The sequence below is a fragment of the Rhizobium sp. BK538 genome, assembly GCF_014197575.1.
Classification (GTDB): domain Bacteria; phylum Pseudomonadota; class Alphaproteobacteria; order Rhizobiales; family Rhizobiaceae; genus Rhizobium.
The window spans coordinates 53,564-110,179 of record NZ_JACIFT010000012.1 but is presented as its reverse complement, the minus strand read 5'-3'; the positions used below and the strand labels follow the sequence as shown (position 1 = coordinate 110,179).

57 protein-coding genes (2 of these 57 only partly in view) are annotated in these 56,616 nt (G+C 59.2%); 46 read left to right on the top strand and 11 right to left on the bottom strand.

Going from position 1 to position 56,616, the window contains the following annotated elements:
* A protein-coding gene (locus tag FHX09_RS16530) for a cystathionine beta-lyase (RefSeq protein ID WP_132590896.1) crosses the window boundary here: on the top strand, window positions 1-721 show its 3' portion. Its footprint begins 470 nt before the window's first position; 721 of the gene's 1,191 nt are visible here — the last part of the coding sequence; its start codon lies off the left edge, out of view; the stop codon is at window positions 719-721.
* Here the strand turns inward: FHX09_RS16530 and FHX09_RS16525 are convergent, their stop codons facing one another.
* Both FHX09_RS16525 and FHX09_RS16520 read right to left on the bottom strand, forming a co-directional pair.
* Window positions 722-1,873, bottom strand: coding sequence for an FAD-dependent monooxygenase (locus FHX09_RS16525; RefSeq protein WP_132590898.1), 1,152 nt, complete (start codon window positions 1,871-1,873; stop codon window positions 722-724).
* Window positions 1,874-1,900: 27 nt separating this feature from the next.
* Complete coding sequence (locus FHX09_RS16520; protein ID WP_007790335.1) at window positions 1,901-2,146, bottom strand: zinc-finger domain-containing protein; 246 nt, start codon at window positions 2,144-2,146, stop codon at window positions 1,901-1,903.
* A 155-nt stretch (window positions 2,147-2,301) separates the two neighbouring features.
* Between FHX09_RS16520 and FHX09_RS16515 the strand changes: the two genes are divergently transcribed.
* From FHX09_RS16515 to clpA, 7 genes are all read left to right on the top strand, one after another.
* Entirely contained in the window at window positions 2,302-3,087 is a 786-nt protein-coding gene (locus FHX09_RS16515; RefSeq protein ID WP_132590900.1) for an alpha/beta hydrolase, read from the top strand.
* A gap of 116 nt (window positions 3,088-3,203) precedes the next feature.
* On the top strand, window positions 3,204-4,037 hold the full coding sequence (gene cysE / locus FHX09_RS16510) for a serine O-acetyltransferase (protein WP_132590902.1): 834 nt from the start codon (window positions 3,204-3,206) through the stop codon (window positions 4,035-4,037).
* Window positions 4,038-4,165: 128 nt separating this feature from the next.
* Window positions 4,166-4,369, top strand: a complete 204-nt coding sequence (locus tag FHX09_RS16505; protein ID WP_007532353.1) for a DUF3126 family protein — start codon at window positions 4,166-4,168, stop codon at window positions 4,367-4,369.
* A gap of 248 nt (window positions 4,370-4,617) precedes the next feature.
* Window positions 4,618-5,037 (top strand): DUF3597 domain-containing protein, encoded by a 420-nt coding sequence (locus FHX09_RS16500; RefSeq protein WP_132590904.1) that lies wholly within the window; start codon window positions 4,618-4,620, stop codon window positions 5,035-5,037.
* A gap of 230 nt (window positions 5,038-5,267) precedes the next feature.
* On the top strand, window positions 5,268-5,639 hold the full coding sequence (locus FHX09_RS16495) for a phasin family protein (RefSeq protein ID WP_007790345.1): 372 nt from the start codon (window positions 5,268-5,270) through the stop codon (window positions 5,637-5,639).
* A gap of 261 nt (window positions 5,640-5,900) precedes the next feature.
* Window positions 5,901-6,254 carry an ATP-dependent Clp protease adapter ClpS gene (gene clpS, locus FHX09_RS16490; protein ID WP_007790346.1) on the top strand — a complete coding sequence of 118 codons (354 nt, stop codon included), beginning with the start codon at window positions 5,901-5,903 and terminating at the stop codon, window positions 6,252-6,254.
* A 10-nt stretch (window positions 6,255-6,264) separates the two neighbouring features.
* Entirely contained in the window at window positions 6,265-8,760 is a 2,496-nt protein-coding gene (gene clpA / locus FHX09_RS16485; RefSeq protein ID WP_184450388.1) for an ATP-dependent Clp protease ATP-binding subunit ClpA, read from the top strand.
* 98 nt (window positions 8,761-8,858) lie between these two features.
* Here the strand turns inward: clpA and FHX09_RS16480 are convergent, their stop codons facing one another.
* The 4 genes from FHX09_RS16480 to FHX09_RS16465 form a co-directional block, all read right to left on the bottom strand.
* The gene (locus tag FHX09_RS16480; protein ID WP_132590908.1) at window positions 8,859-9,284 is read right to left on the bottom strand and encodes an HIT family protein; all 426 of its coding nucleotides are present in this window, start codon (window positions 9,282-9,284) and stop codon (window positions 8,859-8,861) included.
* 53 nt (window positions 9,285-9,337) lie between these two features.
* Window positions 9,338-10,528: a GNAT family N-acetyltransferase gene (locus FHX09_RS16475; protein ID WP_132590910.1), complete on the bottom strand. Its 1,191-nt coding sequence runs from the start codon at window positions 10,526-10,528 to the stop codon at window positions 9,338-9,340.
* 78 nt (window positions 10,529-10,606) lie between these two features.
* Window positions 10,607-11,326, bottom strand: a complete 720-nt coding sequence (locus FHX09_RS16470) for a glycerophosphodiester phosphodiesterase (RefSeq protein ID WP_132590912.1) — start codon at window positions 11,324-11,326, stop codon at window positions 10,607-10,609.
* Complete coding sequence (locus tag FHX09_RS16465) at window positions 11,323-11,793, bottom strand: RidA family protein (RefSeq protein ID WP_007790353.1); 471 nt, start codon at window positions 11,791-11,793, stop codon at window positions 11,323-11,325. Before FHX09_RS16465 ends, FHX09_RS16470 begins: the two co-directional genes overlap by 4 nt.
* 137 nt (window positions 11,794-11,930) lie before the next feature.
* Here FHX09_RS16465 and FHX09_RS16460 point away from each other — a divergent pair, with 137 nt between their 5' ends.
* The 15 genes from FHX09_RS16460 to lpxB all read left to right on the top strand — a co-directional run bounded on the left by FHX09_RS16460 (window position 11,931) and on the right by lpxB (window position 26,958).
* Window positions 11,931-12,767: a cell envelope integrity EipB family protein gene (locus FHX09_RS16460; protein WP_184450386.1), complete on the top strand. Its 837-nt coding sequence runs from the start codon at window positions 11,931-11,933 to the stop codon at window positions 12,765-12,767.
* A 113-nt stretch (window positions 12,768-12,880) separates the two neighbouring features.
* Entirely contained in the window at window positions 12,881-13,597 is a 717-nt protein-coding gene (locus tag FHX09_RS16455; protein ID WP_184450384.1) for a pentapeptide repeat-containing protein, read from the top strand.
* Window positions 13,598-13,824: 227 nt separating this feature from the next.
* Window positions 13,825-14,592: a 30S ribosomal protein S2 gene (gene rpsB / locus FHX09_RS16450; protein WP_007790363.1), complete on the top strand. Its 768-nt coding sequence runs from the start codon at window positions 13,825-13,827 to the stop codon at window positions 14,590-14,592.
* A 244-nt stretch (window positions 14,593-14,836) separates the two neighbouring features.
* Window positions 14,837-15,763: a translation elongation factor Ts gene (gene tsf / locus FHX09_RS16445; protein WP_132590916.1), complete on the top strand. Its 927-nt coding sequence runs from the start codon at window positions 14,837-14,839 to the stop codon at window positions 15,761-15,763.
* Window positions 15,764-15,856: 93 nt separating this feature from the next.
* Entirely contained in the window at window positions 15,857-16,579 is a 723-nt protein-coding gene (gene pyrH, locus FHX09_RS16440) for a UMP kinase (protein WP_007790366.1), read from the top strand.
* A 51-nt stretch (window positions 16,580-16,630) separates the two neighbouring features.
* The gene (gene frr, locus FHX09_RS16435) at window positions 16,631-17,191 is read left to right on the top strand and encodes a ribosome recycling factor (RefSeq protein ID WP_007790369.1); all 561 of its coding nucleotides are present in this window, start codon (window positions 16,631-16,633) and stop codon (window positions 17,189-17,191) included.
* 43 nt (window positions 17,192-17,234) lie between these two features.
* A complete protein-coding gene (locus FHX09_RS16430) occupies window positions 17,235-17,981 on the top strand; it encodes an isoprenyl transferase (RefSeq protein WP_132590918.1) in 747 nt (248 codons plus the stop codon).
* Window positions 17,981-18,814 (top strand): phosphatidate cytidylyltransferase, encoded by an 834-nt coding sequence (locus tag FHX09_RS16425; protein ID WP_184450382.1) that lies wholly within the window; start codon window positions 17,981-17,983, stop codon window positions 18,812-18,814. The genes FHX09_RS16430 and FHX09_RS16425 overlap by 1 nt, the downstream gene beginning before the upstream one ends.
* 28 nt (window positions 18,815-18,842) lie before the next feature.
* Window positions 18,843-19,976: an RIP metalloprotease RseP gene (gene rseP / locus FHX09_RS16420; protein ID WP_132590922.1), complete on the top strand. Its 1,134-nt coding sequence runs from the start codon at window positions 18,843-18,845 to the stop codon at window positions 19,974-19,976.
* Window positions 19,977-20,171: 195 nt separating this feature from the next.
* Window positions 20,172-22,508 (top strand): outer membrane protein assembly factor BamA, encoded by a 2,337-nt coding sequence (gene bamA, locus FHX09_RS16415; protein ID WP_132591010.1) that lies wholly within the window; start codon window positions 20,172-20,174, stop codon window positions 22,506-22,508.
* Window positions 22,509-22,558: 50 nt separating this feature from the next.
* A complete protein-coding gene (lpxD, locus tag FHX09_RS16410) occupies window positions 22,559-23,620 on the top strand; it encodes a UDP-3-O-(3-hydroxymyristoyl)glucosamine N-acyltransferase (protein WP_132590924.1) in 1,062 nt (353 codons plus the stop codon).
* Window positions 23,613-24,080 carry a 3-hydroxyacyl-ACP dehydratase FabZ gene (fabZ, locus tag FHX09_RS16405; protein WP_132590926.1) on the top strand — a complete coding sequence of 156 codons (468 nt, stop codon included), beginning with the start codon at window positions 23,613-23,615 and terminating at the stop codon, window positions 24,078-24,080. The genes lpxD and fabZ overlap by 8 nt, the downstream gene beginning before the upstream one ends.
* Complete coding sequence (lpxA, locus tag FHX09_RS16400; RefSeq protein ID WP_132590928.1) at window positions 24,077-24,895, top strand: acyl-ACP--UDP-N-acetylglucosamine O-acyltransferase; 819 nt, start codon at window positions 24,077-24,079, stop codon at window positions 24,893-24,895. The genes fabZ and lpxA overlap by 4 nt, the downstream gene beginning before the upstream one ends.
* Window positions 24,896-24,898: 3 nt before the next feature.
* Window positions 24,899-25,780 (top strand): LpxI family protein, encoded by an 882-nt coding sequence (locus tag FHX09_RS16395; protein WP_165933118.1) that lies wholly within the window; start codon window positions 24,899-24,901, stop codon window positions 25,778-25,780.
* On the top strand, window positions 25,777-26,958 hold the full coding sequence (gene lpxB / locus FHX09_RS16390) for a lipid-A-disaccharide synthase (RefSeq protein ID WP_007790394.1): 1,182 nt from the start codon (window positions 25,777-25,779) through the stop codon (window positions 26,956-26,958). The genes FHX09_RS16395 and lpxB overlap by 4 nt, the downstream gene beginning before the upstream one ends.
* A gap of 29 nt (window positions 26,959-26,987) precedes the next feature.
* On the opposite strand, the gene gltA is transcribed toward lpxB, so the two are convergent.
* Together gltA and lexA are read right to left on the bottom strand one after the other, a co-directional pair.
* On the bottom strand, window positions 26,988-28,277 hold the full coding sequence (gene gltA / locus FHX09_RS16385; protein WP_132590932.1) for a citrate synthase: 1,290 nt from the start codon (window positions 28,275-28,277) through the stop codon (window positions 26,988-26,990).
* Between the two features lie 1,419 nt (window positions 28,278-29,696).
* Window positions 29,697-30,413, bottom strand: a complete 717-nt coding sequence (gene lexA, locus FHX09_RS16380) for a transcriptional repressor LexA (RefSeq protein ID WP_007790400.1) — start codon at window positions 30,411-30,413, stop codon at window positions 29,697-29,699.
* A gap of 199 nt (window positions 30,414-30,612) precedes the next feature.
* Here lexA and FHX09_RS16375 point away from each other — a divergent pair, with 199 nt between their 5' ends.
* Together FHX09_RS16375 and kdsA are read left to right on the top strand one after the other, a co-directional pair.
* Window positions 30,613-31,494 (top strand): VOC family protein, encoded by an 882-nt coding sequence (locus tag FHX09_RS16375; RefSeq protein WP_132590936.1) that lies wholly within the window; start codon window positions 30,613-30,615, stop codon window positions 31,492-31,494.
* Window positions 31,491-32,336 (top strand): 3-deoxy-8-phosphooctulonate synthase, encoded by an 846-nt coding sequence (kdsA, locus tag FHX09_RS16370; protein WP_132590938.1) that lies wholly within the window; start codon window positions 31,491-31,493, stop codon window positions 32,334-32,336. The genes FHX09_RS16375 and kdsA overlap by 4 nt, the downstream gene beginning before the upstream one ends.
* A gap of 23 nt (window positions 32,337-32,359) precedes the next feature.
* Here kdsA and FHX09_RS16365 read toward each other — a convergent pair whose 3' ends face one another.
* Window positions 32,360-34,204, bottom strand: coding sequence for a HAMP domain-containing methyl-accepting chemotaxis protein (locus tag FHX09_RS16365; RefSeq protein WP_132590940.1), 1,845 nt, complete (start codon window positions 34,202-34,204; stop codon window positions 32,360-32,362).
* A 424-nt stretch (window positions 34,205-34,628) separates the two neighbouring features.
* On the opposite strand from FHX09_RS16365, the gene eno reads away from it, so the two are divergent.
* The 13 genes from eno to FHX09_RS16300 all read left to right on the top strand — a co-directional run bounded on the left by eno (window position 34,629) and on the right by FHX09_RS16300 (window position 45,805).
* On the top strand, window positions 34,629-35,903 hold the full coding sequence (eno, locus tag FHX09_RS16360; RefSeq protein ID WP_184450380.1) for a phosphopyruvate hydratase: 1,275 nt from the start codon (window positions 34,629-34,631) through the stop codon (window positions 35,901-35,903).
* Between the two features lie 140 nt (window positions 35,904-36,043).
* Window positions 36,044-36,364 carry a septum formation initiator family protein gene (locus FHX09_RS16355; RefSeq protein ID WP_007532419.1) on the top strand — a complete coding sequence of 107 codons (321 nt, stop codon included), beginning with the start codon at window positions 36,044-36,046 and terminating at the stop codon, window positions 36,362-36,364.
* 146 nt (window positions 36,365-36,510) lie between these two features.
* Window positions 36,511-37,557 (top strand): pyruvate dehydrogenase (acetyl-transferring) E1 component subunit alpha, encoded by a 1,047-nt coding sequence (pdhA, locus tag FHX09_RS16350; RefSeq protein ID WP_184450378.1) that lies wholly within the window; start codon window positions 36,511-36,513, stop codon window positions 37,555-37,557.
* Between the two features lie 17 nt (window positions 37,558-37,574).
* The gene (locus tag FHX09_RS16345) at window positions 37,575-38,954 is read left to right on the top strand and encodes a pyruvate dehydrogenase complex E1 component subunit beta (RefSeq protein WP_132590946.1); all 1,380 of its coding nucleotides are present in this window, start codon (window positions 37,575-37,577) and stop codon (window positions 38,952-38,954) included.
* A gap of 17 nt (window positions 38,955-38,971) precedes the next feature.
* Window positions 38,972-40,309: a pyruvate dehydrogenase complex dihydrolipoamide acetyltransferase gene (locus FHX09_RS16340; protein ID WP_183719122.1), complete on the top strand. Its 1,338-nt coding sequence runs from the start codon at window positions 38,972-38,974 to the stop codon at window positions 40,307-40,309.
* 19 nt (window positions 40,310-40,328) lie between these two features.
* Window positions 40,329-40,970, top strand: coding sequence for an SGNH/GDSL hydrolase family protein (locus FHX09_RS16335; protein WP_007790418.1), 642 nt, complete (start codon window positions 40,329-40,331; stop codon window positions 40,968-40,970).
* Between the two features lie 2 nt (window positions 40,971-40,972).
* A complete protein-coding gene (locus FHX09_RS16330) occupies window positions 40,973-41,554 on the top strand; it encodes a GNAT family N-acetyltransferase (protein WP_184450376.1) in 582 nt (193 codons plus the stop codon).
* Between the two features lie 15 nt (window positions 41,555-41,569).
* Window positions 41,570-43,033 carry a dihydrolipoyl dehydrogenase gene (gene lpdA / locus FHX09_RS16325; protein ID WP_007790424.1) on the top strand — a complete coding sequence of 488 codons (1,464 nt, stop codon included), beginning with the start codon at window positions 41,570-41,572 and terminating at the stop codon, window positions 43,031-43,033.
* 75 nt (window positions 43,034-43,108) lie between these two features.
* A complete protein-coding gene (locus tag FHX09_RS16320) occupies window positions 43,109-43,363 on the top strand; it encodes a GlsB/YeaQ/YmgE family stress response membrane protein (protein ID WP_007790427.1) in 255 nt (84 codons plus the stop codon).
* 74 nt (window positions 43,364-43,437) lie between these two features.
* Complete coding sequence (locus FHX09_RS16315; RefSeq protein ID WP_132590950.1) at window positions 43,438-43,686, top strand: GlsB/YeaQ/YmgE family stress response membrane protein; 249 nt, start codon at window positions 43,438-43,440, stop codon at window positions 43,684-43,686.
* 42 nt (window positions 43,687-43,728) lie between these two features.
* Complete coding sequence (gene lipA, locus FHX09_RS16310; protein WP_132590952.1) at window positions 43,729-44,700, top strand: lipoyl synthase; 972 nt, start codon at window positions 43,729-43,731, stop codon at window positions 44,698-44,700.
* Window positions 44,701-44,779: 79 nt separating this feature from the next.
* The gene (locus tag FHX09_RS16305; protein WP_132590954.1) at window positions 44,780-45,352 is read left to right on the top strand and encodes an AAA family ATPase; all 573 of its coding nucleotides are present in this window, start codon (window positions 44,780-44,782) and stop codon (window positions 45,350-45,352) included.
* A 9-nt stretch (window positions 45,353-45,361) separates the two neighbouring features.
* Entirely contained in the window at window positions 45,362-45,805 is a 444-nt protein-coding gene (locus FHX09_RS16300; protein ID WP_007790436.1) for a type II toxin-antitoxin system RatA family toxin, read from the top strand.
* On the opposite strand, the gene FHX09_RS16295 is transcribed toward FHX09_RS16300, so the two are convergent.
* Together FHX09_RS16295 and FHX09_RS16290 are read right to left on the bottom strand one after the other, a co-directional pair.
* Window positions 45,796-46,296: a CinA family protein gene (locus FHX09_RS16295; RefSeq protein ID WP_132590956.1), complete on the bottom strand. Its 501-nt coding sequence runs from the start codon at window positions 46,294-46,296 to the stop codon at window positions 45,796-45,798. The genes FHX09_RS16300 and FHX09_RS16295 overlap by 10 nt on opposite strands.
* A 1-nt stretch (window position 46,297) precedes the next feature.
* Window positions 46,298-47,509, bottom strand: coding sequence for a bifunctional 2-C-methyl-D-erythritol 4-phosphate cytidylyltransferase/2-C-methyl-D-erythritol 2,4-cyclodiphosphate synthase (locus FHX09_RS16290; protein ID WP_184450375.1), 1,212 nt, complete (start codon window positions 47,507-47,509; stop codon window positions 46,298-46,300).
* Between the two features lie 160 nt (window positions 47,510-47,669).
* On the opposite strand from FHX09_RS16290, the gene dusB reads away from it, so the two are divergent.
* From dusB to hflX, 8 genes are all read left to right on the top strand, one after another.
* Window positions 47,670-48,671 (top strand): tRNA dihydrouridine synthase DusB, encoded by a 1,002-nt coding sequence (dusB, locus tag FHX09_RS16285; RefSeq protein WP_281040964.1) that lies wholly within the window; start codon window positions 47,670-47,672, stop codon window positions 48,669-48,671.
* A complete protein-coding gene (locus tag FHX09_RS16280; protein ID WP_132590962.1) occupies window positions 48,668-49,822 on the top strand; it encodes a nitrogen regulation protein NR(II) in 1,155 nt (384 codons plus the stop codon). Before dusB ends, FHX09_RS16280 begins: the two co-directional genes overlap by 4 nt.
* Window positions 49,819-51,270 (top strand): nitrogen regulation protein NR(I), encoded by a 1,452-nt coding sequence (gene ntrC, locus FHX09_RS16275; RefSeq protein WP_007793323.1) that lies wholly within the window; start codon window positions 49,819-49,821, stop codon window positions 51,268-51,270. The genes FHX09_RS16280 and ntrC overlap by 4 nt, the downstream gene beginning before the upstream one ends.
* Before the next feature lie 192 nt (window positions 51,271-51,462).
* Window positions 51,463-53,733 carry a PAS domain-containing sensor histidine kinase gene (locus FHX09_RS16270; RefSeq protein WP_132590964.1) on the top strand — a complete coding sequence of 757 codons (2,271 nt, stop codon included), beginning with the start codon at window positions 51,463-51,465 and terminating at the stop codon, window positions 53,731-53,733.
* Complete coding sequence (locus FHX09_RS16265; RefSeq protein ID WP_007793327.1) at window positions 53,723-55,087, top strand: sigma-54 dependent transcriptional regulator; 1,365 nt, start codon at window positions 53,723-53,725, stop codon at window positions 55,085-55,087. The genes FHX09_RS16270 and FHX09_RS16265 overlap by 11 nt, the downstream gene beginning before the upstream one ends.
* A 60-nt stretch (window positions 55,088-55,147) precedes the next feature.
* Window positions 55,148-56,011, top strand: coding sequence for a D-amino-acid transaminase (locus tag FHX09_RS16260; RefSeq protein WP_132590966.1), 864 nt, complete (start codon window positions 55,148-55,150; stop codon window positions 56,009-56,011).
* Window positions 56,012-56,120: 109 nt separating this feature from the next.
* Window positions 56,121-56,363, top strand: a complete 243-nt coding sequence (gene hfq / locus FHX09_RS16255; protein WP_003539403.1) for an RNA chaperone Hfq — start codon at window positions 56,121-56,123, stop codon at window positions 56,361-56,363.
* Window positions 56,364-56,440: 77 nt separating this feature from the next.
* On the top strand, window positions 56,441-56,616 hold the 5' portion of the coding sequence (gene hflX / locus FHX09_RS16250) for a GTPase HflX (RefSeq protein ID WP_007793333.1). The gene runs 1,159 nt beyond the window's last position; only the first 176 of its 1,335 coding nucleotides appear in the window; it begins with the start codon at window positions 56,441-56,443; the stop codon falls past the right edge of the window.

Here is a 56,616-nt window from a genome sequence, read left to right as displayed (position 1 = left end):
GCCAGGCTCGAATACTTTCGAAATGCAGGATATTCCGACGATTGCCGCAATCGCGCACAAGCACGGTGCGGTGGTGACGATGGACAACACCTGGGCGACGCCGGTCTACTTCAAGCCGCTCGACTTCGGCGCCGACATCTCCATTCATGCCGCCACGAAATATCCGTCCGGGCACTCCGATATCTTGATGGGGACGGTCTCGGCAAATGCCAGATATTGGCCGCAGCTCCACGAAGCGAACATAACGCTTGGCATTTGTGGCGCCCCTGACGACGCCTATCAGATCCTGCGCGGGCTGCGCACCATGGGTGTGCGCCTGGAGCGCCATTACGAGAGCGCGCTCACGATCGCCAAGTGGCTTGAGGGCAGGGAGGACGTCGCCACGGTGCTGCATCCGGCGCTGCCGAGCTTCCCGTCGCACGAATTGTGGAAGCGCGATTTCAAGGGGGCGAGCGGCATCTTCTCCTTCGTGCTCGCCGTCGACGCCCCGGAGAAGTTCAGGGCCAAGGCGCACGCTTTCCTCGACGCGCTGCGAATATTCGGCCTCGGCTGGTCGTGGGGCGGTTTCGAGAGTCTCGCCATTCATGTTAATTTGAACGATCGTCGCATTCGAAAAGCGCCAATCGAAGGACCGGTCATCCGCTTGCAGATCGGGCTTGAAGATGTCGTCGATATCAAGGCCGATATCGAACGTGGCTTTGCCGCAGTCAAGGCTGTCTGATCAGGCGCCTGCGCGGTAGCCGTAAATCCAGTCGAGATCCGCCGCGAGACTTTGCGGCGGCCGCAGGGCTAGGACGATGTCACGCCCTACACGTATCGGTCCGCGGGCGTGATAGGCAAACTGGTTGAATGCGCCGCGCTGACGAAGCCGCGCTATCCGCGGGGTGCGATGTGCTTCGTACAACCGCAGCGCTTCGGCAACCGGCCGTGTTGCCACGAACATCGCCAGCTCATAGGCGTCCTCAATCGCCATTGCAGCACCCTGTGCCGCAAAAGGCATCATTGCATGCGCAGCGTCGCCAATAAGGACGCAATCGCGCCCATTTTGCCAACGCCCATTTGTCGTTTCATAGAGGGGCCAGAAGGTGATGTCGCCTGTCTTGGAGAAAAGTCCGGCCACGGCAAGGTGCCATCGGGAAAACCGCGAAAGCAGCTGTTGACGCTGCGCTTCCGTCGGTTGCGTCGTCCAGTCATGCGACGCGGCATTGCCGGCGGTGATCGCCACCATATTGAAACTGCTGGTTTCTCGAAGCGGATAACAGACGAGATGCGCTGACGGGCCAAGGAATGCCGAGACGCTCGTGCGTTCAAGAAAGGCGGGCGCGTTTGCCGCGGCAATCGTGAAGCGGTAGGCGATGTTGCCGGAGAACCGTGGTGAGGGGCTGCCTTCGATGTCTTCCCGAACCTGCGACCAGACGCCGTCGGCGCCAATCAGAAGATCCGCTGGGCGTGTTAGCTCCGACAATGTCCGGCTCTTAATCCGCGCTCCAAGATGCAGTTTGCAAAGTGGCTCTTTGGCGACGGCGTCAAACAGCGTCCGCTGCAAGGTGGAGCGATGGAGGACACCATAGGGCGTACCCCACCGGGCACGTGCAAACCCGCCTGCAGGGACGGTTGCGAGCTGACGCAGCGTCGTTCCGGACATAAGCCGAATGGAGTCTGGCTCGAGCCAGGCGTCAGTCAGGCGCTCGAGGATGCCCAGTTCCGCCAGGATACGTGAAGCATTCGGCGAAATCTGCAGACCGGCCCCGACTTCAGTCAGTTCAGGTGCCTGCTCGAAAATCTCGGAGCTGATGCCGCACCGAGCCATCGCCAGTGCAGCCGTAAGGCCCGCTACGCCCGCGCCGACAATGGCGGCATGTTCAGCCGGCATAGGCTGTCCGATCCTAAATTGGGGGTGTCAGGCAGCCTTGACGTGGAAGACGCAGCCAGCCGGATTGGTCTGGTTTGCCTTCAGCGCACCGTTGAAGCGGTAAAGGGTCGAGCAGTAGGAGCAGACCTTCTCGTTCTCGTCGCCCATGTCGATGAAGATGTGCGGGTGATCGAACGGAACAGAGGCGCCGGTGCACATGAACTCCTTCACACCGACTTCGATAACGCGGTGTCCGCCGTCGTTCTGGAAGTGGGGAATGTTGTGGCCGGCCATGCTCGTCTCCGAATGCTGTGTAACGTGCGCGGACCTTATAGTCCTTCACCGCAAATGTGTAGAGCCAAAGAACGCCGGGACGCACAGTTTTTGCAACTGCGAGGGTTTCAGTTCGATGACCTATAAAATATGGTCCGGCAAAAAAGGACAGTCCGATGAACTTGAATACGCCCGCCTTTTCCAGCTTCACGCATGACGGTCTGAAGCTCGCCTTCTTCGACGAAGGTGATCCGTCGGGCGCGCCGGTGCTGCTGATCCACGGATTTGCCTCCAGCGCCAACGTGAACTGGGTTCATCCGGGTTGGCTGAAGACGCTGGGCGAGGCGGGTTATCGCGTTATCGCCATAGACAATCGCGGACATGGTGCAAGCGACAAGCCACGCGACGCCGAGGCCTATCGTCCGTGGCATATGGCCAGCGACGCGGTTGCGCTCCTCGATCACCTCAAAATTCCGGAAGCCAACATCATGGGCTATTCGATGGGAGCCCGCATTTCCGTGTTCACGGCGCTTGCCAATCCAGATCGCGTCCGCTCGCTGGTACTCGGCGGTCTCGGGATCGGCCTGACGGATGGTGTCGGCGATTGGGATCCGATTGCGGATGCTTTGCTGGCACCGTCGCTCGATGATGTTATCCACGATCGCGGACGCATGTTCCGGGCTTTTGCCGATCAGACGAAAAGCGACCGCGACGCGCTCGCCGCCTGTATCAAGGGGTCGCGTGATCTCGTCGCACGATCCGACATGGCGAAAATCGACGCTCCGACACTAATCGGCGTTGGAACGAAGGATGACATCGCGGGTTCCGCTCAGGAGCTTGCGGCATTGATGCCCCATGCCCAGGCGCTTGATATTCCTGGCCGCGATCACATGCTGGCCGTGGGAGACCGGGTTTTCAAGAAGGCGGTGCTGGAGTTCTACGTCGAAGTCTCCGGACGGTGACACGGGATTTGTCGTGGCGGTTGGAGGACCGCAGGAACGATTCCCGAAGCGCCCATTTATGTTAACAGGTTTTTGCCTTATATAGAGCCGATCCTACGCATACGAGGAGACCTTTCATGGTCGCAAAGACAGACATTCGCTCTCTTGAGACAGGCAATCCTCTCAAGGTGATGGATCCGATCTGGGACAGCCTGCGCGAGGAAGCGCGTGCTGCCGCAGAAAGTGATCCGGTGCTGGCCGCATTTCTCTACTCGACCGTGCTCAACTACCGGTCGCTCGAAGAGTGCGTGATCTATCGCATCTGTGAACGTCTCGACCATCCGGACATGCAAGCGATCCTGTTGCGCCAGACCTTCGATCAGATGCTGGACGATTGGCCGGAGTGGAGTGCCATTTTGCGCGTCGACATCCAGGCGATCTATGATCGCGACCCCGCATGCCTGCGCTTCATGGAAGCTGTGCTCTATTTCAAGGGATTCCACGCGCTGCAGACACACCGCCTGGCGCATTGGCTGCTGAACCGCGGCCGGCGCGATCTGGCGCTATATCTGCAGAGCAGATCGTCGAGCGTTTTCCAGACCGACATCAATCCCGCGGCGCGTATCGGCAGGGGTATCTTCCTCGATCATGCCACCGGGCTAGTCGTTGGTGAAACCGCTGTGATCGGCGACAACGTGTCCATCCTGCACGGCGTCACGCTCGGTGGCACTGGCAAGGAAGGCTCGGACCGGCATCCGAAGATCGGCAGCGGTGTCCTGATCGGCGCCGGCGCGAAGATTCTCGGCAACATCGAGATCGGCTATTGCTCGCGCGTTGCCGCTGGCTCCGTTGTGCTGAAGGCGGTGCCGCCCAAGACGACCGTGGCGGGTGTGCCGGCCAAGGTGGTCGGAGAAGCAGGGTGTTCGGAACCGTCGCGAATAATGGATCAGGTGATCGGCGCGGATATCTGAGCCGCGCGTCGCCTTAACAGTGTGGGCATATCGGCGGGGATAGCGTTCATGCGTCTGTCCCCGTGCCTTTACAGCGCCGTCTTTCCCATGCAAGAAGCGGCCAACCGAGACCGCTCAGGAGATGCAGTGTGAAGCCCGAAGAAATCAAGAAGCTCGACGCCTATTTCAAGCGCACGTTCAACCCGCAGGTGATCGTCAAGGCACGCCCGCGAAAGAACGATTCCGCTGAAGTCTATCTCGGCGAAGAATTTCTGGGTGTCGTCTATATCGATGACGAGGACGGCGACCGCTCCTACAATTTCTCGATGGCGATCCTCGACGTCGATCTTTGATCTGTGATTGACGGGCGGCCTGTCTTTTTGCCGCCCGTCTATCAGTTCGCGCCCAAGCGGCTGGCTTCTCATAGGCCGCTCGATCGATTTGCGACGCGGCTCGAGCCTTGAGCTCGCAAACCTCCGATTGTTTCTTTTCGCGAGGCAATCTCTAGTGCAAAATTGGACTGCCTTCCCTGGACCCGTCCACAGAATGCTCCATCTCCTGCGCTGAGCATGTGCTCTGGCCCTAAGGAGGGATGCCGAGAATGGGTATTTTCGACAAGATCAAGAACGCGATTTTTGGTGAAGCCGTGGCCGCTCCGGTCACTCCGTCCGCCAAACCCGCGCCATCGCCGACCGCAGCAGCGCCAAGCACTGCGCCCGCAGCCACGCCGCAGCCGGCACCGACGCCAGCCGCCGCAGCAGCTCCGATTGACATTGTGCCGCTGTTGGACGCGGCGGTGAAGAAGAGCGGACAGAAGTTAGATTGGCGCCATTCGATCGTCGACCTCATGAAGGCGGTCGGCATGGACGCGAGCCTTGCGGAGCGCAGGGAGCTTGCGGCAGAGCTCGGCTTCAAAGGCGATCCGCACGACACCGCCACCATGAACATGTTCCTGCACAAGGCTTTGATGAAACGGCTTGCCGAGAACGGCGGAAAGGTTCCAGCTGAGCTTCTCGATTGACCGCTCAATGCTATTGGCGCCGCGGCGACATTTTTAGCAAAGCTTCTGGTTGCGGCGCGCCTGATATATTTTAGCAAAATCAGTTATTGAAATATGGCCATCCTGCGCTACCGAAAGGCGAGGGCTCAAGAATGCAATCATGGATTGTTTTGCGATGCACAATGCTGCTTGACTATTTGTGCATTGCAGCTACGCTTCAACTGCCGCAGAGGCCAAGGAGGATGATGGTCATGTTGAACTTCGATGAAGCCAACCGGAAGAGCAAGGAAGCCATGGATACGATGCTGAAGAGCTATTCGGATACCGCAAAGGGCTTTCAGGCAATCGCGGCCGAAGCCGTAGAATACTCAAAAAAATCCTTCCAGGATACGGTTACGCATTTCGAAAGCCTGTCTGGGGCGCGCAGCTTTGAAGCTGCATTCGAACTGCAGACCAACTATGTGAAAACCGCATACGAAAACTTCGTGACCGAAGCCACCAAGCTCGGTGAGATGTATTCCGATCTCGCCAAGAGCGCCTACAAGCCCTACGAAGCGCCCGTTGCCGCAACGACCGCAAAGGCGATGAAAGCGGCTGCAGTCGTCGCGCCCGCCGCGGCATAAAGATACGCGGCGAGAGCCGCATAGCTCTTGAAAAACGAAGACCGGCTACGCATTTGCGGCCGGTCTTTTCTTTTTTCACGATGCCTGTTGGCTGGCCATCGCCAGTTTCTGTGTCTTTGCGTCGAGACCGGCCGAATTGTGATTGCAGTGTGAAACGAGGGGCTTAAAATCGCTCCAGGATGAACTAAGTTAGTATTTCGAATATTCGGCGGGGAATACTCCTCCCAAGGCCCCGTTGGACTGATCGAGGAATGAAAGAAAATGATCGCAGCGCCGATCCGGATGCAAAACGACAGCGAAAGGAACGGGGACAACGGAAATCGCGGAACCTCGGTCATCACACGCACGAAGCCGAAGACCAAGAAGCCCAATCTCTACCGCGTGCTACTCTTGAATGACGACTACACCCCCATGGAATTTGTCATTCATATCCTCGAGCGTTTTTTTCAGAAGGATCGTGAAAGTGCCACCCGCATCATGCTGCACGTCCACAATCATGGTGTCGGTGAATGCGGAATATTTACATACGAGGTGGCGGAGACGAAGGTGAGCCAGGTGATGGACTTCGCCCGACAGCACCAGCATCCGCTGCAATGCGTCATGGAAAAGAAGTGAGGATCTGAACGTGCCAACATTTTCGCCTAGTCTTGAGAAGGCGCTCCATCAGGCACTGACCTTTGCCAACGAGCGGCATCACGAATATGCCACGCTCGAGCATCTGCTGCTCGCCCTGATCGACGATGCCGATGCGGCCGCGGTTATGGGGGCCTGCAATGTCGACCTCGACGCGCTGCGCAAAACGCTTGTTGAATATGTCGATAGTGAACTCTCCAATTTGGTCACCGGCTATGACGAGGACTCCAAGCCGACCTCCGGCTTCCAGCGCGTTATCCAGCGAGCGGTGATCCACGTGCAGTCATCCGGTCGCGAAGAGGTGACAGGGGCAAACGTCCTCGTCGCCATTTTCGCCGAACGTGAGAGCCATGCTGCTTACTTCCTGCAGGAGCAGGAGATGACCCGCTATGATGCCGTCAATTATATCTCCCACGGGATCGGCAAGCGGCCGGGCTCATCGGAGTCGCGTCCGCCGCGTGGCGCCGATGATGGCGAATCCGAGAGCAAGCCGGCTTCGCGCGGCAGCGGTGATCAGGAAGATAGCGGCTCCAAGAAGCAGCAGGACGCTCTGAAGGCTTACTGCGTGAACCTCAATGATAAGGCCAAGAGCGGCAAGATCGATCCGCTGATCGGCCGTCAGGCCGAGGTCAATCGCACCATCCAAGTCCTGTGCCGTCGTTCGAAGAATAACCCGCTCTACGTTGGTGACCCAGGCGTCGGCAAGACGGCTATTGCCGAAGGCCTCGCCAAGCGTATCGTCGAAGGCAAGGTGCCGGAAGCGCTGGCAGACGCTACCATCTTCTCGCTGGATATGGGCACCCTTCTTGCCGGTACACGCTATCGCGGCGATTTCGAAGAACGCCTGAAGCAGGTCGTCAAGGAACTGGAAGAGTATCCGGGCGCCGTGCTGTTCATCGACGAGATCCACACGGTCATCGGCGCAGGTGCGACCTCGGGCGGCGCGATGGATGCCTCAAACCTCTTGAAGCCGGCTCTGTCCTCGGGTGCGATCCGTTGCATCGGTTCGACCACCTACAAGGAATACCGCCAGTTCTTCGAGAAGGACCGTGCTCTGGTTCGCCGCTTCCAGAAGATCGACGTCAACGAACCGTCGATCGACGATGCGATCGAAATTATGAAGGGCCTGAAACCTTATTTCGAAGAGTATCATCACTTGCGTTACTCGAACGAGGCGATCAAGACGGCTGTCGAGCTGTCAGCCCGCTACATTTCGGATCGCAAGCTGCCCGACAAGGCGATCGACGTTATCGATGAGACTGGCGCTGCCCAGATGCTGCTGCCACCTTCCAAGCGCCGCAAGCTAATTACTGAGAAGGAGATCGAGGCAACGGTCGCAACAATGGCGCGTATCCCGCCGAAGACGGTGTCGAAGGATGACGAAGCTGTCCTTGCCAATCTCGAGCAGGAACTGCGTTCCGTCGTCTACGGGCAGGACAACGCGATCGAGGCGCTGTCGACTTCGATCAAGCTCGCTCGCGCGGGCCTGCGCGAACCGAACAAGCCGATCGGCTCCTACGTCTTCTCCGGCCCGACCGGCGTCGGCAAGACCGAGGTTGCCAAACAGCTGGCGTCGTCGCTCGGCGTTGAACTCCTGCGCTTCGACATGTCGGAGTACATGGAGCGGCATACGGTGTCGCGTCTGCTCGGAGCACCTCCCGGCTATGTCGGTTTCGACCAGGGCGGCCTCCTGACCGATGGCGTCGACCAGCACCCGCATTGCGTTGTGCTGCTCGATGAAATCGAGAAGGCGCATCCTGACATCTACAACATTCTGTTGCAGGTGATGGACCACGGCACTCTGACCGACCACAACGGCAAGAAGATCGACTTCCGTAACGTTATCCTGATCATGACGACAAATGCGGGTGCGTCGGAGATGGCCAAGGCCGCGATCGGCTTCGGCTCGTCCAAGCGCACGGGCGAGGACGAGGAGGCGTTGACGCGCCTGTTCACGCCCGAGTTCCGCAACCGTCTCGACGCGATCATCCCGTTCGCGGCGCTTCCGACGGAGGTCATCCACAAGGTCGTGCAGAAGTTCATCATGCAGCTCGAAGCTCAGCTTTCCGAGCGGAATGTGACCTTCGATCTGCAGGAAGATGCCATCGCCTGGCTGGCCGAAAAGGGCTACGACGACAAGATGGGAGCCCGCCCGCTTGCCCGCGTCATCCAGGACGTCATCAAGAAGCCACTGGCCAACGAAATCCTCTTCGGCAAGCTGCGGAAGGGCGGCGTCGTCCACGTCACCGTCGGTCCGAAGGAAGATGGCAAGCCCGGCATCATCCTGGAAGCGGTGCCGGACAGCGCGCCGATCAAGCCGAAACCGGAAGCCGAAGTCGCGCATCCCGAGGCCGATGATGAGGATGATGGCGAGCTGAAGACGAAGGCCCGCGCGAAGAAGGCGACGGCCAAGAAGGCGAAGGCAGTCGCTGAGGCGAAGAGCCCGCCCAGGAAGGGCAGCGCGGTTCCCAGGGTCCCGAAGAAGTAAATGAAGAAGGCGGCCACATGTGCCGCCTTCTTCTTTGCTGAAGTACGCAATCGTTTAGGCGATAATTGCGCGGACGTGAGAACGCGACGAGAGCCTGATCAAAGCTCGGCCCTGATCTTCTCGGCGTTGGCCGCGAGCACCGTATTGTCCTCCATCTGGCCCGAATGCGGACGCAGCGCCATGCCCTCGTAGCGCGGGATCACGTGGAAATGCAGGTGGAAGATGGTCTGGCCGGCGGCCGATTCGTTGAACTGGCAGACGAGGACGCCGTTTGCATCGAATGCTTCCTTGACGGCATTGGCGATCTTCTGCACGACCGGGATCGTCTGCACAAGAACCGCCGGATCGGCATCGAGAATATTGCGTGACGCCGCTTTGGGAACGACGAGCACATGGCCTGGTGCCTGCGGCATCACGTCCATGAAGGCAACAGTGTGCTCATCCTCGTAAATTCGGTGTGACGGAATTTCGCCGCGCAGGATTTTGGCGAAGATATTGTTGCTGTCGTAGGCGGCGCTGGTCATACGAAATCTCCTCTTTGCTGCTGTGATCGCCTAGCGCGACAGGGGTGAAAGCGTCAATCCTCCTGCTGGCGCTCGCCCTTTCGAAACGGGCTGTGCTCCGTCAGGATCTCGTTCATCTGTTCGATGTCGTCACGCTCCCGATCGAGATAGTCGGCGATCGCCCGGCGCAACCCCGCATGTGCAACATAATGCGCGGAGTGGGTTGTCACCGGCAGGTAACCTCGTGCCAGCTTGTGTTCGCCCTGCGCTCCGGCTTCAACACGCTTGAGGCCCTTTGCCAGAGCGAAGTCGATCGCCTGATGATAACAGACCTCGAAATGCAGGTATGGGTGGTCCTCGATGCATCCCCAGTGGCGGCCATAGAGCGAATCGCCACCGATGAAGTTGATCGCGCCGGCAATGTAGCGACCGTCGCGTTTTGCCATGACGAGCAGGATATCGTCTGGCATACGCTCGCCGATCAGCGAGTAGAACTTGCGCGTCAGGTACGGCCGGCCCCACTTTCGGCCGCCCGTATCCATATAAAAGGCGAAGAACTGGTCCCAGATGCGTTCGGTTAGATCGCTGCCGGTCAGCCAATCGATGCTGATGCCGTGTTCGAGGGCGGTGCGGCGTTCCTTGCGAAGTGCCTTGCGCTTGCGCGACGCTAGCGTCTCAAGAAACGCCTCGTGATTGGCATAGCCTTCGTTGATGAAATGGAACTGCTGGTCAGTCCTATGCAAGTAATCCTCGCCCTCGAAGATGCCGATCTCGTCCTCGGGTACGAACGTAATATGGGCGGAAGACACGCCAAGCCGGCGCACGACTTCCTTGAGGCTCTCGGCTATGGCATGCTGGATCGGCAGGCGCTGCAAACCTTCGGCGACAAGCAGACGCGGGCCGGTCGCAGGGGTAAAGGGAATGGAGCATTGCAGCTTCGGATAATACCGTCCGCCCGCTCGTTCGAAGGCATCGGCCCAGCCGTGGTCGAAAACATACTCGCCCTGGCTATGATTCTTGAGGTAGCCGGGGAGGGCGCCGATGAGTTCGCCTTTGTCCGTTTCCAATAGCAGATGGTGGCCCATCCAGCCGGTTTGCGCCGTCGCTGATCCCGATTCTTCGAGTGAGGACAGAAAAGCATGCGACACGAAGGGATTGTAGGCGAGGGTGTTGCCTTTTGAGGAGGCCCCGGAAAGCCGTGACCAGCTCTCCTGGGATATCGCGGTGAAAGACCGCTCGATGCGGATTGAAAGTTCGTCTGTCATGGAGCGAATGCGAGACCGTTTGGGAGGAGAATAGGGCTCACCATCAGTCTGCGCATGATCTTGTCCAAAAAGCGAGCGTCAAACCGAAACGCGCGGATCGAATCCCTCGAATGTCATCTGGTCGGCATTCTCGAACGTGTGCTTGCGACCCTTTTCGTCACGCACGGTCCAGGTGATGACCACGATGCCCTTTTCGCGCTGCGCCGTGATGAACGGGTTCGGCAGATCGGCGAAGAAATAGGAAATGAAGTCGAGGCCGAGTTCCATGGCCTTTTCATGCACTTCGAACTCTTCCGGTTTGCTACCTCCTGCTGTCAGGCCAAGCGGATAGGGCGCATTGAGGGCCTTCAGATCCCGAAGCAGCCAGTGGTCAAAGCTCATCAGGGCGACCTTGCCCTCGTAGCCTTCCAGCACCTCCAGCACCGCTTCCGCAAATCCTTCGTCATCGGCCTCACGGCCTTTCAGTTCGATGACCAGAGGTACCTGGCCCTTTACGAGATCGAGCAGCTGCCGCAGCGTCGGGATCTTGTCGGCTGTCCCGCCGACGGAGATGAGGCCGAGTTCCCTGGACGTACGCTCGCGCACATCTCCCTTGAGCTTGCAAAGGCGCTCCAGATCCTCGTCGTGGAAGACGATCGGGACACCGTCGGAGGCATAGTGCAGATCGCACTCGATCGCGAAGCCTGCTTCGATCGCGCGCGAAAAGGCAGAGAGCGTATTTTCCCACACGGCCTTGTTGAGGTCGTGATAGCCGCGATGGGCGACCGGCTGTTGCTTGAGCCATGCAGCTGAGATCATTGGGCAATTTCCACGATCGCATCGATTTCGACAGCGGCGTTCATCGGCAGGGCGGCCATGCCGACGGCGGCGCGGGCATGCTTGCCGGCCTCACCGAGGATGCCTGCAATCAGGTTGGAGGCGCCATTGATCACGAGGTGCTGTTCGACGAAGTCAGGCGTGGAGGCGACGAAACCGTTGAGCTTGACGACGCGCTTGATGCGACCGAGATCGCCGCCGAGAGCAGCGCGCGCTTGGGAAAGGATGTTGATGGCACAGAGTTCCGCGGCACGTTGGCCAGTCGCAACGTCGACATTCTTGCCGAGATGTCCGGAGACGGCGATCTTGCCGCTTTCGAGCGGCAGCTGGCCGGATATGTAGAGGAGGTTTCCGCTGATAACGTAGGGAACGTAGTTTGCGGCCGGTGCCGCAGCCTCAGGCAGGGATATCCCCATTTCTTTCAGGCGCGCAGCGATTTGATCGGACATTTTCCTCTCCGCTTTTATTGTCAATAGTTCTAAAATTATGCATCAAGGCTTGGAATCTAGATTGTGACATTTTCGAGCCTCGATTTGGCCGAAAGCGTTCTTATAACATTGCAGGCGAGTCCAACAGGAGATTGTCAATGTTCCGATCCAGTCTTGCCGCACTTCTTCTGGCGAGCGCTTCGACGACCGTCTATGCGGCCGCGCCAGCAACGAGTGCCGCGATTGCGACCGGTCTTGTCGCTCATCGGGCGGTCTATGATCTGGAATTGAAGGATGCCTCCGAACGCTCCGGCATTTCAGGCATGTCGGGCCGCATGGTTTACGAGTTCGACGGCAACTACTGCACGGGCTTCACCACCAACTTCCGCTTCGTGACGCAGATCGATACGGGCGATGCCGTCCGCGTCAGCGACCAGCAGACGAAGACCTTCGAGAACGTCAAGGACCGCAGGTTCACCTTCGACACCAAATCCTTCACCGACGACCAGCTTGATAAAGAGGTCAACGGTGCCGCGCAGGACCAGGCTGAAGGCGTAAAGGTTGCCTTGACCCAGCCGACCAGCAAGGAGTTGCAGCTTGCGGCAAGCCGGTTCCCGACGGAACATATGTTAGACGTGATCCGGAACGCCAAGGCTGGCAAGCGCCTGTTCGAGGCGCGTGTCTTCGACGGCTCGGATGATGGGGATAAGGCGCTGGTCACGACGACTGTCGTCGGCAAACAGGTTGCGCCTGCGGCCGATGAGGCCGACGCAGGCAATGCCGGTGCCTTTGCGAAGGCTGCCTTCTGGCCGGTCACGATCTCGTATTTCAATGAGAACACAAAGACGGACGCTTTGCCCGTCTACCGGATGTCATTCAAGCTCTACGAAAACGGTATTACGCGTGATTTAACGATGGACTATGGCGATTTTGTTCTAAGCGGCAGGCTTGCGAAGCTCGAACTGCTCGATAGCAAATCGGCTGCGTGCAAATAATCGTCGTGGACGCTCGCCGCGACGATTGTCGGTATGTCTAAGTAAACCCTCTCTATGCTAGGAATCCGAAAGGGCGCTGATTTGGGCGTAAGAGTCGGATTGGAGTGAGGATCTTGGCGATACGGCATGATGTACTGAGTGGTGGACTCTCCGGCATCTCAACCGGACTGATCGCGCTGACGTTGCTCGCGAGCGCTCCCGCATTGGCGTCGAATTGCAGCAGCACGCCGGTGGCAGGCATCGATTGGAGCGGGTGCAGCAAGAAGAATGTGATGCTGCAGGGGAGCGACTTTCAGGGTGCCAACCTGGCTGACGCCGATTTCAGTCTGACCAATCTCAGCGGCACGAACCTGACCTCCGCGAATCTAGAAAAGGCGACGCTGGTGCGCGCCTGGTTCACGGGGGCGCAGGCAGGCAACGCGAACTTCGCGAAGATCGAGGCCTATCGGTCCGGCTTCGAGAATGTTTTCGCGGAGGGGGCGTCGTTCGCCGGCGCGGAACTGCAGCGCGCCAATTTCAACGGCGCAAAGCTCAGCGGCGCGAATTTCGAGAAAGCCGAGCTCGGTCGTGCGAGTTTCAGCAAGGCGGTGCTGACTGGCGCTAGGTTTTCGCTCGCCAATCTTTCGCGTGCGGACCTCAGCGGCGCCACTTTTGACGGGCCGATCGCCTTCGATCGTGCCTTCATGTTTTTGACGCGAATCGAAGGGCTTGATCTGTCCGCCGCAACCGGCCTTGAACAAGCGCAGGTCGATCTCGCTTGCGGCGATGCGAAGACGAAACTGCCGACCGGCCTTTCCGCGCCGACAAGCTGGCCATGTGCCTCCGATTGACGGAGCGTCGTGACGACACGCCCATACGAACGATCCCCCGCGACGTCCTTTATCGCTTTTTTCGTAGGAAGCCTTGATTTTCCGCGGAAGGGGGGGTAAGGGCACCCGCATTCCACACGTAAGGCATGGGATTGTCCGGGAGAAATCCGGATGGTTCCGCCCGGTGGCATTCTCAAAGAGGATGCTGTTAGCCTTGCGGAGGTTCAACCGGAAAAGGATAACAAGGCATGGCATTGCCCGATTTCTCTATGCGCCAGCTCCTCGAGGCAGGCGTCCACTTCGGCCACCAGACGCACCGCTGGAACCCGAAGATGAAGCCGTACATTTTCGGCGATCGCAACAACATCCACATCATCGACCTCGCTCAGACCGTTCCGATGCTGTCGCGCGCCCTGCAGGTTGTCTCCGACACCGTTGCTCGTGGTGGCCGCGTTCTCTTCGTCGGCACCAAGCGCCAGGCTTCTGAGCTCATCGCTGACTCGGCCAAGCGTTCCGCTCAGTACTACGTCAACTCGCGTTGGCTCGGCGGCATGATGACCAACTGGAAGACGATCTCCAACTCGATCCAGCGCCTGCGCAAGCTCGACGAAATCCTTAGCTCCGAGCAGTCCGGCTACTCCAAGAAGGAACGCCTGACCCTCGAGCGCGAGCGCGAAAAGCTCGACAAGGCTCTCGGTGGGATCAAGGACATGGGCGGCACGCCGGACCTGATGTTCATCATCGACACCAACAAGGAAAAGATCGCGATCGACGAAGCCAAGCGCCTCGGCATCCCGGTTGTCGCAATCATCGACTCGAACTGCGACCCGGACCTGATCGACTATCCGATCCCGGGCAACGACGACGCTTCGCGCGCCATCGCTCTCTACTGCGACCTGATCGCGCGCGCTGCCATCGACGGTATCGCTCGCCAGCAGAGCTCGTCGGGCCGCGACCTCGGTGCATCGATCGAAGCTCCGGTTGAGCCGGCACTCGAAGGCGAAGCCGAAGCCTGATAGAAGAAGCAGGCGGACTGAATGGGTCCGCCGTGCTTTCCAGAGATTGGGAAAGGCCGCTCGCGACTCTCGGAAGTTCGGCGGCCTTGACCGTTTCAGGCGAGGGCGATCTGCCTTTCGCCATTTGAGTTTCGTTATGACGCGTTATTCATCATGCTGTCATACATACAGGTACATTTCGTGCCTCAATCCGGTGCCGCACCGCCTTTCGCGGGCCACCGTTTGAACCGACAAGAGGAAGCTTATGACCGAGATTACGGCTGCACTGGTGAAGGAACTTCGTGAAAAGTCCGGCGCAGGCATGATGGACTGCAAGAAGGCGCTGCTTGAAAACAACGGCGACATCGAAGCGTCGATCGACTGGCTGCGCGCCAAAGGCATCTCCAAGGCTGACAAGAAGGCTGGCCGCGCCGCCGCTGAAGGCCTGATCGCCATTGCCGGCGCCGGCCACAAGGCAGTTGTCGTCGAGCTCAACTCGGAAACCGACTTCGTTGCCCGTAACGACGCCTTCCAGGATCTCGTCCGCGGCATTGCCAACGTTGCTCTGTCCACAGACGGTGCGGTTGAAGCTGTCGCGGCTGCGACCTACCCGGCATCCGGCAAGCCGGTCGCCGACACCATCAAGGACGCGATCGCAACCATCGGCGAAAACATGACGCTCCGTCGCGCTGCCAAGCTCGAAGTCGAGCACGGCGTCGTGGCGACCTACATCCACAATGCTGCCGGCGACGGCATCGGCAAGCTCGGCGTTCTCGTTGCCCTGAAGTCGGAAGGCGACAAGGCCGTCCTGACCTCGATCGGCCGCCAGGTCGCCATGCACATTGCTGCGACCAACCCGCTCGCCATCCGCGCGGAAGAAGTTGACGCTGCCGTTGCCGAGCGCGAACGCAACGTCTTCATCGAGCAGGCTCGCGAGTCCGGCAAGCCGGAAGCCATCATCGAAAAGATGGTCGAAGGCCGCATGCGCAAGTTCTTCGAAGAAGTCGCTCTGCTCTCGCAGGCCTTCGTGATCAACCCCGACCTGACGGTTGGCGCTGCGGTCAAGGAAGCTGAAAAGGAAGCCGGCGCTAAGATCGAAGTCGTTGGCATGGCACGTCTTCTCCTCGGCGAGGGCGTCGAGAAGGAAGAAAGTGACTTCGCCGCTGAAGTTGCTGCGGTCGCCAAGGGCTGATCGACCTATACATGTGAAAACCGAAGGGCATCGCGTGACAACGCGATGCCCTTCGTGTATCCGGCACACAGCGGTAATATACGAGGAGCCACGATGTCGTCAGAGCCTGTCTACAAACGCGTTCTACTCAAGGCTTCCGGCGAAGCCCTCATGGGCAGCCAGGGATTTGGAATTGATGTAGCGGTCGCAGACCGCATTGCGGCTGACATAGCCGAAGCGCGGCAGATGGGTGTGGAAGTCGGCGTCGTCGTCGGCGGCGGCAACATCTTCCGCGGTGTTGCGGTGGCTTCTAAGGGCGGCGATCGGGTCACTGGCGACCACATGGGCATGCTCGCGACTGTGATCAACGCGCTGGCGCTGGCAACGTCGCTGCGCAAGTTGAACATCGATACGGTCGTACTCTCCGCCATCGCCATGCCGGAGATCTGCGAGAGCTTTTCGCAGCGCGCAACGCTCTACCACCTGTCGCTTGGCCGTGTCGTGATCTTCGCAGGCGGTACAGGCAACCCGTTCTTCACGACGGACTCGGCAGCCGCACTGCGCGCCGCGGAAATGGGAGCGGAGGCGATCTTTAAGGGAACGCAGGTCGATGGTATTTATTCGGCTGATCCGAAAAAGGATCCCGAAGCGATCCGCTTCGACCATCTGACGCACAAGGAAGTCCTCGACAAGGGACTGGCCGTCATGGACGTCGCGGCAGTGGCCCTCGCGCGGGAGAATTCCATTCCGATCATCGTCTTCTCGATCCACGAGAAGGGTGGTTTTGCTGAAATCCTCAAGGGCGGTGGCCTCAAGACCGTCGTCTCTGATAACTGATTGAGTGGGCGGCAGGTTTGCCGCAGCTTCTACCAAGACGGGAGCAATGAAATGAGTGAAGGCATCGACATCAAGGAACTCAAGCGCCGCATGGATGGCGCGATTTCCGCGTTCAAGCACGATATCGCGTCGCTGCGGACCGGCCGCGCCTCGGCCAACATTCTCGACCCGGTCATGGTCGAGGCCTATGGTTCGCGTGTGCCGCTGAACCAGGTTGCCAACATTACCGTGCCGGAGCCGCGTATGCTGTCGGTTTCGGTCTGGGACAAATCGATGGTCAACGCGACGGACCGCGCCATCCGCGAATCTAACCTCGGCCTCAATCCGATCATCGACGGCCAGAACTTGCGCATTCCACTGCCGGAGCTCAATGAGGAACGTCGCAAATCGCTGGTGAAGGTCGCTCACGACTATGCCGAGAAGAGCAAGGTTGCGATTCGCCATGTGCGCCGCGACGGCATGGACGGCCTTAAGAAAGCCGAAAAGGATGGTGTGATTGGCCAGGACGAAAGCCGGGCGCAATCAGATCGTGTGCAGAAGATGACCGACGAGACGATTTCTGAGGTCGACCGCTTGCTTGGCGACAAGGAAAAGGAAATCATGCAGGTTTGAGGCGTGCTGCGGCTACGCCTTGGCTGCAAGAACCGGACGGGAAATGTCGGAGCGAACATTTTTGACTGTGCCAGAACACGTTGCCATCATCATGGATGGCAACGGCCGATGGGCAAAGCAGCGCGGACTTCCGCGGACGATGGGGCATCGAAAGGGCGTTGACGCCGTGCGCGAGGCAGTGCGCGCCGCGGGCGATGTGGGGATCAAATACCTCACTCTCTTCGCCTTTTCTTCGGAAAACTGGCGCCGCCCGGAAACGGAGGTCTCCGATCTCCTCGGATTGTTGAAGGCTTTCATTCGACGCGACTTGGCGGAACTCCATCGCCAGAACGTGCGCGTGAAAGTGATTGGCGACCGACACAGCCTCAAGAGCGATATCCTCGATCTTCTTGTGGACGCGGAAGAGACGACGAAGTCGAACACCGCGCTGACCCTCGTTATCGCCTTCAATTATGGTTCGCGTGACGAGATCGCCCGTGCAATGGCAAGTCTGGCACGTGATGTCGAGGCAGGACGACTCAGGGCGCAGGACATTTCTCCCGCACTTATCAACGCGCGGCTTGACACTGCAGGTATCCCAGATCCCGATCTGATCATCCGGACTAGCGGAGAGGAGCGCCTCTCCAACTTCCTACTCTGGCAGGCCGCTTACTCGGAGTTCATTTTCGTTCCTGAGTATTGGCCGGATTTCAGCCGGGAGATTTTCTACTCGGCGTTGGAGACTTTTGCGTCGCGCGACCGCCGCTTCGGTGGATTGGTGGCAAAGTCGGCTGCGGCAGTGGGCACCTGATGCAGCAGGAGCTGAAGCTACGCATTGTCTCCGGAGCAATTCTCGCCGCCATTGTTCTGCTCGCCACATGGTACGGCGGAGTGGCCTTGAGGCTGCTGTCGGCATTGATCGGGCTGTTGATCTACTATGAATGGTCGACCATTACGAAGCTTGCCACGGAACGGCCGGTCGCCAATGTAATCGGTTGGGTAGGCCAGGCGGCGATCGCGGTGGCCGTCGTTGTCGGTACCTTGGGCTATTCCCTGCTACTCTTGGCGCTTTTCTTCCTGATTGCTGTCGGCTTCGTGTTTACGTCAGGCGTGTCGCGCTGGTTTCCCACGGGGATCGTGTACGCCGGTCTTACCGGAATTGCGCTTTCGAGCATTCGCGGTGCCGACAGCGTCGGGCTCGTTGCGATGCTCTTCGTATTTGCCGTCGTGTGGTCGACCGACATTCTTGCCTATTTTGTCGGTCGCGCAATCGGCGGCCCGAAACTGGCGCCGAAGATTTCTCCGGGAAAGACATGGTCCGGCGCCATTGGCGGCGCCGTCTCCGCGGTGATTGCCGGCAGCCTCGTTGCCTATTTTGCATTTCCGCAAAGCGTCGTGCTGGTGGCGCCGATCGCGTTCATCCTGTCGGTCTGCAGCCAGGCCGGCGATCTCTTCGAATCCTTCATCAAGCGCCGCTTCGGCGTCAAGGACTCGAGCCATCTGATCCCCGGCCATGGCGGCGTCATGGACCGTGTCGACGGGCTCATTTTTGCCTGCTTTGCGGCGTTCTTGCTAGCTGGGCTTTTTTCGCTGATAAAGGGCGGCGAAATAACGTCGCTCGGTGCAGCCCTGTTCGGCGTATAATGTCTGCAAAGGCTGGCGGAAAGATCAGATGCTTGGCTTGACCGGTATATTGGCGTTCCTGACGGGCTATATGGTGCCCTTCATCCTCGTCTTGTCGTTGCTCGTTTTCGTGCACGAGATGGGGCACTATCTGGTTGGGCGCTGGAGTAGCATTCGCGTATTGGCGTTCTCGATCGGCTTCGGTCCGGAATTGCTCGGCTTCACCGACAAGCATGGAACACGCTGGAAGCTTTCGCTGATACCGCTTGGCGGCTATGTCCGCTTTTTCGGCGACGAGGATGTATCGAGCAAGCCCGATGATGACAAGCTCGCGGCGATGTCGGAAGAAGATCGTGCGCGTTCATTCGCCGGCGCGAAGCTGTGGAAGCGCGCCGCGACCGTTGCCGCCGGCCCGATCGCCAATTTCATCCTCGCGATTGCGATTTTTGCGGTTCTTTTCTCGATCTACGGTCGATCGGTCGCCGATCCTGTTGTTGCAGAACTCAAGCCCGGCAGCGTTGCAGCCGAAGCAGGCGTGGTCCCAGGCGATCTGCTGATCGCCATCGATGGCACGAAGGTCGAGACTTTCGATGACGTCCGGCGCTACGTCAGTATTCGACCAGAGCAGCGGATCGTCGTGACGATTGAGCGCAACGGCGAGAAACTGGATGTGCCGATGGTGCCGGCCCGGACGGATATGACCGATCAGTTCGGCAACAAGATCGAGATCGGCCTTATCGGCATCGTTACGAACCAGGACGTCGGTCACTTCAGGGTGCAGACCTATTCGCCGCTGGAGGCGGTCAAGGAAGGCACGATCCAGACCTGGCACATCGTAACCGGCACCTTCAAGTATATCGGTAATCTGGTCTCCGGTTATATGAAGCCAGATCAGCTCGGCGGACCGATCCGCGTCGCGCAGGCTTCCGGCCAGATGGCGACGTTGGGCGTTGCAGCTTTGCTGCAACTCGCTGCTGTCTTGTCGGTTTCCATCGGATTACTGAACCTGATGCCGGTTCCGGTACTTGATGGTGGCCATTTGATGTTCTATGCGATTGAAGCGGTGAGGGGAAAGCCGTTGGGTTCGTCTGCTCAGGACATTGCGTTCCGCATTGGCTTGGCGATGGTTTTGAGCTTGATGGTTTTTGCCACCTGGAACGATATAAGTGCTTTGATTGGCTGATTGCTGGACGAGGGAAAATTACCGTTTATTTACGATGTTTCAAAGCTGTAGTGGCGAATGCGTCACGCTTAGAAATGAAGTAAACAGAAATTAACTTGCTCCCTTGCTTGTATGTCAAAAGCGGGTAAAACGACACACGTGGCCGGAATCGGGGGACGCCTGGAGCCGGGGACGAGAAAAAAGGTAATGGGTGAAATGAAGGCTGGTTCAAGATTTTTGAACGCAGTATCGGCGGTTGCGCTGTCTGCAGGTATTGTTGCTTCGGGGGCAGGTGCAACGTTTTTCGTCTCGGCAACGACGGCAGAAGCTGCAGTCATTCAGCGCATTGATGTGCGCGGCGCAAGCCGTGTCGGCGCCGAAGCAGTGCGCTCCAACCTGACAATTCAGCCTGGCCAGAGCTTCTCCAACACCGATATCGATGACTCGGTGAAGCAACTCTACGACACCGGCTATTTCTCGGACGTCAAGATTTCCGTCTCGGGCAGCACGCTGGTTGTTTCCGTCCAGGAGGCGCAGCTCGTCAACCAGGTCGTCTTCAACGGCAACCGCAAGATCAAGGACGACAAGCTTGCTGCTGTCGTGAAGACGCGCGCGGCCGGACCTTTTAACGACGCGCAGATCCAGTCGGACATTCAGGCGATCAAGGATGCGTACGCTGCAACCGGGCGCAGTGAGGTTCAGGTGACCACGCAAGTCGTGCCCCTCGGTGAGGGACGCGTAAATCTGGCTTTCGTCATCGACGAAGGTGATCGCACCAAGATTGCCGCTATTAATTTCGTTGGCAACAATGCCTACAGCTCCGGCCGTCTCTCCTCGGTCATCAACACGAAGCGCTCGAACTTCCTGTCGTTCCTGACCCGCAAGGACGTTTATAGCGAAGACAAGCTCCGTGCAGACGAAGAGGCGCTGCGGCAGTTCTACTACAATCGCGGCTATGCCGACTTCCGCATCATCTCATCGGATGCGGCGTTCGACGAGACAACGAACAAGTACACGCTGACCTTCAACATCGAAGAAGGCCCGCGCTATGATTTTGGTGCCGTGACCGTGCAGTCGACTGTTCCCGGTATTGATTCGACGCAGCTTCAGGGGCTCGTCCGCACGCACGAAGGGCAGGTCTACAGCGCCAAGGAAGTTCAGAAGTCCATGGAAGCGATCTCCGATCAGGTCGCGTCCGCCGGCTATCCTTTTGCGCGCGTCACGCCGCGCGGCAACCGCGATCTGGGCAACAACACGATTGGCGTCGAATACCTGGTTGACCAGGGTGAGCGCGCCTATGTCGAGCGCATCGAAATCCGTGGTAACAGCCGTACGCGTGACTTTGTCATCCGTCGTGAGTTTGACATGAGCGAAGGCGACGCCTTCAATCAGCAGATGATTACGAGGGCCAAGCGCCGCCTCGAAGCTCTCGGTTATTTCTCGTCGGTCAATATCTCCACGCAGCCTGGCAGCTCGCCGGATCGCGTTGTTGTTGTCGTTGACGTGCAGGATCAGGCGACTGGCTCGTTCGGTATCGGCGCAGGCTATGCTGCCGGCGGCGACGGTCTGCTGCTCGAAGCATCTGTCGAGGAAAAGAACTTCCTGGGTCGCGGTCAGTACATCAAGGTTAGCGCCGGTGGCGGTCAAGAAGGCTCCCAGACCTATGGCTTGAACTTCACGGAGCCCTACTTCCTGGGCTATCGTTTGGCTGTCGGTTTCGATCTTAACCATAGTGAGACGTCGAGCAACGACAACTACGACTACGAGGAAAACAGCGGTGTACTGCGTGCAACGGCGCCGATCACGGAAGATCTGGCAACAACGTTCCGCTATAACTACAAGCAGATGAAGTACGATCCTTCGGGCTCGCTGAGCAATCTGTCGGCGCCATACCAGCATCTCGTCGAGGACAGTCCGTGGGTGAAGTCGTCCGTTTCGCAGACGCTGACCTACAACACACTTGACGACATGACGCTGCCTCGCGAAGGCATATATGCAAGCGCCACGCAGGAAATTGCTGGCTTGGGCGGTGACTCGGAGTTCTATAAGATCTACGGTAAGGCACGGTATTACCACCTGCTTGCGGATGATGCCGATATCATCGGTTCGGTTACGGGTTCGGCGGGTTATGTCGTCGGTTTTGGCGACAACTTGAACGTCTTTGACCAGTTCACGCTGACCAACGGCGATATTCGCGGCTTCGAGAACAAGGGCATCGGCCCACGCATTGCCGGCGCAAACGACGACCCGCTCGGTGGGACGACCTATTTTACGGTGTCGGCTGAAGCGACCTTCCCACTCCCTGCGTTCCCGCGTGACTTCGGCTTGCGCGGCGCCGTGTTCGCCGATGCAGGTACGCTGTTTGGCAATGATGTCGATCCGCGTGGTGATAGTGTGAACGGCGTTGATGCATCGCTCCGGGCTTCTGTCGGTGTCGGTCTTATGTGGGCGTCGCCATTCGGTACGCTGCGCGTCGACTACGCTATTCCGGTTCTCAAGGAAGACTTCGACAAGACTCAACACTTCAAGTTTGGCATAAACAACCAATTCTGATATCGGCAGTCCGGAACCGTAAAACCGAATTCCGTTCTGGAGATTTGCCGATGGAGCATAATGATTTTTTTCTGCCCCATGATGGCGTGAAACTCTCGGAGTTGGCGCAATATCTTGGGGCAGAGCTTGCTGATCTCAAAACTGCAGATGTGCTGATCCGTTCCGTTTCGCCTGTTAGCCGGGCGAAGGCGGGGGATCTCTGTTACATCATGTCGAAGAAGAGCAAGGGCGAGCTCGCGACGTGTGCGGCGTCTGCCGTGCTTTGCAGCACCGGTCTGAGATCACTGGTGCCCGATCATCTGCCTGTTCTGATTTCGAAGAATGCTCATGCTGCTTTTGCCATGGCGGGGGGCTATCTCTATCCGAACGCGCTGCGGCCTGGAGCACTGTTGTCGGAAGCCTCCGGTATCTCCGATCGTGCGATCGTTGATCCGACGGCCCGGCTCGAGGGCAAGGTTTCGGTCGAGCCATTCGCGGTCATCGGCGCGCATGCCGAAATCGGCGAGGGCACACACATCGGAGCGGGCGCCGTCATCGGACCGAACGTCAAGATCGGCCGTAATTGTACGATCGCGGCTGGCGCAAGCGTGCTGTGCGCACTCGTCGGTAACGGTGTTATCATTCACAACGGTGCGCGGATTGGCCAGGATGGCTTCGGTTATGCTCCAGGTCCGCGCGGGATGATCAAGATCGTGCAGATCGGTCGGGTCATCATTCAGGATCATGTCGAGATCGGCGCCAACACGTCGATCGATCGCGGGACGATGGATGATACGGTCGTCGGCGAAGGCACGAAGATCGACAACCAGGTACAGATCGGCCACAACGTCCGCATTGGACGCCATTGCGCCATCGTTTCCCAGGTCGGTATTGCCGGCAGCACGGTGCTTGGCGATGGCGTGCAGATCGGCGGTCAGGCCGGACTGAATGGACATATCAAAATCGGTGACGGAGTGCAGATCGCCGCGAAAAGCGGCGTGATCGGAGATATACCTGCCGGGGAACGTTACGGTGGTGTGCCCGCGCGTCCGATCCACGATTTTCTGCGAGAGACGGCAGCGATTTTGGCGCGATCAGCGGGCAGTAAGAAAACGGGAGAAAAGAATGACTGAGGAAGCCAAGACTTCGCTCTCTTCGGCAGATATCATTGAGATCATGAAGCTGCTGCCACATCGTTATCCGTTCCTGCTAGTGGACCGGATCATCAATATTGACGGCGACGAATCCGCGGTAGGCATCAAGAACGTGACCGCAAACGAACCGCATTTCACCGGTCACTTTCCCGAATCGCCAATCATGCCGGGTGTACTGCTCATCGAAGGCATGGCGCAGACGGCTGGAGCGATCTGCGCCAAGAAGCAAGACGAAACCGGGAATCTGGTCTACTTCATGACGATCGACAATGCGCGTTTCCGCAAGCCGGTCGTTCCCGGCGATCGTGTCGAATATCACGTGAAGAAACAGAAGCAGCGCGGTAATATCTGGAAGTTCCATTGCGATGCTAAGGTTGATGGAGCGCTCGTCGCCGAAGCTGACATCGGGGCGATGATCGTTCGCAAGGATCAAGCATGAGCACCATAGCAGCCAGCGCCAGCATTCACGCCATGGCGGTCGTCGAAGACGGCGCCGTCGTCGGCGAGAACGTCAAGATCGGCCCTTTTTGCCACGTCGGGTCGAAGGTCGCGCTGGGCGATAATGTGGAACTGCTGGCGCATGCGGTGGTATCCGGCAAGACGACGATCGGTAAGGGCTGCCGCATTTTCCCGATGGCCGTTATCGGTGGAGATCCTCAGAGCGTTCATCATGGCGGCGAAGAGACGACCTTGACGATCGGCGACAACTGCACGTTCCGCGAAGGAGTGACGGTAAACACGGGAACTGCCGATTTCGGTGGCCAGACGATTGTCGGCAATAACAATCTCTTCCTGGCGAACTCCCATATCGCCCATGATTGCCGGGTCGGAAACAATGTCATCATGTCCAACAATGTGATGCTCGCGGGCCACGTCACGATCGAGGATCGTGTCATTCTGGGTGGCGGCTGTGCCGTGCATCAGTTCACGCGCGTTGGCCGGCAGGCCTTTGTCGGTGGGCTCTCGGCTGTCAGTTATGATGTCATTCCCTATGGCATGCTCAATGGCAATCCCGGTCTTCTGAGCGGCCTGAACGTCGTTGGCATGACCCGCGCTGGTGTTGACCGGGCGACGATTCATGCCGTGCGGCGCGCCTACAAGGCGATCTTTGAAGGCGACGGTTCGATCCGTGACAACGCCGCCGCGATCCGGGATGAGTACGCCGATTGCGAACAGGTCATTCAGATTCTCGACTTTATCGCCGCGGAAAGCGATCGCGCTCTTTCCTCTCCGACCAGGGGACAGAAAGGGTGATGCTTGGCTCTCGCTGGTGACATGGCAAAAGGCCGCTTGGCAATCATCGCAGGCAGCGGCCTTCTACCGTCTCATGTCGCCACTGCGGCGCGGCGAGCAGGCGAGAACCCCTTCATCATCGCTCTGAAGGACGAGGCCGACCGTTCTTGGGAAGGCTTTGACCACGCCGTCATTGGCGTCGGCGATTTCGCCGCTCTCAACCGGATCTTTGAAAGCAACCGCATAGATCGCGTTGTCATGTCTGGTGGTGTACGCCGGCGCCCGGAGTGGCGCGAAGTTCGGCCGACACTGAAGACCCTCGCGAAATTGCCGTCGACAATCCGCACGCTGCTCGCTGGCGGCGACGATACGGTGCTGCGCATGGTCATCGCCCTGATCGAAGAGAATGGGCGCCGGGTTGTCGGCGCGCACGAGATCGCACCGGATCTGCTTGCCTGCGTCGGTCCATTGAGCGCAGTGCAGCCAAGCGCCGACGACACCAAGGACATAGTACGAGCAGCAGAAGCGGCGGATGCTCTCGGTAGGCTGGACGTTGGCCAGGGGTCGGTTTCAGTCGGTGGCCGTATCGTTGCGCTCGAGGGAGTGGAAGGCACAGACAGCATGCTAGAGCGTGTCGCGAACCTGCGGTCGGCCGGACGGATTTCCGCGCGCCGGCGCGGAGTGCTCGTGAAACTCTGCAAGCCTCAGCAGGATATCCGCGCGGACCTGCCGTCGATCGGTATTTCGACGATCGAGAACCTGCGCCAGGCGGGATTGGCCGGCGTGGCGATTGAGGCGGGTCGCTCGCTGATCCTGGAGCGTGACGCTGTCATAAAGGCTGCGGATGAGGCCGGTATCTTCGTGTGCGGACTGGATAGGGGATTGCCATCCTGGGGGCTAGTGTGAGCGAGGCTTCACTGAAAGTTGCCATTATTGTTGGAGAGGTTTCTGGCGACCTCCTGGGCGCGGACCTGATCGCCGCCTTGAAACGACAGTTTCCTGGCAGTGTGGAACTGATCGGCGTCGGTGGCGAGGGGCTGGAGGCGCAGGGCCTGCGCTCGCTTTTCGATTTCTCCGAACTGCAGGTCATGGGCATCACGCAGGTTCTATCGAAACTGCCACGGCTGGTTCGGCGTATTGGTGAGACTGCGACGACGATCATCGCCGCAAAGCCTGATGTGCTTATTATAGTCGATAGTCCCGACTTCACGCACAGGGTCGCAAAGCGCGTGCGAACGGCGCTGCCCGACCTGCCGGTTGTCAATTATGTTTGTCCAAGCGTATGGGCGTGGAAAGAATACCGCGCGCAGCGCATGCTCGCCTATGTCGACCAGGTGCTGGCGGTCTTGCCCTTTGAGCCGGAAGTGATGCGCAAGTTGGGCGGTCCGCCAACGACGTACGTCGGTCACCGTTTGACAGCCGATCCGAACCTGCTGGGCGCGCGACGCCAGCGCGAGCAGACGAAACCTCGAAACGAAACCGACCGCAAGACGGTGATGTTGCTGCCGGGTTCGCGCTCGTCCGAGATCATGAAGCTGCTGCCGCATTTTGGCGATGCCGTGAGCGAGCTGGTGGCCCGCAACGGAGATGTGCGCTTCGTTTTGCCGACCATGCCGCGACGCGAATCCATGATCCGTGATCTCGTCAAGGATTGGACGACCAAGCCCGAGATCGTGACGGGCGCGGAGGCGAAGTGGCAGGCATTCGCTGAAGCGGATGCGGCCATGGCCGCGTCCGGGACTGTCGTGCTCGAGCTGGCACTGACCGGTGTTCCCTGCATTTCGGCCTACAAGACGGACTGGATCATCAAGCTCATGACCAGCAAGATCAAAACGTGGAGCGCGGCTCTTCCGAACCTGATCGCCGACTACGCTATTGTACCCGAATATATCAATGACGTGGTCAGAGGCGGCAGCTTTGCACGCTGGATGGAGAAGCTTGCGGCAGACACCTTGCCGCGACGGGCGATGATGGAGGGGTTCGACGTTCTCTGGCAGAGGATGCAGACCGAAAAGCCGCCCGGAGAACACGCAGCAGAGATCGTTCTCGACGTCCTTCAAAAGAAAAAGCCCGGCCATTTCTGACCGGGCTTTTTGCAGACTGCTATCGCGGTTTAGCGCTTGGAGACCGGCAGGTAATCACGCTGCGGCTCGCCGATGTAGAGCTGGCGCGGGCGACCGATACGCTGTTCTGGATCTTCGATCATCTCGTTCCACTGGGCAATCCAGCCGACCGTGCGAGCGAGAGCAAACAGCACGGTGAACATAGTCGTGGGGAAGCCCAGAGCCTTCAGCGTGATGCCGGAGTAGAAGTCGATGTTCGGATAGAGCTTCTTCTCGATGAAGTATTCATCGGTCAGTGCGATACGCTCGAGTTCCATCGCGACTTCGAGCAACGGATCGTCCTTGACGCCGAGTTCGCCGAGAACCTCATGCGTCGTCTTCTGCATGATCTTGGCGCGCGGATCGTAGTTCTTGTAGACGCGGTGACCGAAGCCCATTAGACGGAACGGATCGTTCTTGTCCTTGGCACGGGCAATGTATTCCGGAATACGGTCAACGGTGCCGATCTCGGTCAGCATGTTCAGCGCTGCTTCATTGGCGCCGCCGTGAGCCGGGCCCCACAGGCATGCTATGCCGGCCGCGATGCAGGCAAACGGGTTTGCGCCCGACGAGCCGGCGAGGCGAACGGTCGAGGTCGACGCGTTCTGCTCATGATCGGCGTGCAGGATGAAGATGCGGTCCATGGCGCGGGCCAGAACCGGATTGACCACATATTCCTCGCAGGGAACTGCGAAGCACATGCGCAGGAAGTTCGAGGCGTAGTCGAGATCGTTCTTCGGGTAAACGAAGGGCTGGCCGATGTGATACTTGTAGGCCATGGCAGCGAGCGTCGGCATCTTGGCGATCATCCGCAGGCTTGCGACCATGCGCTGATGCGGATCGGTGATGTCGGTGGAATCATGGTAGAAGGCCGACAACGCGCCGACGCAGCCGCACATGACGGCCATCGGATGCGCGTCGCGGCGGAAGCCCGTGAAGAACCGGCTCATCTGCTCATGCACCATCGTGTGATGCGTGACGCGATAGTCGAAATCCTTCTTCTGGGCAGCGGTCGGCAGTTCTCCGTAGAGAAGCAGGTAGCAGACCTCGAGGAAGTCACCGTGCTCGGCAAGTTGCTCGATCGGATAACCGCGATGAAGCAATACGCCGGCATCACCATCGATATACGTGATTTTCGATTCACAGGATGCGGTCGAGGTGAAACCAGGATCGTACGTGAAGGAAGCCGTGTTCTTGTACAGGGCGCCGATATCGATGACATCAGGGCCAATCGTGCCGCTCTTGATGGCGAGATCGACTGATTTATCACCGATTTTCAGTGTTGCGCTTTGTTCCGTCATTCTGATCCTCCAAACTGGCGGTTGGCGCCATAAAAGCGCCATAGGGTTAAGCGTCGTCGACGATAGCTATATGATCGCGCGCCTAATGCCAAGTTACCGTGGTGCCATTTTGTGCATCGCAGTATCAACTTTTGGGCACTGCTGCGATGTACCCTGCGCATAGCAGAAGCTAATGATAATCCTTGGCTTTTCTGATTTCCGATTTTCCTTCAGATTTCAATCGATTATTGTTGCTTCAAGCCTCGAGAGCTTGCATTGTGGTTGCAAGGGCGGCTGTTTTTGGGCGCAGATGCATGCCGCGGTTGAAGCCATTTGAGGTGAGAAAGGCCGCTCCGGGCGCGGGTGCGCCTGCCCGTGCGGCAGAGCCTTATTTTCTCCGGCCTCAATCTACTCCCAAGCCTCCGCGCCTTCCGCACGCCGTCACTCGTTTCCTGGCCAACGCGGGGTACGACCGCGACTCTCGGCTGCTCATCGTGGTTTCAACGCGCTGTGGCAACGGAGATGGAACATGGGCGCTTTGTCCTGTTTTCTCCGGTCTTCCTCGGGACTGGCGCCGTCCTCTGGTTTGAGTTCGCAAGTGATCCGCCAGCAATCCGCCTGGGAGCATGGATTGTCGCGTCGGCCCTGATTGCGCTGGCGGCAGGCCAAGGCCGCCCGAAATCTTGCGCAGGCAGGGGTATTGGGTGTTCTGGGAATGCTTTTCGCCCAGTTCGAAACGCAGAGCAGGGCGACCGTCATATTGGATTCACCTGTAGCTACGACGATTACGGGCCGCGTCGAGCGTCGGGAAGGCGATGGCCGTGGCCGCTGGCGCGCTACATCATCTCGCTCTCGCTCTCGCAGACGCAGTCGCCCGGGACATTGTCATTGCCGAGGACGGCAGCCTTGTCGCGATTGTCAAAGGGCAAGTCCTTGCACCAAAAATCGACTCCATCCGACTGACTTCATCTTCGATCAATGGCGAAGGGTGCTCCACCGCGATCATTGGACGGCGTCGGCCCTGTTCGGCTGCGGGATAATAAAGGTGAAGCTCAACGTCTCTTCTCGGCAGCGGAACTGCGTAATGCTCGCAATGCGTTGCGTCAGGCTGCGATGGGCGCTACGAATCGCTTCGTATGCCTGAAAGGCGCCTGGTGCACCGCCACGCATGATAGCGGCTACGTCCTGACAATCGTCGAAAACCCTGTGTACTTCGGCGCTGCGTGCGACACCGCCGATATCGTCTCGTCTGACGGAATGCCGGTCGGGCGCACTGCTATTCACCGGCGAAACCTTGCGCCGCTCGGGCACCGCTGAGATACGGATAGACGACCAGGGCACCCATCGTGACGACCTCGTATACCACGCATGATCGCCCCTGGATGCGGCATCGGGCATACAACTGTCGAAGCGGTACGTTTGACGACGAGCTGCCTGTCGTTAGTGATAACGGCGAATGAGGCCGACCAGCTTGCCCTGAACCTTGACGCGGTCGGGTCCGAAAATGCGCGTTTCATAAGCCGGGTTCGCGGCCTCAAGCGCAATGGAGGCGCCCTTGCGGCGGAAACGCTTGAGGGTCGCTTCCTCGTCATCGACGAGTGCGACGACGATGTCGCCGGCATTTGCCGTGCTGGCGTTGCGGATGATCACTGTGTCGCCGTCGAAGATGCCGGCTTCGATCATCGAGTCGCCCTTCACCTCAAGCGCATAGTGCTCGCCCGGGCCAAGCATGTCGGCCGGAACTGTAATGTCGTGGGTATTGTTCTGGATTGCCGAAATCGGCACGCCGGCAGCAATCCGCCCCATAACCGGTACGGAGGCCGAGCTGTCGTTGTCGGCATGCGCAGCCGGCTTCGGCGGCGCAACCGGCTGCGGCTTGCCGAGGCTGCCTTCGATAACGCTCGGCGAAAAGCCGCGGCGGGGCTGGAGGCTCGGATTATATGCCTCCGGCAGCTTGATGACCTCCAATGCGCGGGCCCGATTAGGCAGTCGGCGAATGAAGCCCCGTTCTTCGAGCGCAGTAATCAGCCGGTGGATGCCTGACTTGGACGCGAGATCCAAGGCGTCCTTCATTTCGTCGAAAGACGGAGGGACACCGGATTCCTTCATCCGCTCGTGAATGAAGAGAAGAAGCTCCTGTTGCTTGCGCGTCAGCATCGAAGTTGAACCCCAGAGTCGTGAAACAAAGCCAGAACAGACACTATATGTTCCATATGTGTTCCGCAAGTGCCTAAATTTTCATAAAACTTGCCTGCAACTTGCTCAGTTTTTGCGTCGCTTTTGAGTGAAAGCGTAGAAGGGGGTTGCATTGTTGCCTTGCCCGGCGCACATCTTCGCAAATTCCGGAGAGTTTGCCATGAGCGAAGCACATCCGCTGGACCACATCGTGCTGCCGGTCTCCAATATCGGACTTGCGCGCGAGCGCTTGGGAAAGCTGGGATTCACCGTCGCACCCGATGCCCGGCATCCTTTTGGAACCGAGAATGCCTGCATATTCTTCGCCGACGAAACATACCTGGAACCCTTAGGCGTCGCCAACGCGGAGCTGCACGAGGCGTCGGCGAAGAAAGGCAATGTCTTCACTGCGCGTGACCGGGCTTTCCGATTTCGATGCGGGGATGATGGTTTCTCGGCGGTGGTCTTTGCGACCACCGATGCTGATCGCGACCATGCCCGGTTCCTTGCCGAAAAGATCAATGGCGGCGAGATGCTGCAGTTCGAGCGGCCGATGAAGATGCCTGACGGCTCTCAGGCCACCGCTGCGTTCAAGCTCGCGTTCGCGGTCGATCTGCGGGCTCCGGATTTTTTCTTTTTCACGTGCCAACGCGTCAATCCGCTGCCGGCCGACCGTAGAGCGCTGCAAAAGCACGCAAATGGCGTGAGTGGGATCGCAGAGATCGTTCTTGGCGCGCCGGACCCAAAAGCATTTGCGCCATTTGTGCGTGCTGCGGCGCACGGCCTCCCGGTGACCAACGAGGCCTTTGGCGCGAGTGTGACAACTCCGAACGCCAGAGTGAGCGTTCTCTCCCCAGATGGATTGGATGCCTACTTCGATATTCCGGCACCAAATGATCGCGGCCTGCGTGGCGTCGCCATTGTCTTCAAGGTCAGTGATCTCGCCGTGACAGAAGCGCATTTGGCTGCTAACGGGATGACTTATACGCGCAAGAACAATCGAATTCTGGTGAAGGCGGCGCCCGGACAGGGCGCGCTCTTCGCCTTCGAGGAGAAACGATGAGCCAGACAAATTCCGAAGTCGTGATCGGCGAAGGCGCCGGCCGCGTCACCTTTTCGAATGCCGGCAAGCTGTCCCTGATTGCCGGGCCTTGCCAGATGGAGAGCCGCGACCATGCCTTCATGGTCGCCGGTGTATTGAAGGAACTCTGCGACAAGCTTGGTCTCGGCCTCGTCTATAAGTCCTCGTTCGACAAGGCGAACCGCACCTCGCTGTCGGCGCAGCGCGGCATAGGTCTTGAACAGGCGCTGGAGGTCTTTTCGGACCTCAAGAAGGAATACGGCTTTCCGGTTCTGACCGACATCCATACCGAGGAGCAGTGCGCCGAGGTGGCGACGGTCGTCGACGTCCTGCAGATCCCGGCCTTCCTGAGCCGTCAAACCGATCTGTTAGTGGCAGCCGCGAAGACCGGCCGAGCCGTTAACGTCAAGAAGGGACAGTTCCTGGCGCCTTGGGACATGAAGAACGTTCTCAACAAGCTGAACTCGACCGGAAACCCGAATATTCTGCTTTGCGAACGCGGCGCCTCGTTCGGCTACAACACACTGGTTTCCGACATGCGTTCGCTGCCAATCATGGCGGCGATGGGTGCTCCAGTCGTTTTCGATGCGACGCATTCGGTGCAGCAGCCGGGCGGGCAGGGCGGTTCGAGCGGCGGCCAGCGCGAATTCGTGGAGACGCTGGCACGGGCAGCCGTTGCGGTTGGCGTCGCCGGTGTCTTCGTAGAAACGCACGAAGATCCTGACAATGCGCCATCCGACGGGCCGAACATGGTCTATTTGAAGGATATGCCGCGGCTGCTCGAAAAGCTGCTGGCCTTCGACGTGATTGCAAAGGCCGCCTGAAACCGGCAGACGGGTGTCGGCCGTCAACCGGCGAGCGCCATCCTTTTGTGGGAGGCATATCCCATGGTCGCGGACTGTCCCGTTTCGTCGAGACAGAAACGGGACAGCAGGTGATTGAGGCGCACCGCCTCGTCGCCCAGCTCTCGGCAGGCGGCGCTGGTTTGCTCGACCATCGCCGCGTTCTGTTGCGTGACACTGTCCATCGTGTTGATGGCGGCATTGACTTCCAGGAGCGCGGTGGTTTGTTCGGAGGAAGAACGCACGATCCCCTCGATCAGCGCCGTGACCTTGAGAATCTGCTGATCGATATTGCTGAGCGCTTCGCCTGTGCGGTTGACAAGGCCGACGCCTGCTGAAACCTGGCTGGAAGAGGTCTCGATCAACTGTTTGATTTCTTTCGCCAGATTGGCGGAGCGACCGGCAAGGTCGCGCACTTCCTGTGCAACGACGGCAAAGCCCTTTCCGGCATCACCTGCGCGGGCGGCCTCCACTCCGGCATTCAGTGCGAGGAGGTTGGTCTGGAAGGCGATTTCGTCGATGACGTTGATGATCTGGCCGATCTGTGCGGATGATGTCTCGATCTTCTCCATCGCGGCCACCGCCTCGTGCACGACGGTCGCCGAGTAGCTTGCGCTTTCCTTGGTCGCCGTCATCATCGCGTTCGCTTCGTTGGCCCGTTCCGATGAATTCTTGACGGTGACCGTGATCTGGTCGAGCGCCGAGGCTGCTTGCTCCAGTGAGGCGGCCTGATGTTCCGTTCGCCGGGCCAGATCATCCGTGCTCGACGCGATTTCGCTCGAGCCGGTCCCTACCGTATTCGTGACGGCTGAGATTTCTTTCATTGCGCCGGAAAGCGTACGGATGCTCGAGTTGAACTCCTCGCGCAGCTTTTCATAGGTCGCTTCGAAGGGCTCGCTGAGTTGGACAGAGAGGTCGCCGCCCGAAAGGCGCTCCAGACCGCGGCTCAGACTGGTGATGACGCGCTCGCGGGCAGCTTCCTCGTCTGCCTTGGTGGCGGCGAGCGCCGCATCGCGCTGTGTCTGGACCTGGCGTTCGGCATCCTGGCGCTCACGGATATTGTTCCGTTCCTCGGCGGCTTCGCGGAACACGGAGACGGCGCGCGCCATCTCGCCGATTTCGTCGGCGCGGCGGCTGAAGGGCACTTCCTTCGAATAATCGCCGGCGGCAAGGATCGCCATATAGTCGCGCATTGCTGAGAGCGGCACGACAGCGCGTCGACGGAAGACGTAAAGGCCGCCGAGCAACAGGAAAAACGAGACAGCTGCTGCCGCGAGCGTGATGGTGGAGAGGATGCGGGTCTGTTCGGCGGCATCCTTTTCGGCAGCAGCCAGGAAGGCGTTCGCCATATCCACGAGCTTGTTGACGGCCTCTTCATGAATATGGAAATTCGTTGAAAGCTTCTCGAAAGCCGCCGGGATGACGGCGGCGTCGTTCTTGAGAATGGCTGGGGCGAGTTCTTCTGCCATCACCTTCCAGAACACGTCGCCTTTGACGAGGACATCGTTCAGGAGTTTTTCCTTGAGGTCGGCGCTGAGCGCTGTTTCCGACCAATATTTGCGGCGATCCTTATAGGCGGGCTTCAGGACAGTCTGGATGCGCTCGATATTCTTCCGCGCGACTTCAGGACGCTGCACCGCCTCAAGTGCGAGCATGTAGGATTCAACAATATAGAGAGGTGGCGGCAGGATATCGGCAACGAGATCCTTTCCGTAGACGATCTGCTGATACATCTCGCCGTTCACCCGCAGCTTGTTGAAGGCGTAATTCTGAATGCCGATCGACGTGATCAATCCTGCGGTGACGACGGCCGCGAAGATGGCAAGGCTGCGAGCAATATTGAGTTTCATCCGGCGCCCCGTAAATTCTAACAGCGAACAGGTGTTGTTTATTGAAATGGCTTGGAGTTTGGAGGGAGTTTAGAATCTCTATAAACAGGCGGAATTGAACCGCATAAGGAAGTGCATCATGCAATACTACTTACCGGAGGACAGGCAGTATTTCCTCATCGAGGATTAATTGTAATATTAATTGGTTACTGATCGATAAATTTGCAACCACATTGAATGTGGTGACTTGTTTTCAAAACCTGAAGTTTCGAAACACTGGAGCAGGGGCAGCGGAAGGATGCCGTGACGCGCCTCTTCAAAAGCCTGACATATTCGCGCGATAGGTCCGTGACGTGCCGTGTGTCGTCGGTGTGGCATTGTAATTTGCGTGCCTTCGATTAAACAGGCTTCGAACGATTTATCCACCCTCGAGCAGGAAGAGCCGATGACCGCAATTACCGACATTATCGCCCGCGAGATTCTCGACAGCCGTGGCAACCCGACCGTCGAAGTCGATGTCTATCTCGAAGATGGCAGCTTGGGCCGCGCGGCGGTGCCGTCGGGCGCTTCGACCGGTGCTCACGAAGCCGTCGAAGTGCGTGATGGCGGCAAGCGCTATCTCGGCAAGGGTGTTGAAAAGGCCGTCGAAGCCGCCAATACGGAAATCTTCGACGCGATCGGTGGCATCGACGCCGAAAACCAGATCCAGATTGACAACATCATGATCGAGCTGGACGGCACACCGAACAAGTCGCGTCTCGGTGCCAACGCCATCCTCGGCGTGTCGCTCGCCGTTGCCAAGGCGGCTGCTCAGGCTTCCGGCCTGCCGCTTTACCGCTATGTCGGCGGTGCGAGCGCCCATCTTCTGCCGGTTCCGATGATGAACATCATCAACGGTGGTGCGCATGCCGACAATCCGATCGACTTCCAGGAATTCATGATCCTTCCGATCGGCGCCGATTCCATCCGCGAGGCCGTCCGCATGGGCTCGGAAGTCTTCCACGTCCTTAAGAAGGAATTGTCGGCTCAGGGTCACAACACCAACGTCGGCGACGAAGGTGGCTTCGCGCCGGGCTTGAAGAGCGCGCCTGAAGCCCTCGACTTCATCATGAGGTCCATCGAGAAAGCCGGCTACAAGCCGGGCGACGACATCAGCCTCGGCCTCGACTGCGCCTCGACGGAATTTTTCAAGGACGGCAAGTACGTCCTCGAAGGCGAAGGTCGCACGCTGGAATCGGGTGCCATGGCCGAATATCTTGCACAGCTCGCGGCCCAGTACCCTATCATCTCGATCGAAGACGGCATGGCCGAAGATGATTGGGACGGCTGGAAGGCTCTGACGGATCTGGCCGGAAAGAAGGTTCAGCTGGTCGGCGACGATCTCTTCGTCACCAACTCGGCTCGTCTTCGCGACGGTATCCGCATGGGTGTTGCCAACTCGATCCTCGTCAAGGTCAACCAGATCGGCTCGCTGACGGAAACCCTCGACGCCGTCAACACTGCCCACAAGGCTGCCTACACTGCGGTCATGTCGCACCGCTCGGGCGAAACCGAAGATTCGACGATTGCCGATCTGGCCGTTGCCACCAACTGCGGTCAGATCAAGACCGGTTCGCTATCGCGTTCGGATCGTCTTGCCAAGTACAACCAGCTGATCCGCATCGAAGAAGGCCTCGGCCCGCAGGCCCGCTACGCCGGCCGTTCGATCATCCGCGGCTAATCGCATCTGATTTCAACGACTTCGAACCCGCGTCCCAAAGGCGCGGGTCTTTTCTTGCTTAATTTTTCATAGTCAACGGACAGTTAATCTCTGCCCGGTAGTCTTGGACGCATCGAGGTAATGCGTTCGAGCGTGCGTTTATGTGGACAAAGCATCACAAAAAGAAAAAGATCGGTCGTTTCGTCGTTCCGGCGATGACGGTCGCGTTTCTCTCCTACTTCGGCTATCATTGCATCCACGGTGATTACGGTCTGCGGGCAACCGAGGGGTTCGAGCGCCAGCGGATAGCGCGTGAAAGGGAGTTGGCGGTTCTGAAGGGCAAGCGCGAGCATCTCGAAAAGCAGGTCGCGCTGCTGAGCGACGGTTCGATGGACAAGGATATGCTGGACGAGAAAGCGCGTCTTCAGCTGAATGTTTCTCGTGCCGACGAGATCGTCATATTCAATCACTATTCCAATTAACCGAAATTCAGTTAACTGAAATAAAGTCTTGTTTATCAGTAGTTTACTCATGAATACGAGCCATGCATTTATGGCATTGCTGCGGCGAAATTTCTTCCCTATGGTACGCGCCACCAAAGAACCGACAAACCCGTAGGGAGGGGTGAATGGCGCCGCGAAAAACCGCGACCGTTTCCAGCCGTAAAACTAGCGTAAAGCCGGCAAACAAGGCATCCAATGGTGGTCCTGTTGCTGATTTTACGCGCGATGAGGAGCTCAAGGCCTATCGCGAGATGCTGTTGATCCGCCGCTTCGAGGAGAAGGCCGGACAGCTTTACGGCATGGGCTTCATTGGTGGTTTCTGTCACCTTTACATTGGCCAGGAAGCTGTGGTCGTCGGCATGCAGATGGCGCAGAAGGAAGGCGATCAGGTTATCACCGCCTATCGCGATCACGGCCATATGCTGGCAACCGGCATGAGCGCGCGTGGCGTCATGGCCGAGCTGACCGGGCGCCGTAGCGGTTATTCGCGCGGCAAGGGCGGCTCGATGCACATGTTCTCCAAGGAGAAGCATTTCTACGGGGGGCATGGCATCGTCGGTGCCCAGGTTTCGCTCGGAACGGGCCTTGCCTTCGCCAACCGCTATCGCGGCAATGACAGTGTCTCCGTCGCCTACTTCGGTGATGGTGCCGCCAATCAGGGCCAGGTCTACGAGAGCTTCAATATGGCCGCTCTGTGGAAGCTGCCGATCATCTACATCGTCGAGAACAACCGCTATGCCATGGGAACCTCGACCGCGCGTGCTACCGCGCAGTCGAACTACTCCCTCCGTGGCTCCGGTTTCGGCATTCCCGGCATCCAGGTCGATGGCATGGATGTCCGCGCGGTCAAGGCTGCAGCTGACGAAGCCCTCGAGCATTGCCGCTCCGGCAAAGGCCCGATCATCCTCGAAATGTTGACCTACCGCTATCGCGGCCACTCTATGTCGGACCCGGCGAAGTACCGCACCAAGGAAGAAGTGCAGAAGATGCGCTCCGAGCAGGATCCGATCGAACAGGTGCGTGCGCGTCTGCTCGAAAAGGGCTGGGCCTCGGAAGACGATCTGAAGGCGATCGACAAGGACGTGCGCGATGTCGTTGCTGATAGCGCCGACTTCGCCCAGTCCGATCCGGAGCCGGATGCATCCGAGCTCTACACTGACATTCTGCTCTAATCGGGGAGGGACGACCCATGCCAATCGATATTCTCATGCCCGCCCTCTCTCCGACGATGGAAGAAGGCACGCTTTCCAAGTGGCTCAAGCAGGAAGGCGACACCGTCAAATCAGGTGACGTCATTGCCGAGATCGAAACCGACAAGGCGACGATGGAAGTCGAAGCCGTTGATGAAGGCGTCATAGGTAAGCTGCTGGTGCCGGCCGGTACCGAAAATGTGAAGGTTAACGCCAAGATCGCGGTCCTGCTGCAGGACGGCGAATTGGCCTCCGACATCTCCGCCGCACCCGCCGCGCAGCCCGCCCCGGCTGCCGCCGCCCTGCAGGCGGAAGAAAAGCCGGCGCCCGCTGCTCCGGTTCCAGCAGAGCCGAAGGCTGCCGTGCCGAATGATCCCGAAATTCCGGCAGGCACCGAAATGGTCTCCATGACCGTCCGCGAAGCGCTTCGCGATGCCATGGCCGAAGAAATGCGCGCTGACGACAGCGTCTTCGTCATGGGCGAAGAGGTTGCCGAATACCAGGGCGCCTACAAGGTCACCCAGGGTCTTCTGCAGGAATTCGGCGCGCGGCGCGTTATCGATACGCCGATCACCGAGCACGGCTTTGCCGGCGTCGGCGTTGGTGCTGCGATGGCCGGCCTGAAGCCGATCGTCGAGTTCATGACCTTCAACTTCGCTATGCAGGCGATCGACCAGATCATCAACTCCGCTGCCAAGACACTCTATATGTCGGGCGGCCAGATGGGCGCTCCGATCGTCTTCCGCGGCCCGAACGGTGCAGCTGCCCGCGTCGGCGCCCAGCACAGTCAGGATTACGCGTCCTGGTACAGCCAGATCCCGGGCCTCAAGGTCGTCATGCCCTATACGGCATCCGACGCCAAGGGCCTGCTGAAGGCTGCGATCCGCGATCCGAACCCGGTCGTCTTCCTCGAAAACGAAATTCTCTACGGTCAGCACTTCGATGTGCCGAAGATGGACAATTTCGTTCTGCCGATCGGCAAGGCCCGCATCCATCGTCCCGGCAAGGACGTGACGATCGTCTCCTTCGGTATCGGCATGACCTATGCGGTCAAGGCTGTCGCGGAACTCGAAAAGATCGGCATCGACGCAGAACTGATCGATCTGCGCACGCTGCGCCCGATGGACCTTCCGACGGTCATCGAATCGGTCAAGAAAACAGGCCGCTTGGTCACCGTTGAGGAAGGCTATCCGCAGAACTGCGTCGGCACGGAAATCGCCACCCGCGTCATGCAGCAGGCCTTCGATTACCTCGATGCGCCAATCCTGACGATTGCCGGTAAGGACGTCCCGATGCCTTACGCTGCCAACCTCGAGAAGCTTGCGCTTCCGAACGTCGGTGAAGTCGTCGATGCCGTGAAGGCTGTTTGCTACAAATAACAAGGGGAGGGTACTCGATGCCTATCAACATCACTATGCCCGCCCTCTCTCCAACCATGGAAGAAGGCAATTTGGCCAAGTGGCTCGTCAAGGAAGGTGACACCGTCAAGTCTGGCGATGTCATTGCCGAGATCGAGACCGACAAGGCGACAATGGAAGTCGAAGCCGTTGACGAAGGCACTGTTGCCAAGATCGTCGTCCCGGCCGGTACCGAAGGCGTCAAGGTCAATGCGTTGATCGCGGTTCTTGCCGGCGAAGGCGAAGACGTTGCTGCTGCTGCCAGCGATGCAGGCTCTGCTGCTCCGGCTCCCAAGGCTGAAACCGCTGCCGAAGCCCCGAAGGCTGAAGCCGCAAATGCTCCCGCCGCACAAGCGCCGGCTGCTGCACCCGCAGCCGCTCCGGCAAGCGGGAACCGGACCTTCTCCTCGCCGCTCGCGCGTCGTCTGGCGAAGGAAGTCGGTATCGATCTGTCCGCCATTTCCGGCTCCGGCCCGCACGGTCGTGTCGTCAAGAGCGACGTCGAAGCTTTTGTCACAGGTGGTGGCGCCAAGGCGGCTCCGGCTGCCGCAGCCGCACCGCAGGCTGCCGCACCGGCGCCGGCCGCCGCACCGAAGGGCGCGTCCGACGAAACCGTTCTCAAGCTCTTCGAGCCGGGCTCCTACGAGCTCGTGCCGCATGACGGCATGCGCAAGGTCATCGCCAAGCGCCTCGTCGAATCCAAGCAGACCGTGCCGCATTTCTACGTCACTGTCGATTGCGAACTCGATGCGCTGCTGGCGCTGCGCGCCCAGCTCAACGACGCGGCTCCCCGCAAGGATGGCGGCGCTGCCTACAAGCTCTCCGTCAACGACATGGTCATCAAGGCCATGGCACTGGCGCTGCGCGATGTTCCGGATGCCAACGTCTCCTGGACCGAAGCCAACATGGTCAAGCACAAGCACGCCGATGTCGGCGTTGCTGTCTCGATCCCGGGCGGCCTGATCACCCCGATCATCCGCAAGGCCGAGGAAAAGACCCTTTCGGTCATCTCCAACGAGATGCGTGACCTCGGCAAGCGCGCCAAGGATCGCAAGCTGAAGCCTGAAGAATATCAGGGCGGTACGACGTCGGTCTCGAACATGGGCATGATGGGCGTGAAGAATTTCGCGGCCGTTATCAACCCGCCGCATGCAACGATCCTAGCGGTCGGCGCAGGCGAGCAGCGTGTGATCGTACGTAAGGGCGAAATGGTCATAGCGACCGTGATGAGCGTCACGCTCTCGACCGACCATCGCTGTGTCGACGGCGCGCTCGGTGCGGAGCTGCTGCAGGCGTTCAAGGGCTACATCGAGAATCCGATGGGCATGCTCGTTTGAGACCGGAGCGGAGGCGGAAATGACGAAGACCGTTCTTTGCTATGGTGACTCGCTGACCTGGGGCTATGACGCCGATACCATCGGACGTCATGCCTACAAGGATCGTTGGCCAAGCACGCTTCAGGCGGCACTCGGCAACGAGGTCCGGGTCATCGCTGAAGGATTGAACGGGCGGACCACCGCCTTCGACGATCATCTCGCTGACTGCGACCGGAATGGCGCACGCATCCTGCCGACGATCCTGCAGAGCCATGCGCCGCTTGATCTCGTCATTTTGCTGCTCGGCACCAACGACATGAAGCCTGTCGTGGCAGGGTCGGCCTTTGCCGCCTGCCAGGGCATCGCCCGGCTGGTGCGGTTGATCCGCAATCATGCGTGGCCCTTCGAATTCGATGGACCTGACATTCTGATCGTCGCGCCGCCGAAGGTCCGTGAGACAGCGAACGTGCCGTTTGCGGCGTCGTTCGTTGGCGGCATCGAGGAGTCGGCGAAGCTTCCCACCCTCTATCGCGATCTCGCGGACGAGCTCGGCTGCGGCTTCTTCGACGGCAATTCTGTAGCGAAGACGACCCCGGTCGATGGCATTCACCTCGATGCGGAGAATACCCGCGCTCTCGGGCGCGGCATGGAATCGACTGTGCGGATGATGCTGGGGCTTTGAGCATGGGATCCTTCGTTTCGCTTCGTTCCGCCACGCGGGAGGATGCGACGGAGTTGGCTTTACTCACGGATATCGCCTCGCATGGTTTCGCCTCCTGGCTCTGGCTGGCGGAGCTTGGAAACGGCGGCGGTGATACGCCGATGGAGCGTGGACGGCAGAAGCTGCGCGGCGACCAGGGGCACGGCAACTGGAGCGATGCCGTTATTGCCGAAGCCTACGGCGAGATCGCGGGAGCTGCGATCGGCTATGGTCTGGGTGAAGGCATACGGAATATCCAGGCGGATCGCCCGGCGCTGAGGCCGGTCATCGATCTGCAGAAAATGGTCGTGGGAAGCTGGTTTATCGGAACGCTCGGTGTCTACAGCCATCTGCGTGGCATCGGGATCGGTCGACGGCTTCTGAAGGATCAGATTGAACGGGCGCAAAACGCGCCTGTCAGCCTGATTACCGCAGGTTACAACGAAGCGGCCCTGTCGCTTTACAAAAGGAATGGATTTTCGGAGGCGGCGCGCGCGGATGCCGTGGCCTTCTTCGAAAACGGCAGGAAACACGAGTGGGTGCTTCTCACCCGCGACGCCCGATAGTAAAGGCAGGAAAACATGGCTGAGAATTACGACGTCATCATTATCGGCTCCGGACCCGGGGGCTATGTCGCCGCTGTGCGGGCCAGCCAGTTGGGCCTCAAGACCGCGATCGTGGAACGCGAGCATCTGGGCGGCATCTGCCTGAACTGGGGCTGCATCCCCACCAAGGCTCTGCTTCGCTCGGCTGAAATTCTCGACCACTCCAACCACCTGAAGGACTATGGTCTCGTGCTGGAAGGCAAGGTCAGCGCCGACGTGAAGGCGGTCGTTGCCCGCTCGCGCGGCGTCTCCGCGCGCCTGAACGGCGGTGTCGGCTTCCTGATGAAGAAGAACAAGGTCGATGTGATCTGGGGCGAAGCCAAGATTACCAAGGCTTCGACTGGAGCTCAGCCGGGCGAAGTCGTCGTCGGCAAGTCGTCCAAGCCGGTGGTCGAGCCGCAGCACCCGGTGCCGAAGGGCGTCAAGGGCGAGGGCACCTACACCGCCAAGCACATCATCGTTGCGACCGGCGCCCGTCCGCGCGCTCTGCCGGGTATCGAGCCTGATGGCAAGCTGATCTGGACCTATTTCGAAGCGCTGAAGCCGGATGTGCTGCCGAAATCGCTGATCGTTATGGGCTCGGGCGCCATCGGCATCGAATTCGCAAGCTTCTACCGCTCCATGGGCGTCGACGTCACTGTTGTCGAAGTCATGCCGACCATCATGCCGGTCGAGGATGCGGAAGTTACTGCGATCGCTCGCAAGCAATTGGAAAAGCGCGGGCTGAAAATCTTCACGAGCGCCAAGGTCGCCAAGGTCGAAAAGTCCGCCAACAGCATCACGGCTCATGTCGAGACATCGGATGGTAAGATCCAGCAGATCACCGCTGATCGGATGATCTCGGCTGTCGGCGTGCAAGGCAACATCGAAAACCTTGGGCTGGAGGCTGTGGGCGTCAAGACGGACCGCGGTTGCATCGTCATCGACGGCTACGGCAAGACCAACGTATCAGGCATTTACGCGATTGGTGACGTCGCCGGCCCGCCGATGCTCGCTCACAAGGCCGAGCACGAAGGCGTCGTCTGCGTCGAGAAGATTGCCGGTCTTCCGAACGTGCATCCGACGGACAAGGGCAAGGTCCCGGGCTGCACCTACTGCAACCCGCAGGTCGCCTCCGTCGGCCTGACCGAGGCGAAGGCCAAGGAGCTGGGCCGCGACATCCGCGTCGGCCGCTTCTCCTTTGCGGCGAACGGCAAGGCGATCGCGCTTGGCGAAGACCAAGGCCTCTGCAAGGTGATTTTTGATAAGAAGACCGGCGAACTGCTTGGCGCACACATGGTTGGCGCTGAAGTCACCGAGCTAATCCAGGGCTTCGTCGTCGCGATGAACCTCGAGACAACCGAGGAAGAACTGATGCATACGATCTTCCCGCATCCAACTGTTTCCGAAACCATGAAGGAAGCGGTTCTTGATGCCTACGGTCGGGTGCTGAACGCTTGATAATTTCCCTCGCTGCACTCCATCCCCGCGTGGGTTAGAGCCATCCCAGGGTGGAAAAAACGAAAGGAAATCATCATGTCTATGGGTACGCAGGCACTACTCATCTTTCTCTTGATCGGCCTAGTGGCGGGGTTCCTCGCAAGCCTAGTCGTCGGTGGAGGCGGATTGATACGGTGCCTGCTGAGCGGCATCATCGGTGCGTTCGTCGGAGGCTTTCTCTTCAACGCGCTTGGAATATCGCTCGGTATCGACAATGCGTTGGTGGTGCAGATCATTCACGCAACGGTTGGAGCCATCATTGTGGTTCTGATTGCAAGGGCAATAGCATAGCGCGTCCCGAAGAACGCGAAGCGGTTTTCGGATAAGATGCGGTTGAACATGGGACTATAACGGGCGAGGGCAGGATGGAAGGCGTAGGCTGGATCGCGGCGATCATCATCGGCGGTTTTGCGGGTTGGCTCGCAGGCAAGCTGATGGAGGCGCGCTACGGGATATTGCTCAACATCGTGCTCGGCATCGTCGGCTCAGTCGTCACTACCGCGATTCTGGCGCAATTTCATATGGAGGTGGCCGGCGGCAGGCTCGGCTATTTCGTCACGGGTTTTCTTGGTGCCTGCTTGCTGATATTCGTGGCGCGGCTCGTCCGCCGATAAATAGGGCTTTTGCCGCATAGAGCGGCGGAGATTTGAACTGCCATGGTAACCATTCTCGACACGATCAATCCTGCCGCCAAGCGCTTGCGGCATCCGGAAAAGGCGCATCGGCCCGATCAGGAAGTCATGCGCAAGCCAGATTGGATCCGCGTCAAGGCGCCGACCTCGAAGGGCTACGCGGAGACACGCTCGATCGTGAAGGAGCACAAGCTCGTCACTGTCTGCGAAGAAGCCGGCTGCCCCAATATCGGCGAGTGCTGGGACAAGAAGCACGCGACGTTCATGATCATGGGCGAGATCTGTACCCGCGCCTGCGCCTTCTGCAACGTCGCGACAGGCAAGCCGAATGCGCTCGACATGGCTGAGCCGGAGAATGTCGCCAAGGCGGTGAAGGAGATGGGGCTTTCCCACGTCGTCATCACCTCCGTCGACCGCGATGATCTGGAGGATGGTGGCGCTGAGCACTTCGAGAAGGTGATCTGGGCGATCCGTGCGGCGTCGCCGACGACGACCATCGAGATCCTGACGCCTGACTTCCTGAAGAAGCCGGGTGCCCTAGAACGCGTCGTCGCTGCCAAGCCCGACGTATTCAACCACAACATGGAAACGGTCGCCGGCAATTACCTGACCGTTCGTCCTGGTGCTCGCTACTTCCACTCCATCCGTCTGCTGCAGCGCGTGAAGGAACTCGACCCCACCATGTTCACGAAATCGGGCATCATGGTCGGCCTCGGCGAAGAACGAAACGAAGTGCTGCAGCTGATGGACGACCTGCGGACCGCAGACGTCGACTTCCTGACGATCGGCCAGTACCTGCAGCCAACCCGCAAGCACCATGCGGTCATGAGCTTCGTCACCCCGGACGAATTCAAGTCCTATGAGACGGTCGCCTACACCAAGGGCTTCCTGATGGTGGCTTCGAGCCCGCTGACGCGCTCGTCACACCATGCCGGCGACGATTTTGCCCGCCTGAAGGCCGCACGCGAGAAGAAGCTGCTGATCGCAGCGGAATAATCAACGAGCGCTTGCATTTTTTTAAAGCCGCGGCGATCTTCCCGCGGCTTTCTGTTTGCAGTCAAGCGAGGCAATGAAAATGCCGGCTTATTTCGACGATATGCGCAATGCGCTCGGACTGCTGCGGCAGTCCGAGCGCATTATGGTCATCGGCTGCTCTGGCGGCGGCAAGAGCACCTTGTCGCGAAAACTCAGCGGCAGGCTCAATCTTCCTTATTTCTCGATGGATAGAGAGTTCTTCTGGTTGCCGGGCTGGGTCAAGCGCTCCAAGGACGAAGAGCGCCGTTTGATCACCAACGTTGTCGGCAGCGAACGTTGGCTCATGGACGGAACTGGCCCATCGACCTTCGATATTCGCGTCCCGCGCACGCAACTGGTCATCTGGGTACGCATGCCGCGCTGGCTTTGCCTGTGGGGCATCTGCAAACGCGCGTTCTTTCATTTCGGCCGGACACGGCCCGACATGGCACCCGGATGCCTGGAGCGAGTGCCGGACCGGGAATTCCTGACTTACATCTGGACGTTCGAGAAGCGGTTCACGCCGCTGGTGATTGCTGCACTCGACAAGCATGGCCCGAATGTCCCGGTTTTCCAGCTGAAAAGCCGGCGGGAGGTGAACCACCTTCTTGATCTTCTTGGCGCTCCTACTTAACTGCCGATCATGCCTCAGTTCGAAACGCACCACTCCGTCCCGCATTCCGCCGATCAGATGTTCGACCTCGTCGCTGATGTCGAGCACTACCCACAATTCCTGCCGCTCTGCGAGGCCCTCAGCATTCGCAGCCGCAAGGAGCGTGATGGCAAGGTTTTGCTGATCGCTGATATGACGGTCGGTTACAAGGCGATCCGCGAAACCTTCACGACACAGGTGCTGTTGAACCGGGCCGAACGCCTCATCGAGGTCAAGTATATCGATGGGCCGTTTCGCTATCTCGACAATCGCTGGCGCTTCGAAGAAACGGCGACGGGCAGCAACATCCACTTCTTCATCGACTATGAGTTCAAGAGCCGCATCCTGGGGGCAGTCATGGGTTCGATGTTCGATCGCGCCTTCCGCATGTTCTCGGAAGCCTTCGAAACGCGGGCGACAAAGATTTACGGCTGAGCCAATTCCAGGATCATGCCGAGCGCGGTCCTGACCGTCTCGATGCGCACCTGGTCGCGGCCGATATCGCCATAGAGCATCTTCCGATGAATAAGCCCGCCTTTGCGTGATTTGGCGGCCAGGTGGACGAGGCCGACCGGTTTCTCCGCTGACCCGCCGCCGGGGCCGGCGATGCCCGTCACGGCAACAGCGACAGCAGCGCGGGAGCGGAAGAGGGCGCCATGCACCATCTGCCGTGCGGTCTCCTCCGAGACTGCGCCGAAGCGGGTCAGCGTTTCCTCCTGCACGCCAAGCATCTCTATCTTGGCGGCATTTGTATAGGTGACGAAGCCTCTGTCCACGACTGAAGAAGACCCTGAGATCTCCGTCAGTGCGCCGGCAATCAACCCGCCGGTGCAAGATTCTGCCGTCGAGACCATCAGCCCCGCGGCAGTGAAGTCTCGAATGATGGATTCGGCTTGCGCAACGATGTCAGTCGGGAAGATGCTCATCTCATCTTTCCCTGTAGACGACCGTTGCTGTAGCTATCGCGGCGATGCCCTCGCGACGACCAACAAAGCCGATCTTTTCGTTCGTCGTCGCCTTCACCGAGCAGCGGTCAATGGTGATGCCGAGAAATTCGGACAGCTTGGCGCGCATCTCCTCGCGATGCGGCCCGACTTTCGGCGCTTCGGCGATCAGCGACACGTCGGCGTTCATGATCGTGCCGCCGCGCTCGCGCACGATCTTTGCCGCATGTTCGATGAAGATGCGTGAAGGCGCACCCTTCCATTGCGGATCCGATGGCGGAAAATGGTCGCCGATGTCGCCGGCGCCACAGGTCGCAAGCAATGCATCCGTCAGGGCGTGCAGCGCGACGTCTGCATCAGAGTGGCCCTTGAGCTTCTGGTCATGGGGAATAAAGACGCCGCAGAGCGTTACGCCGTCGCCGGGCTCGAGCTGGTGAACATCGTAACCGTTACCCGTACGCACATCGGGGAGCGTTTGTCCTGAAAGTCTGCTGTTTGCCATTGCAATGTCCTGTTTGACCGTCAGTTTCACATTGTCCGCCTGCCCCTCAACGATCCGTACCCGTAGACCGGCCCATTCGGCAATGGCCGCGTCATCGGTAAAGTCCGTCAGGTTTGCGGCGGCTGCTTTCTGGTGGGCAGTCAAGATCGGTTCGAAGGCAAACGCTTGCGGCGTTTGCGCTGCATAAAGCTGTGCGCGGGAAACTGTATCGAGAACCGTTCCGTCGAGGTCGGCTCGCTTCAGCGTATCGGCTACAGGCATAGCCGGGACAATTGCTGGCACGCCTTCCGAGAGGACGGCAGCGATTCGATCGAGAAGGGTGTGGTCGAAGAAGGGGCGTACGGCGTCGTGGATCAGAACATGCGAGAGGTTCTTGCCGCGCAAATGGCGCAGCCCCGCTAGAACGGATTGCTGGCGCGTCGAGCCGCCGTGGACCGCATCGATCGGCGTGCCCGACTGGACCTGACTGCTGGCATTGGCAAACAGGGCCTCGTCGTCGGGGTGAATGACCACGACGATGTGGCGAGCAAGCTCCCAACTGGCGAACTTCTGCAATGTATGAGTGATCACCGGCTTGCCGCCAATCGCCCGATATTGCTTGGGACCTTCCTCAGATGCGCCTGCGCGTTCGCCACGCCCGGCCGCCACGACGACAATACCTATTGCTGGTTGCTTTTGATGCATTTGCGGCATAAATCCTCAAAACGCGATATTGCACCGGTGCTTAGCGGCTTGGCGCATCGAATTCCAGCATTTGCCCGAAAAATGTCAATTCGCGCACTGCCCTCTTGGCAAGCCATTTAAACCTGTCTAAAAATAGTGCACGCATTATGCGTGCCTGAAAGATAATCAATTGTTGGACTTTGACCTCGCATCACCTTTGCGGATCGGACCTGTGGAAGTCAGGAACCGTGTCGTCCTGGCGCCCATGTCCGGCGTGACGGATATGCCGTTCCGTCAACTGGCGTGGCGCCATGGCGCCGGGCTTGTGGTGACCGAAATGGTTGCGAGCCGTGAACTCGTCAACAGTACTGCCGAATCATGGGTGCGCCTTGAGAGTGCAGGTTTTGAGCCGCACATGGTGCAACTCGCTGGCCGCGAAGCGCACTGGATGGCTGAGGCTGCGAAGATCGCGGCCGACCATGGCGCTGATATTATCGACATCAACATGGGATGTCCGGCCAAGAAGGTGATCGGCGGTTATTCCGGCTCCGCCTTGATGCGCGATCCCGATCACGCCCTCAGCCTCATTGAGGCGACAGTCAAGGCGGTGTCCATTCCCGTGACCCTGAAGATGCGGCTCGGTTGGGATGAGAACTCGATCAACGCGCCGGAGATTGCGTGTCGCGCGGAGGACGCAGGCGTCCAGCTGATTTCGATCCACGGCCGCACGCGCATGCAGTTTTACGAAGGCCGGGCCGACTGGGATGCAATCCGCGCGGTGCGCGATGCGATCACCGTTCCTCTGGTTGCGAACGGCGACGTCGAAACCGTCGAAGACGCTTATGAGATTCTGCGTCGCTCGGGAGCCGATGCCGTCATGATCGGCAGGGGCTGTCAGGGCAGGCCGTGGCAAGCCGGTGTATTGGCTGGCCGCACGGCGCCGGAAATGTGGGAGATCCCCGACATTGCCACCGAGCACTATAGAATGATGCTCGAATTTTACGGCGAGGCAGTCGCGGTTCGCCATGCAAGGAAGCACCTTGGTTGGTATCTCGATCGCTTTGCGCCTGATATCGCGCCGCAGGAGAAGGCTGCGATCATGACCGCGCGGGAGCCCGACGACGTTGCTGCAAGGTTTTATGGTGCATTGATGGCTGCGGCATCGGACACGCTGACCCGGGAGGCTGCATGACGAATGATGTGCCATCGTCGATCGACAACGGCGGTAGCGCAGTTGCGATCGCTGTGCTCAACGCGATCCAGAATCCCGTTGTTATGGTCAACGAGGCCGGGCTCGTCGCTTTCGCCAATTGGGAGGCGGAGGCCTTCTTTGGTGCCAGCGCCGCCCACCTTGCTCGGTACAAGATCTCGACCTTTATCCCGTTCGGCAGTCCGCTACTGGCCTTGATCGATCAGGTTCGCGAAAGGCGGGCGCCGATCAACGAGTATCGAGTCGACTTGAGCTCGCCTCGCCTCGGACAGGACAAGCTCGTCGACTTATACGTTGCGCCTGTGGTCAGCGATCCGGGTTCGGTCGTGATCGTCTTCCAGGAGCGGTCGATGGCGGACAAGATTGATCGCCAGTTGACGCATCGTGCGGCCGCCCGCTCGGTCACCGGGCTTGCTTCCATGCTGGCGCATGAGATCAAGAATCCGCTTTCCGGGATTCGCGGTGCAGCACAGCTGCTGGAGCAATCGGTCGTCGACGACGACCGCGCTTTGACACGGCTGATTTGCGATGAAACCGACCGCATAGTCTCGCTCGTGGATCGCATGGAGGTCTTCTCGGACGAGCGGCCGGTTGATCGGATGCCCGTCAACATCCACTCCGTTCTCGACCACGTGAAGGCTGTGGCAAAGGCGGGCTTTGCGCGGCACCTCCGCATCACCGAGAACTACGACCCGTCATTGCCGTCGGTCCACGCAAACCGCGATCAGCTTGTTCAGGTGTTCCTCAATCTCGTGAAGAATGCCGCCGAAGCGGTAGGCGATCGCCCGGATGGCGAGATCGTTTTGACGACGGCTTATCGCTCGGGCATTCGTTTGTCGGTCGCCGGTACGCGCGAAAAGATTTCGCTGCCGCTGGAGTTTTGTGTTCAGGACAACGGCCCAGGTGTGCCGGTCGACCTGCTACCGCACCTGTTTGATCCGTTCATTACGACGAAGACGAACGGTAGCGGCCTCGGGCTCGCGCTCGTCGCCAAGATCATCGGTGACCACGGCGGCATTATTGAATGCGACAGCCAGAACAACCGCACGACATTCCGCGTCTTGATGCCGGCCTCCAAGGACGCATCCATGGAAGACGCAACGGCCATAACTCCCACAGGACCCACTCGATGACAGCAACGATCCTCGTCGCGGATGATGATGCGGCAATTCGTACCGTGCTTAATCAGGCTCTGAGCCGCGCCGGCTATGACGTGCGAATTACCTCCAACGCGGCCACGCTCTGGCGTTGGGTGTCGGCAGGCGAGGGCGATCTTGTCGTAACCGATGTCGTGATGCCGGATGAAAACGCGTTTGACCTGCTACCGCGCATTAAGAAAGCGCGCCCGGATCTGCCCGTGCTTGTCATGAGCGCCCAGAACACGTTCATGACGGCGATCAAGGCTTCCGAGAAGGGCGCCTACGATTATCTGCCGAAGCCGTTCGACCTGACGGAACTAATCGGCATCATCGGTCGTGCGCTCGCCGAGCCGAAGCGCAGGCCCGCCAAGCTCGACGAGGACATGCAGGACGGAATGCCGCTTGTGGGCCGTTCAGCAGCGATGCAGGAAATCTATCGCGTCCTTGCGCGCCTGATGCAGACCGATCTGACGCTCATGATCACCGGCGAGTCGGGAACAGGCAAGGAACTCGTGGCGCGAGCGCTGCATGACTACGGCAAGCGCCGCAACGGGCCGTTCGTTGCCATTAACATGGCGGCAATACCGCGTGACCTGATCGAATCCGAGCTTTTTGGCCACGAGAAGGGCGCGTTCACGGGCGCCCAGACTCGCTCCACTGGACGTTTCGAGCAGGCCGAAGGCGGCACGCTGTTTCTTGATGAAATCGGCGACATGCCGATGGACGCTCAGACGCGCCTTCTGCGCGTACTGCAGCAGGGCGAATACACCACAGTCGGCGGTCGCACGCCGATCCGCACCGATGTTCGCATCGTCGCCGCGACCAACAAGGATTTGAAGCAGGCAATCAACCAGGGTCTCTTCCGCGAGGACCTTTACTATCGTCTGAATGTCGTTCCGCTGCGGCTGCCTCCTCTGCGCGATCGCGCCGAGGATATTCCTGATCTGGTGCGCCACTTCGTCCAGCAGGCGGAAAAGGAAGGGCTCGGCTCCAAGCGCTTCGATCAGGAAGCACTCGATCTGATGAAGGCCTACGCCTGGCCGGGGAATGTGCGCGAGCTAGAGAACCTCATTCGCCGGCTGATGGCACTTTATCCACAGGATGTGATCACCCGCGAAATCATCGAAGCCGAGCTTCGGTCGGATGTTCCGGACAGCCCGATCGACAAAGGGCCGATCCGCACGGGCAACATGACGATTGCCCAGGCTGTCGAGGAAAACATGCGCGCATACTTCGCTGGTTTCGGCGAAGGCCTGCCGCCGCCGGGGCTGTACGATCGTGTGCTGACGGAAATGGAGTATCCGCTGATTCTTGCCGCCCTTACGGCCACGCGTGGTAATCAGATAAAAGCAGCTGATCTTTTGGGTCTGAACCGCAATACGCTGCGTAAGAAGATCAGAGAGCTTGGCGTATCGGTGTACAGAAGCTCCCGCACTGCTTGACAATGTGACTGGCGACGTTGCATTTTCGCCACAATGCGTTGCTTAGAAGTCACGCATGGGGGGCCGGGTTTTCGCAGCTGTCTAAGAGCGTAGTGGCACTTGTTGTCGCATCGTGCAGGCGGGCTGGCGGTTTCCGGCCCTGTCGGCGGGGAGCGGCGGAGGCGATGGTCTGCCGCCAGGAGAATTAAGCGAATGGAACAGGATGCGATGCCGCCTGCGGCGGAAGGCGAAGCTGTCACGGCCGTGACCGATCGCCGCGCCCTGTTTGCGCTGCCGGGGCTGATCCTTGCTGGTGGTGCGCTTCTCTGCGCCACATTGACGCTTTTTGTGCTACTTGGGCTGACCCCGATCGCACCGACCTACCACGTCGTTGTCACCTCGGTTGTCGTGAACTCGTTCTTCGTGCTCGGTTTGATGGCCCTCATCGCACGTGAGGTCTCTCGCCTGCTAAAGGCTCGCAAACGCGGGCGCGCGGCGGCGCGGCTTCATATCCGTATCGTTGTGCTTTTCTCGATCGTCGCTATCACGCCGGCGATCCTAGTCGCCATTTTCGCCAGTATCACGCTGAACGCCGGCCTCGACCGATGGTTTGCCCTTCGTACGCAGTCGATCATCAGTTCCTCCCGCAACATCGGGCAGGCCTACATGATGGAGAATGCGAGCTATCTGCAGGGCCAGACCGTATCGATGGCGAATGACCTCGAACGCAACAGAGCGCTGTTCAATCTCGATCGCACGGGTTTTTCCGATTTGATGACACGACAGGCGCGAGGCCGCGGGCTGCTGGGCGCCTTTCTCGTCCAGCCTGACGGCTCGGTGATTACCCAGGCTGATATCAAGACCGAGAAGCCGTTGCCGGCAATTCCTCAGGACGCCTTGGACAAGGCCGCTGCCGGGCAGCCCACCTTGATCCCGCCGGGTGTAACGAATTTGGTCGGTGCCATCATCAAGCTCGATGCGATCGACGGAGCGTTCCTCTACACGGTCCGCGCGGTGGATCCTAAGGTCATGGGCGCGATGCGCCTCATGGAGGAGAATGCGACCGAATACAAATCCATGGAGGCTGGGCGCTTCTCGTTGCAGATTGCCTTCGCGGTTCTTTACATCGGCTTTGCCCTGATCGTTCTGCTGGCTGCCATCTGGACGGCGATCGCCGTTGCCGACCGTATCGTGCGCCCAATCCGCCTGCTGATTACGGCGGCGGATAGTGTGGCTTCGGGCAATATGGATATTGTCGTGCCCGTCCATGCGGTTGACGGCGACGTTGCAAACCTGTCGCGCACCTTCAACAAGATGATCTCGGAAATCCGCACGCAACGTGACGAGATCCTGGAAGCAAAGGACGAGGTGGACGACCGTCGTCGTTTCATCGAAGCCGTTCTTTCCGGCGTGACTGCCGCGGTCATCGGTGTCGAGCACGACCGCAGGATCACCATCGTCAACAGTTCGGCGGAAGTACTGATGGCATTGCAAGCGTCGGACATGGTCGGCAAACAACTCTCCGCGATTGCGCCCGAGGTGGATCAGGTTTTGACCGAAGCTGCCTCCCGCTATCGCGGCGATTTCCGCAAGCAGATTGCGCTTATGCGCGCAGGGACCGTACGGACCCTCAGCGTCCAGGTGACGCGTGAGGAGGTTCGCGACATGAGCGAATCCTATGTCATCACGCTCGACGACATCACCGATCTCGTGATTGCACAGCGCTCGACGGCATGGGGCGACGTCGCTCGTCGTATCGCTCACGAAATCAAAAATCCGCTGACGCCGATCCAGCTGTCGGCGGAGCGCATCCAGCGCCGCTATGGGAAACAGATCGACCAGAACGACCGGGGTGTTTTCGACCAGTGCACGGAGACCATCATCCGACAGGTGGGCGATATCGGCCGCATGGTCGACGAGTTCTCGTCATTCGCTCGGATGCCAAAGCCGATCAAGGAGCCGAGCGATCTCCGGAAGATCCTGCACGACGCGGTGTTCCTGCGCGAGATGGGCAACAGCCACGTTAACTTCCAGCAGGAACTGGGCGATCAGCCGCTGGAAGGACAATTTGATAGTCGCATGCTCGGTCAGGCATTCGGCAATCTGATCAAGAACGCGGTGGAAGCGATCGAAGCCGTGCCGAGCGGTGAGCGCGACCAACGCAAGATCCTGGTTCGTGCTTCGCTCGATCCGGTACGCGACCGCTTTACTGTCGATGTGATCGACAACGGTCGCGGCCTGCCGGTCGAAAACCGCCATAGCATTCTCGAACCGTATACGACGATGCGGGAGAAGGGCACTGGACTTGGTCTGGCGATCGTCAAGAAAATTATTGAGGAACATGGCGGGCAGCTCGAATTGCATGACGCGCCCGCTGATTTCGACCAGGGAAGAGGGGCCATGATCCGCGTGCACCTGCCACGTCTGGAAACCGTACCTTCTGCCCCGGCCGCAAGTGACAAGGAAAGTGTTTATGGCCTCTGATATTCTGGTCGTCGATGACGAGCACGACATCCGCGAGATCGTCTCCGGTATCCTGTCTGATGAGGGACATGAGACCCGCACGGCACACGACAGCGACAGCGCTTTGGCTGCGATCTCCGATCGTGCGCCGCGGTTGATCTTCCTCGACATCTGGATGCAGGGGAGCAAGCTCGACGGCCTATCGCTGCTCGACGAGGTCAAGACGCGCCACCCGGATATCCCCGTTGTCATGATTTCCGGTCACGGCAACATCGAGACGGCTGTGTCCGCCATCAAACGCGGTGCATTCGATTTCATCGAGAAGCCGTTCAAGGCCGACCGGCTGATCCTCATCGCCGAACGCGCGCTCGAGAATTCGAAGCTGAAGCGCGAAGTATCGGAACTCAAGCGCAAGGCTGGCGATCCGGTCGAACTCATCGGCACGTCGGTCGCGGTCTCGCAACTGCGCCAGACGATTGAAAAGGTTTCGCCCACCAACAGCCGTATCATGATCTTCGGCTCGTCGGGTTCCGGCAAGGAGCTCGTCGCCCGGATGATCCACAAAAAGTCGGCGCGGGCGAACGGCCCCTTCGTGGCGCTGAATGCCGCCAATATCACGCCAGACCGTATGGAGATCGCGCTATTCGGTACAGAAGGTTCGCCCGGCCAGGCGCGCAAGATTGGCGCGCTGGAAGAGGCGCACCGAGGCATCCTCTATCTCGACGAAGTCGGGGAAATGCCGCGCGAGACGCAGAACAAGATCCTGCGTGTTCTTGTCGATCAGCAGTTCGAGCGCGTTGGCGGCTCCAAGCGGGTGAAGGTCGACGTCCGCATTATCTCGTCGACGGCCTACAATCTCGAGAATCGCATCGCCGAGGGTTGGTTCCGCGAAGATCTCTACCATCGTCTAGCCGTGGTACCGGTGCGCGTGCCGGCGCTTGCGGAACGCCGCGAAGACATCCCGTTTCTGGTCGATCAACTGATGCGGCAGATCTCCGAGCAGGCCGGCATCCGGCCACGCCGCATCGGCGACGATGCGATGGCAGTGCTCCAGGCGCATGATTGGCCGGGCAACATCCGCCAGTTGCGCAACAATATCGAACGGCTAATGATCCTTGCTCGCTCCGATGGCCCGGACGCGCCGATCACGGCCGAAATGCTGCCGACTGATCTCGGCGACATGCTGCCGAAGGTTTCCGCGAAGAACGATTACCACATCATGACGCTGCCGCTCCGGGAGGCGCGCGAAATGTTCGAGAAGGACTATCTGATTGCGCAGATCAATCGCTTTGGCGGCAATATCTCGCGCACAGCGGAGTTCGTCGGCATGGAGCGTTCAGCGCTGCACCGCAAGCTGAAGTCGCTCGGCGTCTGATACAAGGGGCGGTGCGGTGCGCCGTCCATCATCCCGCAATTCCCCACGCACAGGTTCTCCATGCCCAGAATAGCCTATGTGAACGGCCGCTATATCACGCACTCGAACGCGATGGTCCACATCGAGGATCGAGGCTATCAGTTCGCGGATGGCGTCTACGAGGTTTGTGAAGTCCGCCATGGCTATATCGTCGATCTTACGCGTCACCTGAACAGGCTGGACCGCTCGCTTGGCGAGTTGCGCATCGCCTGGCCGATGAGCCGCAATGCGCTGGCCCGCGTCATTCGCGAAACGTTGCGACGCAATCGAGTCCGCAACGGTCTCTTCTACCTGCAGATCACGCGCGGCGTTGCGCGTCGCGATCATGTATTTCCGGCACAGGGAACGCCGCCCTCCCTAGTCGTCACCGCCAAGAGCACCGATCCTTCGATCATCGCCAAGAAGAACGCGACAGGCATCAAGGCGATCACCGTTCCCGATAATCGCTGGGATCGCGTCGATATCAAGTCCGTTGGTCTCCTGCCCAACGCTATGGCGCGCCAGCAGGCAAAAGAAGCTGGCGCCCAGGAAGCGATCTACGTGGACGCCGAAGGCATGGTGAAGGAGGGGGCCGCCACCAATGTCTGGATCGTTGATCGCAACGGCACGCTTATCACGCGCCCGGCCGAACATGGCATTCTCCGCGGCATTACCCGCACGACGCTGATCGATGTCGGAGCCAAGCTGGGGCTGAAGATCGAAGAGCGAAAGTTCTCGGTCGCAGAGATGCTTGCTGCACGCGAAGTCTTCATCACGGCCGCCACGAGTATCTGCTTTCCGGTTGTGTCGATCGATGGTCAGACGATCGCTAACGGCCATCCGGGCAGCGTCTCCCAGAAAATTCGGGAAGCCTTTTTCGACGTTGCGGAAAAGATTGCGATTTGATACCAAGGCTTTCTGGGCAGAGGGGATGAGGGTTGTCAGCTGCCTGCAGGCGAGGTCATTAGTATTCCACCGGCAAAACAAAGCCGGCAATAAAGAAAGAAGCGGCGCGATGGCGGAACGTTCTCAGAATCTGCAGGACTTATTTCTCAATACTGTTCGCAAGCAAAAGATTTCACTGACAATTTTTCTGATTAACGGCGTTAAGCTGACGGGCGTAGTGACGTCCTTCGACAACTTCTGTGTTTTGCTTCGCCGTGACGGCCATTCGCAACTCGTGTATAAACACGCAATCTCGACCATCATGCCCGGCCAGCCGATGCAGATGTTCGAAAGCGAAGAAGCCGCTTCCTAACAGGACCTGCAATTATTTCGACACGCGATACCAAGAACGATTCGATCATCCCGGAAGCAGCAAAGCACCGGGATGATATGCGTGCGACCGTCGTCGTGCCTGTGCTCAAGCAGGCACGTGCCGCACGCGGAGCGGGTGATGCTGCGCCGCTGGTTACCCGCACGCCCGAGAGTCGTCTGGAAGAGGCAACCGGTCTCGCGCAGGCAATCGACCTCGACGTGGTGAACGGCACCGTCGTTACCGTCAACGCTCC

Bases quoted from the DNA above. Each gene is read 5' to 3' on its own strand.
- FHX09_RS16525 (WP_132590898.1), bottom strand. From the start codon at position 1,873: ATGCCGGCTGAACATGCCGCCATTGTCGGCGCGGGCGTAGCGGGCCTT.
- FHX09_RS16520 (WP_007790335.1), bottom strand. From the start codon at position 2,146: ATGGCCGGCCACAACATTCCCCACTTCCAGAACGACGGCGGACACCGC.
- FHX09_RS16515 (WP_132590900.1), top strand. From the start codon at position 2,302: ATGAACTTGAATACGCCCGCCTTTTCCAGCTTCACGCATGACGGTCTG.
- cysE (WP_132590902.1), top strand. From the start codon at position 3,204: ATGGTCGCAAAGACAGACATTCGCTCTCTTGAGACAGGCAATCCTCTC.
- FHX09_RS16500 (WP_132590904.1), top strand. From the start codon at position 4,618: ATGGGTATTTTCGACAAGATCAAGAACGCGATTTTTGGTGAAGCCGTG.
- FHX09_RS16495 (WP_007790345.1), top strand. From the start codon at position 5,268: ATGTTGAACTTCGATGAAGCCAACCGGAAGAGCAAGGAAGCCATGGAT.
- clpS (WP_007790346.1), top strand. From the start codon at position 5,901: ATGATCGCAGCGCCGATCCGGATGCAAAACGACAGCGAAAGGAACGGG.
- FHX09_RS16480 (WP_132590908.1), bottom strand. From the start codon at position 9,284: ATGACCAGCGCCGCCTACGACAGCAACAATATCTTCGCCAAAATCCTG.
- FHX09_RS16475 (WP_132590910.1), bottom strand. From the start codon at position 10,528: ATGACAGACGAACTTTCAATCCGCATCGAGCGGTCTTTCACCGCGATA.
- FHX09_RS16470 (WP_132590912.1), bottom strand. From the start codon at position 11,326: ATGATCTCAGCTGCATGGCTCAAGCAACAGCCGGTCGCCCATCGCGGC.
- FHX09_RS16465 (WP_007790353.1), bottom strand. From the start codon at position 11,793: ATGTCCGATCAAATCGCTGCGCGCCTGAAAGAAATGGGGATATCCCTG.
- FHX09_RS16460 (WP_184450386.1), top strand. From the start codon at position 11,931: ATGTTCCGATCCAGTCTTGCCGCACTTCTTCTGGCGAGCGCTTCGACG.
- rpsB (WP_007790363.1), top strand. From the start codon at position 13,825: ATGGCATTGCCCGATTTCTCTATGCGCCAGCTCCTCGAGGCAGGCGTC.
- tsf (WP_132590916.1), top strand. From the start codon at position 14,837: ATGACCGAGATTACGGCTGCACTGGTGAAGGAACTTCGTGAAAAGTCC.
- pyrH (WP_007790366.1), top strand. From the start codon at position 15,857: ATGTCGTCAGAGCCTGTCTACAAACGCGTTCTACTCAAGGCTTCCGGC.
- frr (WP_007790369.1), top strand. From the start codon at position 16,631: ATGAGTGAAGGCATCGACATCAAGGAACTCAAGCGCCGCATGGATGGC.
- FHX09_RS16430 (WP_132590918.1), top strand. From the start codon at position 17,235: ATGTCGGAGCGAACATTTTTGACTGTGCCAGAACACGTTGCCATCATC.
- FHX09_RS16425 (WP_184450382.1), top strand. From the start codon at position 17,981: ATGCAGCAGGAGCTGAAGCTACGCATTGTCTCCGGAGCAATTCTCGCC.
- rseP (WP_132590922.1), top strand. From the start codon at position 18,843: ATGCTTGGCTTGACCGGTATATTGGCGTTCCTGACGGGCTATATGGTG.
- bamA (WP_132591010.1), top strand. From the start codon at position 20,172: ATGAAGGCTGGTTCAAGATTTTTGAACGCAGTATCGGCGGTTGCGCTG.
- lpxD (WP_132590924.1), top strand. From the start codon at position 22,559: ATGGAGCATAATGATTTTTTTCTGCCCCATGATGGCGTGAAACTCTCG.
- fabZ (WP_132590926.1), top strand. From the start codon at position 23,613: ATGACTGAGGAAGCCAAGACTTCGCTCTCTTCGGCAGATATCATTGAG.
- lpxA (WP_132590928.1), top strand. From the start codon at position 24,077: ATGAGCACCATAGCAGCCAGCGCCAGCATTCACGCCATGGCGGTCGTC.
- gltA (WP_132590932.1), bottom strand. From the start codon at position 28,277: ATGACGGAACAAAGCGCAACACTGAAAATCGGTGATAAATCAGTCGAT.
- lexA (WP_007790400.1), bottom strand. From the start codon at position 30,413: ATGCTGACGCGCAAGCAACAGGAGCTTCTTCTCTTCATTCACGAGCGG.
- FHX09_RS16375 (WP_132590936.1), top strand. From the start codon at position 30,613: ATGAGCGAAGCACATCCGCTGGACCACATCGTGCTGCCGGTCTCCAAT.
- kdsA (WP_132590938.1), top strand. From the start codon at position 31,491: ATGAGCCAGACAAATTCCGAAGTCGTGATCGGCGAAGGCGCCGGCCGC.
- FHX09_RS16365 (WP_132590940.1), bottom strand. From the start codon at position 34,204: ATGAAACTCAATATTGCTCGCAGCCTTGCCATCTTCGCGGCCGTCGTC.
- eno (WP_184450380.1), top strand. From the start codon at position 34,629: ATGACCGCAATTACCGACATTATCGCCCGCGAGATTCTCGACAGCCGT.
- FHX09_RS16355 (WP_007532419.1), top strand. From the start codon at position 36,044: ATGTGGACAAAGCATCACAAAAAGAAAAAGATCGGTCGTTTCGTCGTT.
- pdhA (WP_184450378.1), top strand. From the start codon at position 36,511: ATGGCGCCGCGAAAAACCGCGACCGTTTCCAGCCGTAAAACTAGCGTA.
- FHX09_RS16345 (WP_132590946.1), top strand. From the start codon at position 37,575: ATGCCAATCGATATTCTCATGCCCGCCCTCTCTCCGACGATGGAAGAA.
- FHX09_RS16340 (WP_183719122.1), top strand. From the start codon at position 38,972: ATGCCTATCAACATCACTATGCCCGCCCTCTCTCCAACCATGGAAGAA.
- FHX09_RS16335 (WP_007790418.1), top strand. From the start codon at position 40,329: ATGACGAAGACCGTTCTTTGCTATGGTGACTCGCTGACCTGGGGCTAT.
- FHX09_RS16330 (WP_184450376.1), top strand. From the start codon at position 40,973: ATGGGATCCTTCGTTTCGCTTCGTTCCGCCACGCGGGAGGATGCGACG.
- lpdA (WP_007790424.1), top strand. From the start codon at position 41,570: ATGGCTGAGAATTACGACGTCATCATTATCGGCTCCGGACCCGGGGGC.
- FHX09_RS16320 (WP_007790427.1), top strand. From the start codon at position 43,109: ATGTCTATGGGTACGCAGGCACTACTCATCTTTCTCTTGATCGGCCTA.
- FHX09_RS16315 (WP_132590950.1), top strand. From the start codon at position 43,438: ATGGAAGGCGTAGGCTGGATCGCGGCGATCATCATCGGCGGTTTTGCG.
- lipA (WP_132590952.1), top strand. From the start codon at position 43,729: ATGGTAACCATTCTCGACACGATCAATCCTGCCGCCAAGCGCTTGCGG.
- FHX09_RS16305 (WP_132590954.1), top strand. From the start codon at position 44,780: ATGCCGGCTTATTTCGACGATATGCGCAATGCGCTCGGACTGCTGCGG.
- FHX09_RS16300 (WP_007790436.1), top strand. From the start codon at position 45,362: ATGCCTCAGTTCGAAACGCACCACTCCGTCCCGCATTCCGCCGATCAG.
- FHX09_RS16295 (WP_132590956.1), bottom strand. From the start codon at position 46,296: ATGAGCATCTTCCCGACTGACATCGTTGCGCAAGCCGAATCCATCATT.
- FHX09_RS16290 (WP_184450375.1), bottom strand. From the start codon at position 47,509: ATGCCGCAAATGCATCAAAAGCAACCAGCAATAGGTATTGTCGTCGTG.
- FHX09_RS16280 (WP_132590962.1), top strand. From the start codon at position 48,668: ATGACGAATGATGTGCCATCGTCGATCGACAACGGCGGTAGCGCAGTT.
- ntrC (WP_007793323.1), top strand. From the start codon at position 49,819: ATGACAGCAACGATCCTCGTCGCGGATGATGATGCGGCAATTCGTACC.
- FHX09_RS16270 (WP_132590964.1), top strand. From the start codon at position 51,463: ATGGAACAGGATGCGATGCCGCCTGCGGCGGAAGGCGAAGCTGTCACG.
- FHX09_RS16265 (WP_007793327.1), top strand. From the start codon at position 53,723: ATGGCCTCTGATATTCTGGTCGTCGATGACGAGCACGACATCCGCGAG.
- FHX09_RS16260 (WP_132590966.1), top strand. From the start codon at position 55,148: ATGCCCAGAATAGCCTATGTGAACGGCCGCTATATCACGCACTCGAAC.
- hfq (WP_003539403.1), top strand. From the start codon at position 56,121: ATGGCGGAACGTTCTCAGAATCTGCAGGACTTATTTCTCAATACTGTT.